59 protein-coding genes are annotated in these 56,358 nt (G+C 66.6%); 39 read left to right on the top strand and 20 right to left on the bottom strand.

Annotation, left to right across the window (positions count from 1 at the left end; translation table 11 throughout):
* Nucleotides 1-293 precede the first annotated feature (293 nt).
* The 8 genes from JW805_00295 (at nt 294) to JW805_00260 (ending at nt 8,350) form a co-directional block, all read left to right on the top strand.
* Nucleotides 294-680: an AMP-binding protein gene (locus JW805_00295; GenBank protein MBN2970454.1), complete on the top strand. Its 387-nt coding sequence runs from the start codon at nt 294-296 to the stop codon at nt 678-680.
* Nucleotides 673-1,662, top strand: coding sequence for an AMP-binding protein (locus JW805_00290; GenBank protein MBN2970453.1), 990 nt, complete (start codon nt 673-675; stop codon nt 1,660-1,662). Before JW805_00295 ends, JW805_00290 begins: the two co-directional genes overlap by 8 nt.
* Nucleotides 1,614-1,838, top strand: a complete 225-nt coding sequence (locus JW805_00285) for a hypothetical protein (protein ID MBN2970452.1) — start codon at nt 1,614-1,616, stop codon at nt 1,836-1,838. The genes JW805_00290 and JW805_00285 overlap by 49 nt, the downstream gene beginning before the upstream one ends.
* Nucleotides 1,839-1,885: 47 nt before the next feature.
* Nucleotides 1,886-2,674 (top strand): enoyl-CoA hydratase/isomerase family protein, encoded by a 789-nt coding sequence (locus JW805_00280; GenBank protein ID MBN2970451.1) that lies wholly within the window; start codon nt 1,886-1,888, stop codon nt 2,672-2,674.
* Nucleotides 2,671-3,909, top strand: coding sequence for a thiolase family protein (locus JW805_00275; GenBank protein MBN2970450.1), 1,239 nt, complete (start codon nt 2,671-2,673; stop codon nt 3,907-3,909). Before JW805_00280 ends, JW805_00275 begins: the two co-directional genes overlap by 4 nt.
* Before the next feature lie 12 nt (nt 3,910-3,921).
* On the top strand, nt 3,922-5,067 hold the full coding sequence (locus JW805_00270; protein MBN2970449.1) for an acyl-CoA/acyl-ACP dehydrogenase: 1,146 nt from the start codon (nt 3,922-3,924) through the stop codon (nt 5,065-5,067).
* Nucleotides 5,068-5,080: 13 nt separating this feature from the next.
* Nucleotides 5,081-5,977 carry an SDR family oxidoreductase gene (locus tag JW805_00265; GenBank protein MBN2970448.1) on the top strand — a complete coding sequence of 299 codons (897 nt, stop codon included), beginning with the start codon at nt 5,081-5,083 and terminating at the stop codon, nt 5,975-5,977.
* 114 nt (nt 5,978-6,091) lie between these two features.
* Entirely contained in the window at nt 6,092-8,350 is a 2,259-nt protein-coding gene (locus tag JW805_00260) for a TonB-dependent receptor (protein MBN2970447.1), read from the top strand.
* Here the strand turns inward: JW805_00260 and JW805_00255 are convergent.
* Nucleotides 8,347-9,276, bottom strand: a complete 930-nt coding sequence (locus JW805_00255) for a LysR family transcriptional regulator (GenBank protein MBN2970446.1) — start codon at nt 9,274-9,276, stop codon at nt 8,347-8,349. The two genes, JW805_00260 and JW805_00255, sit on opposite strands and share 4 nt — an antisense overlap.
* A 154-nt stretch (nt 9,277-9,430) precedes the next feature.
* Between JW805_00255 and JW805_00250 the strand changes: the two genes are divergently transcribed.
* The 4 genes from JW805_00250 to JW805_00235 all read left to right on the top strand — a co-directional run bounded on the left by JW805_00250 (nt 9,431) and on the right by JW805_00235 (nt 13,237).
* Complete coding sequence (locus JW805_00250; GenBank protein MBN2970445.1) at nt 9,431-10,333, top strand: LysR family transcriptional regulator; 903 nt, start codon at nt 9,431-9,433, stop codon at nt 10,331-10,333.
* 140 nt (nt 10,334-10,473) lie between these two features.
* Nucleotides 10,474-11,943 (top strand): aldehyde dehydrogenase family protein, encoded by a 1,470-nt coding sequence (locus JW805_00245; GenBank protein MBN2970444.1) that lies wholly within the window; start codon nt 10,474-10,476, stop codon nt 11,941-11,943.
* A gap of 114 nt (nt 11,944-12,057) precedes the next feature.
* Entirely contained in the window at nt 12,058-12,246 is a 189-nt protein-coding gene (locus tag JW805_00240; GenBank protein ID MBN2970443.1) for a hypothetical protein, read from the top strand.
* Between the two features lie 25 nt (nt 12,247-12,271).
* Nucleotides 12,272-13,237, top strand: coding sequence for a Dyp-type peroxidase (locus JW805_00235; GenBank protein ID MBN2970442.1), 966 nt, complete (start codon nt 12,272-12,274; stop codon nt 13,235-13,237).
* Here JW805_00235 and JW805_00230 read toward each other — a convergent pair.
* Entirely contained in the window at nt 13,234-13,659 is a 426-nt protein-coding gene (locus JW805_00230) for a hypothetical protein (GenBank protein ID MBN2970441.1), read from the bottom strand. The genes JW805_00235 and JW805_00230 overlap by 4 nt on opposite strands.
* 27 nt (nt 13,660-13,686) lie before the next feature.
* Nucleotides 13,687-14,184, bottom strand: coding sequence for a hypothetical protein (locus tag JW805_00225; GenBank protein ID MBN2970440.1), 498 nt, complete (start codon nt 14,182-14,184; stop codon nt 13,687-13,689).
* Between the two features lie 116 nt (nt 14,185-14,300).
* On the opposite strand from JW805_00225, the gene JW805_00220 reads away from it, so the two are divergent.
* The 5 genes from JW805_00220 (at nt 14,301) to JW805_00200 (ending at nt 17,447) form a co-directional block, all read left to right on the top strand.
* Complete coding sequence (locus JW805_00220; protein MBN2970439.1) at nt 14,301-15,191, top strand: prolyl oligopeptidase family serine peptidase; 891 nt, start codon at nt 14,301-14,303, stop codon at nt 15,189-15,191.
* 41 nt (nt 15,192-15,232) lie between these two features.
* Nucleotides 15,233-15,646, top strand: a complete 414-nt coding sequence (locus JW805_00215) for a hypothetical protein (protein MBN2970438.1) — start codon at nt 15,233-15,235, stop codon at nt 15,644-15,646.
* Nucleotides 15,647-15,868: 222 nt separating this feature from the next.
* Nucleotides 15,869-16,144: a metal/formaldehyde-sensitive transcriptional repressor gene (locus JW805_00210; protein ID MBN2970437.1), complete on the top strand. Its 276-nt coding sequence runs from the start codon at nt 15,869-15,871 to the stop codon at nt 16,142-16,144.
* An 11-nt stretch (nt 16,145-16,155) separates the two neighbouring features.
* On the top strand, nt 16,156-17,097 hold the full coding sequence (dmeF, locus tag JW805_00205) for a CDF family Co(II)/Ni(II) efflux transporter DmeF (protein ID MBN2970436.1): 942 nt from the start codon (nt 16,156-16,158) through the stop codon (nt 17,095-17,097).
* Nucleotides 17,097-17,447, top strand: a complete 351-nt coding sequence (locus JW805_00200; protein MBN2970435.1) for a DUF3147 family protein — start codon at nt 17,097-17,099, stop codon at nt 17,445-17,447. Before dmeF ends, JW805_00200 begins: the two co-directional genes overlap by 1 nt.
* On the opposite strand, the gene chrA is transcribed toward JW805_00200, so the two are convergent.
* The gene (gene chrA, locus JW805_00195; GenBank protein MBN2970434.1) at nt 17,444-18,847 is read right to left on the bottom strand and encodes a chromate efflux transporter; all 1,404 of its coding nucleotides are present in this window, start codon (nt 18,845-18,847) and stop codon (nt 17,444-17,446) included. The genes JW805_00200 and chrA overlap by 4 nt on opposite strands.
* Nucleotides 18,848-18,849: 2 nt before the next feature.
* Nucleotides 18,850-19,773, bottom strand: coding sequence for a chromate resistance protein (locus JW805_00190; GenBank protein MBN2970433.1), 924 nt, complete (start codon nt 19,771-19,773; stop codon nt 18,850-18,852).
* Between the two features lie 260 nt (nt 19,774-20,033).
* On the opposite strand from JW805_00190, the gene JW805_00185 reads away from it, so the two are divergent.
* The 3 genes from JW805_00185 to JW805_00175 all read left to right on the top strand — a co-directional run bounded on the left by JW805_00185 (nt 20,034) and on the right by JW805_00175 (nt 22,882).
* Nucleotides 20,034-20,933, top strand: a complete 900-nt coding sequence (locus JW805_00185) for a DUF1259 domain-containing protein (GenBank protein MBN2970432.1) — start codon at nt 20,034-20,036, stop codon at nt 20,931-20,933.
* A 518-nt stretch (nt 20,934-21,451) separates the two neighbouring features.
* A complete protein-coding gene (locus JW805_00180) occupies nt 21,452-22,021 on the top strand; it encodes a hypothetical protein (GenBank protein ID MBN2970431.1) in 570 nt (189 codons plus the stop codon).
* A 657-nt stretch (nt 22,022-22,678) separates the two neighbouring features.
* Nucleotides 22,679-22,882 carry a hypothetical protein gene (locus JW805_00175; GenBank protein MBN2970430.1) on the top strand — a complete coding sequence of 68 codons (204 nt, stop codon included), beginning with the start codon at nt 22,679-22,681 and terminating at the stop codon, nt 22,880-22,882.
* A 125-nt stretch (nt 22,883-23,007) separates the two neighbouring features.
* On the opposite strand, the gene JW805_00170 is transcribed toward JW805_00175, so the two are convergent.
* From JW805_00170 to traA, 5 genes are read right to left on the bottom strand one after another with little or no spacing between them, the layout of a single operon-like run.
* Nucleotides 23,008-23,841, bottom strand: a complete 834-nt coding sequence (locus JW805_00170) for an Eco29kI family restriction endonuclease (GenBank protein ID MBN2970429.1) — start codon at nt 23,839-23,841, stop codon at nt 23,008-23,010.
* On the bottom strand, nt 23,838-25,004 hold the full coding sequence (locus tag JW805_00165; protein ID MBN2970428.1) for a DNA cytosine methyltransferase: 1,167 nt from the start codon (nt 25,002-25,004) through the stop codon (nt 23,838-23,840). The genes JW805_00170 and JW805_00165 overlap by 4 nt, the downstream gene beginning before the upstream one ends.
* Nucleotides 24,991-25,434, bottom strand: coding sequence for a DNA mismatch endonuclease Vsr (gene vsr / locus JW805_00160; protein ID MBN2970427.1), 444 nt, complete (start codon nt 25,432-25,434; stop codon nt 24,991-24,993). Before vsr ends, JW805_00165 begins: the two co-directional genes overlap by 14 nt.
* 1 nt (nt 25,435) lies before the next feature.
* Nucleotides 25,436-26,134, bottom strand: a complete 699-nt coding sequence (locus JW805_00155; protein ID MBN2970426.1) for a hypothetical protein — start codon at nt 26,132-26,134, stop codon at nt 25,436-25,438.
* 11 nt (nt 26,135-26,145) lie between these two features.
* The gene (gene traA, locus JW805_00150; GenBank protein ID MBN2970425.1) at nt 26,146-29,058 is read right to left on the bottom strand and encodes a Ti-type conjugative transfer relaxase TraA; all 2,913 of its coding nucleotides are present in this window, start codon (nt 29,056-29,058) and stop codon (nt 26,146-26,148) included.
* A gap of 170 nt (nt 29,059-29,228) precedes the next feature.
* Between traA and JW805_00145 the strand changes: the two genes are divergently transcribed.
* Genes JW805_00145 through JW805_00130 form a run of 4 tightly spaced genes read left to right on the top strand, consistent with a single transcriptional unit; the run spans nt 29,229 to nt 31,627 of the window.
* A complete protein-coding gene (locus JW805_00145) occupies nt 29,229-29,555 on the top strand; it encodes a conjugal transfer protein TraD (GenBank protein ID MBN2970424.1) in 327 nt (108 codons plus the stop codon).
* A gap of 16 nt (nt 29,556-29,571) precedes the next feature.
* Nucleotides 29,572-29,799, top strand: a complete 228-nt coding sequence (locus JW805_00140) for a conjugal transfer protein TraD (GenBank protein MBN2970423.1) — start codon at nt 29,572-29,574, stop codon at nt 29,797-29,799.
* Nucleotides 29,796-30,080: a hypothetical protein gene (locus JW805_00135; GenBank protein ID MBN2970422.1), complete on the top strand. Its 285-nt coding sequence runs from the start codon at nt 29,796-29,798 to the stop codon at nt 30,078-30,080. The genes JW805_00140 and JW805_00135 overlap by 4 nt, the downstream gene beginning before the upstream one ends.
* Nucleotides 30,080-31,627, top strand: a complete 1,548-nt coding sequence (locus JW805_00130; GenBank protein MBN2970421.1) for a type IV secretory system conjugative DNA transfer family protein — start codon at nt 30,080-30,082, stop codon at nt 31,625-31,627. The genes JW805_00135 and JW805_00130 overlap by 1 nt, the downstream gene beginning before the upstream one ends.
* A 526-nt stretch (nt 31,628-32,153) precedes the next feature.
* Here the strand turns inward: JW805_00130 and JW805_00125 are convergent.
* The 5 genes from JW805_00125 to JW805_00105 are packed head-to-tail and all read right to left on the bottom strand — an operon-like array spanning nt 32,154 to nt 35,399.
* Nucleotides 32,154-33,107, bottom strand: coding sequence for a replication initiator protein A (locus JW805_00125; GenBank protein MBN2970420.1), 954 nt, complete (start codon nt 33,105-33,107; stop codon nt 32,154-32,156).
* 54 nt (nt 33,108-33,161) lie between these two features.
* Nucleotides 33,162-33,458 (bottom strand): hypothetical protein, encoded by a 297-nt coding sequence (locus JW805_00120; protein ID MBN2970419.1) that lies wholly within the window; start codon nt 33,456-33,458, stop codon nt 33,162-33,164.
* Between the two features lie 2 nt (nt 33,459-33,460).
* Nucleotides 33,461-34,108 (bottom strand): ParA family protein, encoded by a 648-nt coding sequence (locus tag JW805_00115; GenBank protein MBN2970418.1) that lies wholly within the window; start codon nt 34,106-34,108, stop codon nt 33,461-33,463.
* A 44-nt stretch (nt 34,109-34,152) separates the two neighbouring features.
* Nucleotides 34,153-34,794: a histidine phosphatase family protein gene (locus tag JW805_00110; protein ID MBN2970417.1), complete on the bottom strand. Its 642-nt coding sequence runs from the start codon at nt 34,792-34,794 to the stop codon at nt 34,153-34,155.
* The gene (locus JW805_00105) at nt 34,791-35,399 is read right to left on the bottom strand and encodes a recombinase family protein (GenBank protein ID MBN2970416.1); all 609 of its coding nucleotides are present in this window, start codon (nt 35,397-35,399) and stop codon (nt 34,791-34,793) included. The genes JW805_00110 and JW805_00105 overlap by 4 nt, the downstream gene beginning before the upstream one ends.
* A gap of 200 nt (nt 35,400-35,599) precedes the next feature.
* On the opposite strand from JW805_00105, the gene JW805_00100 reads away from it, so the two are divergent.
* Complete coding sequence (locus JW805_00100) at nt 35,600-36,820, top strand: transposase (GenBank protein MBN2970415.1); 1,221 nt, start codon at nt 35,600-35,602, stop codon at nt 36,818-36,820.
* 215 nt (nt 36,821-37,035) lie between these two features.
* Here JW805_00100 and JW805_00095 read toward each other — a convergent pair whose 3' ends face one another.
* Nucleotides 37,036-37,602, bottom strand: a complete 567-nt coding sequence (locus JW805_00095) for a recombinase family protein (protein ID MBN2970414.1) — start codon at nt 37,600-37,602, stop codon at nt 37,036-37,038.
* A gap of 224 nt (nt 37,603-37,826) precedes the next feature.
* Between JW805_00095 and JW805_00090 the strand changes: the two genes are divergently transcribed.
* Genes JW805_00090 through JW805_00080 form a run of 3 tightly spaced genes read left to right on the top strand, consistent with a single transcriptional unit; the run spans nt 37,827 to nt 40,648 of the window.
* Nucleotides 37,827-38,447, top strand: coding sequence for a TetR/AcrR family transcriptional regulator (locus tag JW805_00090; protein ID MBN2970413.1), 621 nt, complete (start codon nt 37,827-37,829; stop codon nt 38,445-38,447).
* A gap of 54 nt (nt 38,448-38,501) precedes the next feature.
* Nucleotides 38,502-40,124: an FAD-dependent monooxygenase gene (locus JW805_00085; protein MBN2970412.1), complete on the top strand. Its 1,623-nt coding sequence runs from the start codon at nt 38,502-38,504 to the stop codon at nt 40,122-40,124.
* Between the two features lie 29 nt (nt 40,125-40,153).
* Complete coding sequence (locus tag JW805_00080; protein ID MBN2970411.1) at nt 40,154-40,648, top strand: hypothetical protein; 495 nt, start codon at nt 40,154-40,156, stop codon at nt 40,646-40,648.
* 103 nt (nt 40,649-40,751) lie between these two features.
* Here the strand turns inward: JW805_00080 and JW805_00075 are convergent, their stop codons facing one another.
* On the bottom strand, nt 40,752-41,870 hold the full coding sequence (locus JW805_00075) for a CoA transferase (GenBank protein MBN2970410.1): 1,119 nt from the start codon (nt 41,868-41,870) through the stop codon (nt 40,752-40,754).
* A 237-nt stretch (nt 41,871-42,107) separates the two neighbouring features.
* Between JW805_00075 and JW805_00070 the strand changes: the two genes are divergently transcribed.
* The 6 genes from JW805_00070 to JW805_00045 all read left to right on the top strand — a co-directional run bounded on the left by JW805_00070 (nt 42,108) and on the right by JW805_00045 (nt 50,167).
* The gene (locus tag JW805_00070) at nt 42,108-43,655 is read left to right on the top strand and encodes an AMP-binding protein (GenBank protein ID MBN2970409.1); all 1,548 of its coding nucleotides are present in this window, start codon (nt 42,108-42,110) and stop codon (nt 43,653-43,655) included.
* Between the two features lie 47 nt (nt 43,656-43,702).
* Nucleotides 43,703-44,491: an enoyl-CoA hydratase/isomerase family protein gene (locus JW805_00065; protein ID MBN2970408.1), complete on the top strand. Its 789-nt coding sequence runs from the start codon at nt 43,703-43,705 to the stop codon at nt 44,489-44,491.
* Complete coding sequence (locus tag JW805_00060) at nt 44,488-45,726, top strand: thiolase family protein (GenBank protein MBN2970407.1); 1,239 nt, start codon at nt 44,488-44,490, stop codon at nt 45,724-45,726. Before JW805_00065 ends, JW805_00060 begins: the two co-directional genes overlap by 4 nt.
* A gap of 12 nt (nt 45,727-45,738) precedes the next feature.
* On the top strand, nt 45,739-46,884 hold the full coding sequence (locus JW805_00055) for an acyl-CoA/acyl-ACP dehydrogenase (GenBank protein MBN2970406.1): 1,146 nt from the start codon (nt 45,739-45,741) through the stop codon (nt 46,882-46,884).
* A 13-nt stretch (nt 46,885-46,897) separates the two neighbouring features.
* Entirely contained in the window at nt 46,898-47,794 is an 897-nt protein-coding gene (locus JW805_00050; GenBank protein ID MBN2970405.1) for an SDR family oxidoreductase, read from the top strand.
* Nucleotides 47,795-47,908: 114 nt separating this feature from the next.
* Nucleotides 47,909-50,167: a TonB-dependent receptor gene (locus JW805_00045; GenBank protein ID MBN2970404.1), complete on the top strand. Its 2,259-nt coding sequence runs from the start codon at nt 47,909-47,911 to the stop codon at nt 50,165-50,167.
* Here the strand turns inward: JW805_00045 and JW805_00040 are convergent.
* Nucleotides 50,164-51,093 (bottom strand): LysR family transcriptional regulator, encoded by a 930-nt coding sequence (locus JW805_00040; protein MBN2970403.1) that lies wholly within the window; start codon nt 51,091-51,093, stop codon nt 50,164-50,166. The two genes, JW805_00045 and JW805_00040, sit on opposite strands and share 4 nt — an antisense overlap.
* 154 nt (nt 51,094-51,247) lie before the next feature.
* Here JW805_00040 and JW805_00035 point away from each other — a divergent pair, with 154 nt between their 5' ends.
* The 4 genes from JW805_00035 to JW805_00020 all read left to right on the top strand — a co-directional run bounded on the left by JW805_00035 (nt 51,248) and on the right by JW805_00020 (nt 55,054).
* Nucleotides 51,248-52,150 (top strand): LysR family transcriptional regulator, encoded by a 903-nt coding sequence (locus JW805_00035; GenBank protein MBN2970402.1) that lies wholly within the window; start codon nt 51,248-51,250, stop codon nt 52,148-52,150.
* 140 nt (nt 52,151-52,290) lie between these two features.
* Nucleotides 52,291-53,760 carry an aldehyde dehydrogenase family protein gene (locus JW805_00030; protein MBN2970401.1) on the top strand — a complete coding sequence of 490 codons (1,470 nt, stop codon included), beginning with the start codon at nt 52,291-52,293 and terminating at the stop codon, nt 53,758-53,760.
* A 114-nt stretch (nt 53,761-53,874) separates the two neighbouring features.
* Nucleotides 53,875-54,063, top strand: coding sequence for a hypothetical protein (locus JW805_00025; protein MBN2970400.1), 189 nt, complete (start codon nt 53,875-53,877; stop codon nt 54,061-54,063).
* 25 nt (nt 54,064-54,088) lie between these two features.
* On the top strand, nt 54,089-55,054 hold the full coding sequence (locus tag JW805_00020) for a Dyp-type peroxidase (GenBank protein MBN2970399.1): 966 nt from the start codon (nt 54,089-54,091) through the stop codon (nt 55,052-55,054).
* On the opposite strand, the gene JW805_00015 is transcribed toward JW805_00020, so the two are convergent.
* Together JW805_00015 and JW805_00010 are read right to left on the bottom strand one after the other, a co-directional pair.
* Complete coding sequence (locus tag JW805_00015; protein MBN2970398.1) at nt 55,051-55,371, bottom strand: hypothetical protein; 321 nt, start codon at nt 55,369-55,371, stop codon at nt 55,051-55,053. The two genes, JW805_00020 and JW805_00015, sit on opposite strands and share 4 nt — an antisense overlap.
* Nucleotides 55,372-55,504: 133 nt before the next feature.
* A complete protein-coding gene (locus tag JW805_00010; GenBank protein MBN2970397.1) occupies nt 55,505-56,002 on the bottom strand; it encodes a hypothetical protein in 498 nt (165 codons plus the stop codon).
* Between the two features lie 116 nt (nt 56,003-56,118).
* Between JW805_00010 and JW805_00005 the strand changes: the two genes are divergently transcribed.
* Nucleotides 56,119-56,358: hypothetical protein (locus tag JW805_00005; GenBank protein ID MBN2970396.1), on the top strand; the 240-nt coding region annotated here is incomplete at its 3' end.

The following is a 56,358-nucleotide window of genomic DNA, read 5'->3' as shown; positions in this document are numbered from 1 at the left end:
CCGATCCCGGCAATCTCGACGATCCGCACGCCCGCCGAGCGGCCCGTGATCCCTCATGCGCCATCCTCTCCCTTGATAGGCTCCAGGCCGGATCGTGGCACGATTCCGTGTCGGCGAACATGAAGAACAGGAATATCGCGCGACCGAAATGCATTGGACAAGTCGGCCGCGCTTTCCGATCTACGCTCAATAAAATGCCGGTTACGGCGTGCGTGGAGAGGCCCGATGGCGCATATCCTGACCTGCCCGATCTGCCGTGTGCAACCCCGCGCCGCTGCCGCTCGGGAGCATGGATGATGGAGCTGCGCACCCAGCTTCGACGCGCGGCCGCCTATTTCGCGAACCGCGAGGCGCTGGTCCACGGCGATCGTCGCTTCACCTTCGCCGAAGCGTGGTCGCGCGGGGTGCGGCTGGCGAACGCGCTGGCCGATGCCGGCCTCCAGCCCGGCGACAGGGTCGCGACGCTCGAGAAGAATTCGGTCGAGGCGGTCGATATCTTTCTTGCCGCGGCGATCGGCAACTTCGTTCGTGTGCCGCTTTATGCGCGAAACCGGCGCGAGTCCCACGATCACATGATGCGTCACACCGGATGCCGCGTGGCGCTGGTCGACGAGGCGCTGTTGCTGAGATCGCCGGGCTGGACTCGGAGGTGCGGGCCTCGACCGCCTGATCGTGCGTGATGCGCGCTACGAAAACTGGCTCGCGCAGGCATCGGACATCGATCCCGATCCGGCGATCGCGCCCGACGACATCCTTGTCATCCGTCACACCGGCGGCACCACTGGCGCGCCGAAGGGCGTAGCCTATACCCATCGTTCCTGGATGACGATCTGCGGCGGATTCCAGGCGGTCGGCCCACGACCGGAACCGGGCGCGACGGTATTGCACGTAGGCCCGCTGTCGCACGCCTCGGGCTTCATGTTCTCGCCCTATTGGGCGATCGGCGGGCGCAACGTCATGATGGAGGCGTTCGACCCTGAAGGCTTCCTCGATATTCTACAGCGGGAGGAGGTCGGTTACGCATTCGTCGCCCCGACGATGCTCAACGCCGTCGTCCATCACGGCAACCCGCATGGGCATGCCTTTCCGAAGCTGAAGTGCCTGCTCAGCGCCTCAGCCCCGATCTCGGAGGCGACGCTACGCAAGTCTTGCGAGATCTTCGGCGACGAGGTGCTACACTCGGCGTACGGACAGACCGAGATATTGCCCGTCACGTCACTCGGGCCGAGAGAATGGTTCGGCCGGACCGAAGGGTCGACACCGCTTCAGTCGGTGGGTCGGGCGATGCCGTTCGTCGATCTGGAGATCCGCGATGCGGACGGGCGCGTGCTCGGACCCGACGAGCCGGGAGAGATCGTCGCAAGGTTCGAGAACGGCCAGATGCAGGGCTTCTGGAACGATCCCGAGGAGACCGCGCAGCGCATGGTCGACGGCTGGGTGAAGACCGGCGACGTCGGCCGGATCGACGCCAACGGCTTCCTCTATCTGCTCGATCGCGCCAACGACCTGATCGTGTCGGGCGGGTACAATATCTACCCCGCCGAGATCGAGAACGTGATCGCCGATCACCCGCTGGTGATCGCCGCCGCCGTGTTCGGCATCCCGCACGAGAAATGGGGGAGACGCCGCTCGCGCGGGTCGTCGTCGCGCCGGGCACGGTGATCTCCGAACAGGAGATCACCGATCTCGTCAGCCGGCGGCTGGGGTCGTTCAAGAAGCCCGGGCAGGTCGTCTTCACCACCGATCCTCTGCCGCTGAGCAACGTCGGCAAGGTGCTGAGGTCGAAGCTGCGCGAGCCCTATTGGGCCGGCCATGCCAGCCGGATTTCGGGCGCATGACCGCCGACCGTCCCGCCGCATCCCCCGTCACCCCCATGGAACATGCCATCCCGTTCGAGACCATTGTCGTCGAAAAGCGCGGCCCCGCCTGCTGGGTGTGGCTCAACCGCCCGGCGGCGCTGAACAGCCTGACGCTCGAAATGGCGCATGAGCTGGAGGCGGCGATCACGGCCGCCGAGGCCGACCCGGCGGTGCGATCGGTAGTGGTCACCGGGGCAGGACGCGCATTCTGCGCGGGTGCCGATCTTGCGGCGCTCCATGCGCATGGCGGATCGATCGCCGCGCCGCTGGGCGACTTTCTCGCCGAGCTGGGCCGTGTCTTCACGCGGATCGAAGCCTCGCCCCTGCCGACGATCGCATTGGTCAACGGGCTGGCGCTGGCCGGCGGACTGGAACTCGTCCTGTGCTGCGATCTCGTGGTCGCCGCCGACAGCGCGCGATTTGGCGATGCTCACGCGAACTACGGACTGCTGCCCGGCGGCGGCGGCTCGATCCGCCTGCCGCGCAAGATCGGCCCGGCGCGCGCGGCCTGGTTGATGATGACGGGGGAGTTCTTGCCCGCGGCGGACATGGAGCGCGCGGGGCTGGTGAGCCGGATCGTGCCGGGCGACGCGCTGGTCGAGACGGCGCAATCCTTGGTCGAGACGCTCGCCACCAAGAGCTCGCTCGGGCTGGCACGCATGAAGGAACTGGCCGCGATCGCCGACGGCTGTTCGCTGGAGGAAGGCCTGCGCCGCGAACTGGAGATCGTCGCCGACTACGCCACCTCGCACGACCTGCAGGAGGGGCTGACGGCCTTCGCTGAAAAGCGCCAACCGGAGTTCACGGGACAATGAGCGACATCTTCATCGCCGGCGTCGGCATGACGCAGTTCGGCAAGCAGCTCGATCGCAGCCTGAAAGGTCTGTCGGGCGATGCCGTGGCGCAGGCGTTCGCCGATGCCGGCTGCGGGCCGGCGGATATCGACGCGGTGTTCTTCGGCAATTGCGTCCAGGGCCATATGGAAGGGCAGGACATGATCCGCGGCGAGCTGGTGGCGCGCGCGGTCGGCATCCAGGGCGTGCCCGTCGTCAACGTCGAGAACGCCTGCGCCACCGCCTCGACCGCGGTGCACATGGCGAGTGCCTATGTCCGCTCGGGCGCGGTCGATGTCGTGCTGGCGCTGGGCGCGGAAAAGATGTGCTCGCCCGACAAGGCGCTGATGTTCAGCGCGTTCGACGGCGCGTGGGACGTGCATGAGACGGCGCGCAACCGCGATATCCTGCTGGCGATGGGAGAAGGCGTCGCCGTGCCGGAGGGATCGGTATCGACGCAGCCCTACAGCGTCTTCATGGACATCTATGCCGCGATGTCGCGCGCGCACATGAAGACCTACGGCTCGACGCAGGCGCAGATCGCGGCGGTCTCCGCGAAGAACCACATGCATTCGGTCAGCAACCCGCTGGCGCAGTACCGGATACCCTACACCGTGGAGGCGGTGCTGGCGGCGCCGCCGATCGTCTTTCCGCTGACGCTGCCGATGTGCTCGCCGATCAGCGACGGGGCGGCGGCCGCGGTGATCTGCAACGCCGCCGGGCTGCGCAAGCTGACCGCTTCCGGCGGGCGGGCGATCCGCATCCTCGCCTCGGTGTTGCAGACGAGCTCGGAACGCAGCCCGTATGATTACGACCGGCACGTCACCCGGCTCGCCGCCACGCGCGCCTATGCGGCGGCGGGGGTCGATCCGGCGGATGTCGATGTCGCGGAAGTGCACGACGCGACCGCGATGGGCGAGATCATCGAGATCGAGGCGCTGGGCCTCGTGCCACCCGGCGAGGGCGGCGTCGCGGCGGAGCGCGGCGATACCGTCATCGGCGGCCGCATTCCGGTGAACCCGTCGGGTGGCCTCGAATGCAAGGGCCACCCGATCGGCGCGACCGGCCTCGGCCAGATCTACGAACTGGTCGCGCAATTGCGCGGCGAGGCGGGCGCGCGGCAGGTGGACGGCGCCCGGATCGCGGTCGCGCAGAACGGCGGCGGGGTGCTGGGGGTGGAGGAGGCCGTGGTCGCGGTCACCGTCCTCGGCCGATAGGGAGCGAAGAGCATGGATTTCCTGCCCGGTGACGAACAGCGGATGGCCGTCGAGAGCGTCCGCCGCTTCCTCGACGACAAGCTCGAACCCGAGATCCGCGCGCATGGCCCCGGCTTCATCCCGCGCGACCTGATGCGGCGATGGACCGGCGAGCTGACCCGGTTCGGCCACATCGCGGCGCCGCACGACGAGGAATGGGGCGGCCTCGACATGGGGTGGCTGACGCATCTCATGATCTTCGAGGAAATCGTCTATTCCTCGCTCGACGTCGCCATTCCGGGCTTCATCAACGCGGTCGGTGCCGAGCTGATCCGGCGCAGCGCCTCGCCCGAACTCCAGCGGCGCTACCTGCCCGGCCTGATCGCGGGCGAGCTGTTCGTCTCGATGGGCATTTCCGAACCCGATGTCGGCTCGGACGTGGCGGCCGTGAAGACGCGCGCGGTGCGCGACGGCGACCATTGGGTCATCAACGGCGAGAAGACGTGGATCACCAACGGCGCCTATTCGGACGTGCTCGTCTGCACCTGCCGCACCGGCGAAAACGAGATCAGCCATATCCTGATCGACCGCGCCGAAAGCCCGTACGAGGTGCGCGACATCGAGAAGATGGCGCTGAACGGCCAGTCGACCGCGCAGATCTTCCTCACCGACTGCCGCGTGCCGGTCGGCAACATGCTGGGCCAGCCCGGCGACGGGCTGCGCAACACGCTGAAGGTGTTCGAGATCGCGCGCTGCCACATGGCGATGTGGAGCATCGGCATCGCCCGTCGCGCGCTGGACGAGGCGATCGCCTACGCGAAGGAGCGCACGCAGCATGGCCGCAAGATCGCCGGGCATCAGCTCATCGCCGAGAAGCTCGCCACCATGGCGACGCAGATCGACGCCGCGCGGCTGCTGACGCACCGCGCGATCTCGCTGGTCGATGCCGGCGTCCGTGCGGAAACCGAATGCGCCATGGCCAAATGGTATGCGACCGAAATGGCGATCGGCGTGACCCGCGACGCGCTCCAGATCCACGGCGGCAACGGCGTGACGCGCGAGTTCATCGTCGAGCGGCTGGTGCGGGAGGCGATCATCTGCCCGATCCCCGACGGCACGACCGAGATCCAGAAGCTCATCATCTCGCGCGCGCTGACCGGCGTCGGCGCGTTCCGCTGACGGGAGCACGATCATGACCGAAGAACTTCGCTACGACGGCCGCGTCGTGATCGTCACCGGGGCGGGCGGCGGGCTGGGGCGCCAGCATGCGCTGATGTTCGGCGCGCGGGGTGCGCGCGTCGTCGTCAACGATCTGGGCGGGGGACAAACCGGCGGCGGAGGTTCGTCCGCCGCCGCCGACAAGGTGGTGGAGGAAATCCGCGCCGCCGGGGGAGAGGCGGTCGCGAACCACGATTCCGTCACCGATGGCGCGCGTGTCGTCGCGACCGCGCTCGACGCGTTCGGCACGGTCGATGTCGTCGTCAACAACGCCGGCATCCTGCGCGACGTCAGCTTCCACAAGATGACCGATCAGGACTGGGAGCTGCTGCAGGACATCCACCTGAACGGCACGTGCGCCGTCACCCGGGCGGCGTGGCCGGTGCTGCGCGAGAAGGGCTATGGCCGGATCGTGATGACCACCTCGGCGGCGGGCATCTACGGCAATTTCGGCCAGGCGAACTATGCGGCGGCGAAGCTCGGCATCGTCGGCCTCGCCAACGCGCTGGCGGAGGAGGGGCGAGCCAAAAACATCCATGTCAACACGATCGCGCCGATCGCGGCGTCGCGGATGACCGAGACGGTGTTCCCGAAGGAACTGCTCGATCGTCTGCGACCCGAAGCGATCAGCCCGCTGGTCGGCTGGCTGGCACATGAGGCCTGCGCGGAAACCAAGGGCCTGTTCGAGGTCGGTGCCGGCTATATCGCGAAGCTGCGCTGGGAGCGTTCGCACGGCCATCGTTTCGGTGGCACGACCGATTTCACACCCGACGATGTGGCGCGTCACTGGGCCGGGATCACCGACTTTACCGACGCCGAGCACCCAACCACGATGAACGAAAGCCTGACCGCCGTTCAGCGGACGGCATGACGACGATCCAGGACATGAGCCGAGGGAATAGATCGCCCGCGCATTGAATTGGACGGCGCGCACGAGGCAGGTGATCCTGCCTCGACAAAAATACAGACAATATGGAGAGGGGCTATGAAATACTGGCTGCTGACGTCTGCCGCCTTGGTTTCGGCAGGGCCGGCACATGCGCAAGAGGCGCCGGCACCGACTGCCGCCGAAGCCGGACCACAGGGGCAAGCGCCTGCGCAGACCGGGGCCGATGCTCCCGCGCCACCGGCGGCCCGGACGCCTGCACCGGCGGGAACCGCAGCGCCTGCATCGAGCGCCACCGAAGCACTGTCCGAAGACATCGTCGTGACCGCCACCAAGAAGGGTTATGGGGAGAGCGTGCAGAACGTGCCGGTCGCGGTGACGGCGTTCGGCGAGGCTCAGCTCGACGCGAAGTTCGTCCAGAACCTTCAGAGCCTCAGCTACGACGTGCCCAACGTGCAGCTCGACGGCGTTGGGACCGCGCCGGGATATGCCAATTTCACCATTCGCGGTCTCGGCATCAACAGCACCATCCCGTCTATTGATCCCACCGTCGGCGTCTTCGTCGACGGCATCTATCTGGGCATCAACGCGGGCGTCGTGCTCGATAACTTCGACCTCGAGGGGGTGGAGGTGTTGCGCGGACCGCAGGGGCTGCTGTTCGGCCGCAACGTGACGGGCGGCGCGGTGGTGATGCGTACGACACGTCCGAGCTTCACGTTCCGCGCCAACGCCAAGGCTTCGGTCGAGACCGGCCTGAAGAAGACCGTCAGCGGTATGGTGACGGGGCCGCTGATCGACGACGTGCTGGCGGCCAAGCTGGCGGTCTATTACAGCGACGACGACGGCTGGTTCCGTAATCGCTTCGACGGTCGGAGTTTTGGCAGGTCGCGCGACATCATTGTCCGCCCCGCGCTCTCCGTCAAAGGCGGGGACGATTTCCGCATGGACATCCGCTACGAACACGGCGACGTCGATGGAGACGGGGCGCCGGTCCAGAGTCACGCGGTACTCCCGCGTGACACGTTCGCGCTGTCGATTGATTTTCCGGGCTTCTACAAGGCGATCTGGAACCAGGCGATCGTCGAAACCAATGTCGATGTCGGCTTTGGCGACGGTGTCATCACGAACATCTCGGGCTACCGCCAGTTCCGCTCGAGAACCGCGACCGACATCGATGGCACGCCGCAGTCATTCTTCAACGGTTTCTTCAACATCGCTCAGAAACAGCTCAGTAACGAGCTGCGCTATGCCGGTAAGTTCGGCTCTGTGGAAGTGACGACCGGCCTGTATTATTTTACACAGGATCTGGCCTATGCCGAGCGGCGCAACCTTCTCGGCAACAGCCGCATCGTTTCGGGGGGCGGGACTCAGGACCAGACGACATGGGGCATCTTTGCGTCCGCCGACTGGCATTTCGCGGACACGCTGACGTTCAATCTCGGTGGTCGCTATAGCTGGGAGCGCAAGGCCGTGCGCATCTCGACCCTGCGTGCCGACGGCTGCGACCTCGACACGCTGCGCTGCGCGACGAACTTCGTCGACAGCAACGACTGGAAGAGCTTCACACCGAAGGTCGGGCTGCAATGGAAGCCCGATGACCAGACGCAGGTCTATGGCTTGTATACGCGTGGCTTCCGCAGCGGTGGCTATAACCTGCGCAACACCGATCTTGGCGTGCCGCCCGGCCCCTTCGATCAGGAGGTCCAGGACAGTTTCGAGATCGGGACGAAGAAGCAGTTCGGACGCAGCCGGCTGAACCTGGCAGCCTTTCATAACCGGATGAAGGACCTCCAGCGCGAGATCAACCTGCCCGGCCCGCTGGGCATCAGCCAGGTGATCCGCAACACCGCCGACGCGACGATCCAGGGCGTGGAGGCGGAGGGTCAGTTCTTCATCCTGCCCAACCTCGTCCTGTCCGGGCAGCTCGGCTATGTTCACGGCCAGTATCGCAACGTCCGCTTCGACATCAGCGGCGACGGCGTCATCAACGGCATCGATCGCGACCTGAAGCTGCCGCGGCTGTCACCCTGGACTTATGGCGCCGGGCTGACCTACGATCAGGCGCTGGGCGCGCTGGGGAGCGCGACCGCACGCGTGGATTTCACCCATCGCGACACCGCCCGGTTCACCGACAACAATGTCGGCTTTCTGCCTGCTGCGGACATGCTCGATGCGAGCCTCACCTATAACGCCGCGAGCCGCAAATGGCGCCTCTCGGCCTACGCCCGCAACTTGCTGAACGAAGTGACTTATGGTGGCGATACGCCGCTCACCGTCGCGTTCGGCGGACCGGGCGCCAGCCTGTCGCCGCTTAACAAGGGGAGGGTCATCGGCGGCGAGTTCGCGCTGAACTTCTAGCCGTTCGTCGCCGGCGCCTCGCTCCGCGGCGCCGGCGTCCAGGCCTCGCGGACGCGGGCGATCAGATCCCGCGCTGCCGGCTTGATCTGCCAGCGCGCGCGGGCGGCATAGGCCAGCACCAGCGGCTCCAGCAGTCCGGTATCGGGCAGCGCGACGAACCCATCGCGGAACCAGCGGCCGGCGGTGAAGGCTTTGGCCACCAGCCCGACGGTGTCGGTCGCGGCGACGATCTGCCGCGCCAGCGGGAAATAGTCGGTCATGTGCACCCGATCCTCCGGGCGCTGACCGTCCTGCTCGTAGAGTTGCTGGATGATCGGCGTATAGGGTTCGGACGACGACGGCACGACGAAATCGAACTGCGTCAGCGCCCGCTTGTCGATCGAATGCCTTGTCAGGATCGGGTGCTCCCTGCGCACGAACGGAAGGATCTCGATCGTCGCGATGCGATCGCACTTGAACTGCGGCCAGCCGGAAAACGCGGCCTCCAGCCCGAATGCGACGTCGATGTCACCGCGCGACAGCAACTGCACCGCCCGCTCGCTGTTACCGGAGACGGTTTCGAAGCGCACGCCGGCATGTCGTTTCAGGAGCGCGATCGCCGGCCCCGTCATCAGCCAGTCGATCGATCCGGGGAAAAGGCCGATGCGAAGCTGCCCCGCGAACGGGTCGGCGCCCCGGTCGCGCTCGCCGAACAGGTCTGCGGCATCCGCCAGCAGCCGTGCCGCCCGGTCGATGAAATCGCGACCCTCCGGCGTCATCGCCACGCCGCGCGACGTCCGGTTGAAGATCGCGAAGCCGAGTTGCTGCTCCAGATCGGCGACGCTCTTGGTGATCGCCGACTGCGTAACCCCGACCGCCTTGGACGCACCCGAGAAAGACCCGACGCGGGCCACGGCCACCGCATATCTCAGACGGGAATCCAGCACGGACGGATTCTACGCCGGCCCCGTCTCGTCGCGCAACAGGTCGACACCGTGGCCGGCGCCCCGAAGCGTCGTCGCCGTGCAACGCCGCGCCCCAGGCCGGTGCCCGGGATGATCGGAACATGGCCACGCCGCGGGATTGCCTTAGACTGGCGTGATGCGCGATCTGACCCCGCTCATCATCTTCGCCCGCGTCGCCGATATGGCGAGCTTCACCAGGGCCGCCGAAAGCCTCGGAATGCACAAGGGGCGTGTGTCCACCGCGGTGCGTGACCTGGAAGCGACGGTCGGCGTCCGGTTGCTCCATCGCACCACGCGTGCGGTTCATCTGACCGACGACGGTCGCGCTTTCCATGCGCGTGCCATGGAATTGCTCGCCGAGGCGGAAGGTCTGGACGCCATGTTCACGCAGCACGGCGGCACGGTGCGCGGCCGGTTGCGCGTCGATGTGCCGACCGAACTGGCCCGCGCGATGCTGATCCCGGCGCTGCCGGCGCTGCTCGCCGCCCATCCCGGACTGGAACTTGAAATATCCAGCACCGATCGGCGCGTCGATATCGTGCAGGAAGGGTTCGATGGCGTGTTGCGGGTCGGGACGATCGGCGACGACAATCTGATCGCACGGCCGCTCGGCGCGCTGCGCATGGTGAACGCCGCCAGTCCCGCCTATCTCGCGCGATATGGCACACCCCTGACGCCGGACGATCTCGTCCGTCAGGGCCATCGGATCGTGCATTATGCACCAGCTCTGGGGACGAGGAGCTTCGGTTGGGAATATCCCGACGGCGACGGCTATGCGACCCTCGGCCTGCCGGGTGACGTCAGCGTCAACAATGTCCAGACGTATCATGCCGCCGGGCTGGCGGGCATCGGGCTGATCCAGGCGGGTCTCGCAGCGATGCAGCCGCTCTTCGACAGTGGCGAGATGGTCGAAATCCTGTCTGCCTATCCGCCGGAACCGTTGCCGGTCTGGTTCGTGGTGGCCCACCGCCGCAATCTGTCGGCCAAGATGCGCGCGTTTCTGGTCTGGGTCGAAACCACGATGCAGCCCTACCTCTGACCGGATTGTTTCTGGCATCAATAACAGTGCGTTTTTCGTCCGCCGGTTTATCGCGAAGGCGGGGAACAGTATTTCCTTCGTCACGGCAGGATCCGATCGGTTCGATCGACGGCGTCCGCCAGACGGAAGGAAACGGTTTCATGGCCATCAACCACCAACAGCTGCTGATCGCTGGCGCATGGACGCCGGCGTCGGACGGCGCGACCTATGAATCGCTTGACCCCTATTCGGGCGAACCGGCGACCCGTGCCGCCGCCGCGACCGTCGCGGATGTCGATCGCGCCGCCGACGCCGCGCACAAGGCGTTCGCCGGCTGGGCCGCGCTGCCGCCCAGCCGGCGCCGCGCCTATCTGCTCGCCGCCGCCGACGCGCTGGAAGCGCGCAAGGACGAGATCAGCGCCGCCGTCACCGCCGAGATGGGCGGCCCGGCCGCCTGGGGCGAATACAATGCCCGGATCATGGAGGAGAAGCTGCGCTACGCCGCCGGCGCCGCCTATGAGGGGCTGACCGGCGAGGTGATCCCGTCGGAAAATACGAACCGCACCAGCGTCGCGATCCGCAAGCCGGCCGGCGTCGTGGTCAGCATCGTGCCGTGGAACGCGCCGGTTCTCCTGATGGCCGCCTCGGTCCCCGCCGCACTGATCCTCGGCAACACCGTCGTCATCAAGGCGTCGGAGCAGACCCCGCGCACCCACGGCCTGGTCGCCCAGTGCTTCGAGGATGCGGGCTTCCCGGCCGGCGTCGTCAATTTCATCACCAACGCGCCCAAGGACGGGCCGGCGATCGTCGATGCGCTGATCGCGCACCCGGCCGTGCGGCGCATCCACTTCACGGGATCGACCAGGGTCGGCAAGATCATCGCGGAGAAAGCGGCGAAATATCTGAAGCGGGTGGTGCTGGAACTGGGCGGCAAGGCGCCGTTCATCGTCCTGAAGGACGCCGACCTCGATCGCGCGGTCAATGCCGCGGTGTTCGGCTCGTTCGCCAATTCGGGCCAGGGCTGCATGTCGACCGAGCGGATCATCGTCGAGCGTCCCATCGCCGAGGAGTTCACCCGCCGGCTGGCGGCCGCGGCAAAGAAGCTCAAGGTCGGCGACCCGCGCGCGAGCGACACCATCCTCGGCCCCGTCATCAACGATGCGTCGGTCGGGCACCTGACCGGGCTGGTCGACGACGCGGTGGCCAAGGGTGCCGGGCTGCTCGCCGGCGGCACCGTGCAGGGCCGCTGCTTCGCCGCCACCGTGCTGGCCGGCGTGACCGCGGACATGCGCGTCTTCCGCGAGGAATCGTTCGGTCCGTTCGCCTCGATCGTCACGGTCGATAGCGCGGAGGAGGCGCTGCGCGTCGCCAACGACAACGATTACGGCCTGACCGGCGCGATCTTCAGCCGCGACGTGACGTTGGCACTCGACATGGCGAAGCGGCTCGACACCGGCATGGCGCACATCAACGCGGTGACGCTCGACGACGAAGCGCAGGCGCCGTTCGGCGGCGTGAAGGACAGCGGCTACGGTCGATCGGGTGCGATGGTCGGGCTGGAGGAACTGACCGAGATCCAGTGGATCACGATCGAAGGAACGCAGGCACCGCGCTATCCGTTCGGGGAATAGCTCGAACGCTTGCGACCCCTTCCGCGCCGGCGCATCTCTTGCCAACGCGCATGGCGGGATCGATACCGGCCCTCAAGGCAATGGCGCACGCGCGGCATATTCGGGAGACGTCACATGGCGAAACCGGCAATCGTTCCCGCTCACGGCTTCCGGGGCGAAGCGGCGCCTTGGGCCAACCCGGAAATGTCGGGCCGGATGGACGCGCGCAAGACCATCCGCCTCGACGCGAGCCATGCTTCGCTGGCCTTTCGGCGCGACGCGGTGACGGGCCTGATCGACGATGCCGCCAGCGCCTTGTCCTGACACACAAGCGACGAATGGACGAACGATGACCGGACAGACCTGGGAGCGTGTGCCGATCGACGCGCAGAGCGTCGAGGCGCCGCTGTCGCAGGCGGCAGTGTTCCTCGTGGTGGCGGTCGAGCCGGACGATCGGGCGCTGGCGCACGTGCGCGAGACGCTGGCGACGGTCGACGACCTCATCAAGACGGTGGGCTTTCGCGATCTGGCCGGCCGGTTGTCGTGCGTGGTCGGCGTGGGCCATGACATCTGGAGGCGACTTGCGAAGACCGCACAGATGCCGGCGGAGCTGCATCCGTTCAAACCGATCGTGGGCGCCAAGCATCAGGCTCCCGCCACGCCGGGCGATCTGTTGTTCCATATCCGCGCTGAGCGGGTCGATCTGTGTTTCGAGTTCGAACGGCTGCTGCTGGCGGCGCTCGGTGAGGCGGTGCGGGTCGTGGATGCTGTGTCCGGGTTCCGCTATTTCGACGCACGCGACCTGCTCGGTTTCGTCGATGGCACCGCCAATCCCGCCGGTCACGACATTCCGGCCGCCGCGCTGGTAGGCGAGGAAGACCCGGATTTCGCCGGCGGCAGCTATGTCGTGGTGCAGAAATACCTGCACGACATGACGGGCTGGAACGCGGCGGGAGCAAGCGCACAGGAAGAGATCATCGGCCGGACCAAGGTCGATAACGTCGAGCTCCCCGATGCCGGCGCGGACGCGCAGAAATCGCACAAGACCCTCAGCACGATCGTCGATGAGGATGGCACCGAGCACGACATCCTGCGCGACAACATGCCGTACGGCGATCCCGCGCGCGGCGAGTTCGGCACCTATTTCATCGGCTATTCGCGACGCCTTTGGGTGATCGAGAAGATGCTCGAGCGGATGTTCGTCGGCGATCCGCCCGGCCGCCATGACCGGCTGCTGGACTTTTCCACGCCGAAGACGGGGACGACATTCTTCGCGCCGTCGCGGCGTGTCCTCACCGGGCTGTGCGGCGGCTAACCGCGATGGTCGGCGACGATCGCCTCGCCTAGCGTCAGGGTTTCGGCGATCAGTGCTGGCGCGACGGGCGGCGCACCTGTCGTGTCCGCCATCCCGATGATGGTCTTGCACAGCGTGTGAAAGCGCACGATCCGCTCGGCATCCTGTTCGTCGAGACTGCCCAGATGCGCGCTCAGCGCGTCGTAAACCGCCGCCAGTTCGCCGTGATAGGTGAGCGGAAAGATCGCGATGGGGCCGTCCGCTGTGCCGGCCTTGCCGAACTGCAGGTCGAGCAGATGGCGAAGCACGGCGACCTCGGCGACCAGGCCGGTCATCATCGCGCGCCGCGTTTGACGCGACGAGCGCCGGGCGAGCAGGTAATGCCCCACGCCGCCCGCCAGCGATCCCACCAGCGCCGCGACGATCGCCGTTACGTTCACCATCGACCGGTCTCTCTTGCACCCGCCACGTCAGAACACCGCCGCGATCATCGTCAGCAGATTATCGACGAACCGTCGCGGCAGCGAACGCGCCGCGATGCCGCCGTGGTCGATCTCGATCGCATCCGCGAGCCACGCGCGCTGATGCGCGGCGACCCGTTCGGCGAGGTCGGTTGAATCGAACAGGATGTTGTTCTCGAAATTGAGGTCGAGGCTGCGGCGGTCCATGTTGGCGGAACCGACCAGCCCGAGCGATCCGTCGGCGATCAGCGTCTTGGCGTGGAGCAGGCCGCCGCGATATTCGAAGATGCGCACGCCGGCCTTCGCCAGCACCGGGTAATAGGCTCGGCTGATCGCGCCGACGATGCGGTTGTCGTTGCGGCGGGGGAAGATGATACGCAGCGCGACCCCCCGCCGCGCCGCCGCCACGATTGCGCCGATCAGCGGCGGATCGGGGGCGAAATAGGGCGTGGTGATCGTCACCGTCTCGCGCGCAGCCGCCAGCACGGCGACGAACAGATCGGTCATGGTCCCGCGCGACGACAGAGGCCCCGTCCCGACCGCGATGGCCGGAAAGCCGTCGGGCAGCGGCGACGGCGGCGGCTTACATTCCGCACGCCGACCACCGGGTCGAGGCGGTCGAGGTGCGGTTCGGCGATACCACCGTGCCCGGCTGGTTCCACCTGCCCCCCGGCTATGCCGAGGGCACTAAGCTGCCCTGCCTCGTCATGGTCAGCGGCATGGACGCGTTCAAGGAGTTGCAGATCGGCGGCTCGGCCGACCGCTTCCTGCGCCGCGGCTTTGCGATTCTGATGCTCGACGGCCCCGGCCAGGGCACGTGCCTCACCCGCGGCATCTGGTACGATCCCGACCGTCAGGGCGCGCTGGGCACGAGCGCGTTCGACGCCGCGGCGGCTCGGCCGGAGGTGGACCCCGAGCGGATCATGATGTGGGGCCTGTCGTTCGGTAGTTTCTGGGCGACGCAGATGGCGGCGGCGGAGCCGCGCTTCGCGGCACTGGCGGTGATGTACACCAACTTCCAGCCGCGCAACTGGGCGATCTTCCAGATGGCGGCGCCCACGTTCCGGCAGCGCTTCATGTACATGACGGGCTCCGCCGACGAGGAGGCGCTGGAGCGGATCATGGACCGGATGGACGTGTTCCGGATCAGCCGCGAGCTCAAGATGCCGTGTTTCGTCATGTCGGGCGAGGACGACTCGCTGACCGATGCGGCCTGCACGATCGAGCATCTGAACAACGTCCCGGGGCCCAAGACGCTGGTGATGTATGCTGGCGAGGAGCACGGCATGGGCGGCTCGCGCTCATCGCAGCTCGGCACGCCGTTCTTCCCGCTGATCGCCGACTGGCTCGCCGACCGCGCCGCGGGCAAGCCGCTGGAGTCGACCTACAACGTCGTCGATACGCTGGGGCAGATGCACTCAGAGCCTTGGGGCGAAGCCCGCGTCCACCAGCATGGCGCGCCGCTCGGCGTCGACCAGCTCTGGTCCGACGAGCCGCCGGTCGGACTGGCCTAAGCTAGCGCTTTCCGTACCGCCAGCATCGGGAGAGAACCGCCATGACCATTCGCGTCCTGCAAACCGGCCTTCATCCGGAGCGCGTCGATTTCGATACGCCCGAGTTCAAGCGATTCGAGGGGTTGACTGAGGACAAGCTGCGGCAGGCGAACGACGGCAACGTCGCCATGCTGCGCCAGGCGGGCTTCGAGGTCGTCAACGTCCTCATCAGGAACGGCGATACGCCCGAGGATGTCGTCGGCAGGGCCGTGGAACAGGGACCGTTCGACGCCCTGCTGATCGGCGCGGGGGTGCGGCTCGTCGCCGACAACACGCTGCTGTTCGAGGGGCTGGTGAACCTACTCCACGCCGCTTACCCGAACGCACGTTTCGTGTTCAACCAGGCGGCGGTCACATCGCCCGACGATATAAACCGCTGGTTCGAAGGCCCCGAAGCCAAAGCGCCGTTGCGTTAGCCGTTCCCACAACAGCGTGTTTGGGTGAGTTTCGGGAACGGGTTCTCTTTCCCGATCAACCATCCCATGCGAGACGGGATCGCAAGACCTTAGGGTGTCATTCCGCCCTCAACCGTACCCGGCCGCGAGCGGCGCATTTTTCAACAGCCCCGGCCGTTTTCTGAACAGCGGTAATGCGCCGGGTTGTTCTTGCGATCTGCCCGGCATAGGGGAGGGGGGTATATGGCTCATCTCTCCGGTTCCAACGCCGACCTGATCGCACGCGTGCGTCGTATCGCCGGCCAAGTCGGGGCCGTCGAACGCGGCCTCACGTCAGGCGACTCCTGCGCGACGGTTCTGCACTTGGTCGCGGCCGTCCGCGGCGCGGTGAACGGGCTGATGGACGAAATTATCGCCGAACACCTGGAAGCGCACGTTGCTCGGTCGGGGCTGACGGACGAGGAGCGCGCCCACGGAGCCGACGAGCTGCTGGCGGTGATCCGCCGTTACGCCAAGTAGGATTGTGCTCGATGCCTACCGCTTCCGAAATCGACCGCTTTGCCCACGATCACGTTTTCCTGGGCAGCTCGCACGACGAGAACGCCCGCCGAACCCTGTGGGTGGTCGCACTCACAGCCGTGATGATGGTCGGCGAAATCATCGCCGGATACCTGACCGGCTCGATGGCGCTGCTCGCGGACGGGTTCCACATGGCGACGCACGCCGGCGCGCTCTCGGTCGCTGCGGCGGCTTATGCGTATGCCAAGCGTCACGCGCGCAACCCGGCCTATAGCTTCGGCACCGGCAAGGTTGGCGACCTCGCCGGTTTCGCCTCGGCCATGGTGCTCGGCCTGATCGCGCTCGGGATCGGGGTGGAATCGGTGCTGCGCCTGTTTCAGCCCATCACGGTCGCATTCGGGGAGGCCACGATCATTGCCGTCGTCGGCCTAGGTGTGAACATCGCCAGCGCCTTTCTGCTCTCGAGCGGTCACCACCATCACGGGCACGGGCCCGGGCACGATCATCACCACGGGCACGATCATGCGCACGCCCACGGCTCTCACGGCGGCGACAACAACCTCCGCTCGGCCTATGTTCATGTCCTCGCCGACGCGCTCACCTCGGTCCTCGCCATCGCGGCGCTGCTCGCCGGCCGGTATCTCGGCTGGGTCTGGATGGACCCGGTCATGGGGATCGTCGGCGCGGTCGTCATCGCCCGCTGGTCATGGAGCCTGATGCGCGACACGGCCGCCGTCCTGCTCGATCGCACCGACGCGCATGTCGCCGACGAGGTGCGCGAGCTGGTCGAAGCTCCCGGCGACGCCCGAGTGACCGACCTGCACGTCTGGAAGGTCGGACCGGAAGCGCACGCGGCGATCGTCAGCGTCGCCGGCGTTCGGAATGGCGAGCTGGTCCGCCAGCGGCTCGCGCCGGTTCACGAGCTGGCGCACCTCACGGTCGAGGTGCGCTGATGCTCTACCTGCTTCTCAAGGCCGGCATATCGGCCGTCATCATCGTCGCCGTGTCGGAGATCGCCAAGCGCAGCCCCGGTTTCGGCGCGCTGATCGCCTCGCTCCCGCTCGTCTCGGTGCTGGGCATGATCTGGCTCTGGCGCGACACGCACGATCGGGCGCGCATGGCGGCCCATGCCGGCGCGACCTTCTGGTACGTGCTGCCGTCCTTGCCGATGTTCCTACTCATTGCGGCGATGCTCAACCGCGGCGCGCCGTTCTGGCTGGCGCTCGCCTCGGGGTGTCTCCTCACGGTTGCGCTCTACCTCGCGATGACGTGGGTGGGGCCGCGCTTCGGGCTCCAGCTCTAAGCGAGCCCGGACAAGCGAAGCGCGACGCCCGCCGCAGCGCACGCGCCTAAGGTCGGGATCACGCCCGACTTGAACCGGAACATCGCGACCAGGGCCGCGACGGTCAACGCTAGCGCGGCCGGGTCGAGGGTGGACAACACCGGCACGTCCAGCGTCCTGCCGGCGATCGGCAGGGCGCGGACTTGGTGAAACAGGGTGTGGAGCGCGAACCACACCGCCAGATTGAGCACCACGCCGACCACGGCTGCGGTGATGGCGGCGAGCGCGGCCGACAGCGCCTTGTTACCGCGCAGCTTCTCGATGAACGGCGCGCCCAGGAAGATCCAGAGGAAGCAAGGCACGAACGTCACCCAGGTCGTGAGCAAGCCCCCCAAGGTGGCGGCGAGCAGCGGGGGCAAGCCGGTCGCTTGCCGGAACGCGCCCATGAAGCCGACGAACTGCGTCACGATGATCAGCGGCCCCGGCGTCGTCTCCGCCATGCCAAGTCCGTCCAGCATCTCGCCGGGACGAAGCCAGCCGTAGTTTTCGACGGCCTGCTGAGCGACATAGGCGAGCACGGCGTAAGCGCCCCCGAACGTCACCACCGCCATCTTGGAGAAGAACAGCGCGATCTGCGTGAACACATTGCCCGGTCCGACTGACGCGAGCAGCGCCGCAATCGGCGCGAGCCACAGCGCGAGGAGCGCACCGCTGATCCGGAGCGACCATGCGAGGCTGGGGCGGGCGTGGTCGGGGACGTGCTCGCCAAGCGCGGTTTCGGCATCGCGGACGATCTTGCCGCCCGATGCACCGTGGCTGCCCCCGCCCATGAAGGCGGGGTGGCGTGCGCGCCCGCCAAGGAAGCCGGCGATGGCGGCCGCAAGAATGATGATCGGGAAAGGAACGCCAAGGAAGAAGATCGCCACGAACGATGCCGCCGCGATCCCGCGCATGACGTTGTTCTTCAGCGCGCGCGAGCCGATGCGCACGACGGCCTGAAGCACGATCGCGAGCACGGCGGCCTTCAAGCCGAAGAACAGCGCCTCAACAAAGGGGACGTTGCCGAACAGCGCATAGACCCAGCTCAGCGCCATGATCGCGACCAGGCCGGGGAGCACGAACAGCGCGCCAGCGACAAGCCCGCCCTTGGTCTTGTGGAGCAGCCAGCCGATGTAGATGGCGAGCTGCTGCGCCTCGGGGCCGGGCAGCAACATGCAATAGTTGAGCGCGTGAAGGAACCGCTCCTCGCCGATCCATCGCCGCTCCTCGACCAGCACGCGGTGCATCATCGCGATCTGGCCGGCCGGGCCGCCGAAGCTTAAGGCGGCAACCTTGGCCCAGACCCGCAGCGCTTCGCCGAAGGGGATGCCGTGATCCCGCGGGCTCGGGCCTGCGATCGGCGCGGTCGCGGTCGCCTCCATCGTCATTCTCCTCGTCGCCTGGTGAAGTGGGCGTAGAAGCCGTCGAGCGCGCCCGCGCCTCGCGCGAGCCGGTCGGGGTCGTCGGGCGTGGCGGCGCATATCCCCTCGATCAGCGCGCTGACGCCGGCCGTCTCCGGCCGGCCGAACTTGTCGTCGGCGATGTCGAGGTCGTGGATGATCTCCGACAGCGCGACGAGCGCCGGGTCGCCGTCGAGCCCTCGGCGGAACACCAGCGTCTCGAAGGTGCAGCGGTCGCCTTCGTGCGTGAACTCGGCGTCCGCCATGTCGAAGCGCAGCTCGCCGGGCTCGGGGGCGTAACCCTTGCCCTCCACGAACTTGAAGGTCGCGTCCGGGTCGATGAAGCGCCGGATCAACCACGCTGACGCGATGCGGTCGACGTGGATGTGGACGCGCGTGACCCAAGTGCGCCCGCGAAGCTCGGCCTGGGCCAGCTCGGGCGCGCCCGGCCCGGTCACGTCGGGGTGCTGGCCCGCCCGGGCTTCCGCCGGGGCAAGCGCCGCCTCGGCCGTTTGCCGCCCGTGCGCGCCGAAGAAGTCGATCGCGGCGATCTCGTCCAGCCGGCGGCGCAACCGGCGAACCTCGCCGGGGGGAACATACTCGCCTTCCGCCAAGGTCCGCGCCTCGCGCGCCAGCTCCTCGTAATCGGCATCGCGCGCCGCGTCGAAAGTTCCGCGAAGCTCGGGGTCACCGATGCCACCTACCAGCCGCGCCTCTAGGATCAGCGCCTCGCCGCCATTGTCGGCAATCTCGCGGTGCAAATCCTCGAACAGCGCGCGAGTGTCGGCGCGGTTGGGGAGCGCGTGGACCGCGTTCTTGAGCGGCGCGGCCCCGATCGCCTGCAAACGCCGCCACACCTTCACCCGCAAATAGGCGGGCTTGGCGGGAAGCTGCGGGATCAACAGCAACCAAGGGCTGGGTTCGGCGTTCGTCATAACTGTATCATCCGGATTTTGGAGTGTAACGGTTGCATCATCGTTCATGCAACCATAGACATACTTGGGTTGGCGAACGCGCGAGGAGAGGGCGATGTCACGTCTGACCGGGACCATGCTGGCGCTGCTCGTCTCGGGCGGGATCGCTCCTACCGCGGCGCACGCGCAGCGCGGGGAGACCGTCGCGTTGCGCGAAGCCTATCCGTGCCGGCGCTGATGATAGGAGAGATTGGATGATGAAACCCCTTCTGGCCGGCGTTCTCGCCGCGCTCGCCGCCCCGGCCTGGGCCGCGCCCGACTGGAACAAGGTCGATGCTGCGCTCGGCCGACCGGGCACCGAACAGGCGGGCGGTGTCCATCGCTACGGCTTCCCGCGCTCCGACCTGCACGTCACTCTCGACGGCGTGGCGATCAAGCCAGCACTGGCGCTCGGCTCCTGGGCGGCGTTCCAGCCGATGGGTGACGACACTATGGTGATGGGCGACCTGGTGCTGACGCACGAGGAGGTGAACCCGGTGATAAGCCGCCTCTTGGCCGGCGGCTTCACGATCACCGCGCTCCACAATCACCTGCTGCGCTCCGCGCCCGCCACCATGTACCTGCACATCGCCGGGCATGGCGACCCGGTGAAGCTCGCGACCGCGTTGCGCGCCGCGCTGGCGGAAAGCCGCACCCCGCTCGCCGCGCCGTCCAGGGACTCGCAACCGCCCTCAGCCGGGGCCGGCAGCTCGCCGCCCGTCGATCTCAACACGGCCGCACTTGACGGCGTGATGGGGGCCAAGGGCAAGCCGAATGGCGGCGTCCTCCAATACAGCTTCCCGCGCGCGGAAAGGTTGATGGATGCCGGTATGGTCACGCCGCCCACGATGGGAACCGCGACCGCGATCAACTTCCAGCCGACCGGGGGCGGCAAGGCCGCGATCACCGGCGATTTCGTGCTGGTAGCGAGCGAGGTCGATCCGGTCATGCGCGCGCTGCGCGCCAGCGGGATCGAAGTTACGGCACTGCACAATCACATGCTGAACGACGAGCCGCGCCTGTTCTTCATGCACTTTTGGGCGAACCAGGATGCAGCCAAGCTCGCCCGCGGCCTGCGCGCTGCCCTTGACAAAATGAACCTGCAACGAAGCTGACGATCAGGCGATCGGCTTTTCGGGCCGTCATCGCCGCCCGACCCCGACCACGGCCCGATGGGCAACTGGAACAGCGCTGGCAAGACAGTCGAGCTGTTCGTGACGCCCGAAGGCCAGGTGCTCGGTAGCTGTAGCGAACTGCAATGATGACCGCCCGGACGCGCAATGAAGGGCGGTTTCCGGCGCACATTGTTTGAGACGGATCGGCGCAGCGGGCGCACGATCGTTGAGACGCAGCGCACGGTCGGTGAGACGGGCGCACATTGTTGATCCGCTGGCGCGAGCAGCACGAGAATAGCCGAACCGGCACGGCCAAGCTGGTGCTGTTTGCCGCAACGGGTTTTCTGGTCACGCGGTGCGCCTCATGGGCCAGTATCGCCCGCCACCAGAAAACCGCTCGTTATTCTTGCGGTGCCAACATCGCCACAATTGGCAGCTATCGCCCAGTGTCGGGCGTTGCAGCGGACGAGCCAAGTTCCCGATAGCCGACATTGCATCGGCCGCGCTAAGAGGCGTTGATGCTCTATATCGTTGGAGGTTGCAGCCGAAGCGGCAAGTCGATTCTGGCTGGGCGTATGTGCGCTCGCCACGGCGTTCCTTGGTTCACGCTGGACGCCTTGAAGATGGGTCTTCATCTGGGTGCGCGCTCGCTTGGCGTTCTTCCCGGAGCCGACGACCTTGGCACCGCAGACCAGATGTGGCCTATCATCGAACCTATTCTCGATCATGCCATCTTCGATCGACGGGACTATCTGGTCGAAGGGGTGAACCTTCGCCCTCAAGCGGTAGCCCGTTTCATTCAGGAGGCTGACCAGCCGGTGAGGGCCTGCTTCCTTGGTTATCCTAATATCCCGATCGAGGACAAAGCTGTGGCAGTTGCAGGCCACACAAGGCCGCCAACCGACTGGCTTCATCGAACCGGGATTGAGAACGTCCGCCGATATCTCAAAGTCAGCCAGCAGCTAAGCCGCCAGCTACGCGATGATTGCTTGGTATTCGACATTCCGTTCGTGGATACCGGAGCTGATTTTTGGGCGGGTATCGATGAGGCAGAAAGCATTCTCGTTGAGGAAACGCGGGGGCTATAGCCGCGATCTGGACGGCCGCTTCTTGTGATCGCGTTACCGAAACCCGCCTGTCGCTTCTCCACCACTTTTTGCCGTTCGTGCGCCGGCGGATCAGCAATGTGCGTCCGTCTCACTGACCGTGCGCTATGTCTCACGGAATTTGCGTCTGGCGAGACTATCTGTCTCAAACAACGTGCGCCGGAAACCGCCCTTTATTGCGCGTCCGGGCGATCATCATTGCAGTTCGCTACAGGTAGCGAGGAATGAAAATGCGATTGAGGCGTGTCAGCACCTTAAGCTCGGACGCGCCCCTTCACCCGGCCCAGCCGGGTTCGGAAAGGACGAAAACGGTGAAACGTGCAACCATGATCTTGGCGCTGATGGGGGCGGTCGCTCCTCATGCTCCGGCGCTGGCGCAAACCAAACAGTCGGACATGCAAGGTGCCGCGCTTCTCGCGAGCTGCCGCGCCGCGGAGCAGAGGTGTGGAGCATATCTCCAAGGCGTGCTGGACATGATGATCGTCGCGCGAAAGGCCGAGTGCGGCGCGCCGCGCGATGATCGTGCGGCCTTGCGTGCGGCCTATCTGCGCTGGGCGGAACGGGACAGCTATTTTCAGAGTGTCCACATGGTCGCGGGGGCCGAACAGGCCTTGAGTTCGGCTTGGCCGTGTCCGGGGCATGCGGCTGAAAGGCCAACCGCTGATCGGGCGCCAGCGCATTAACGTGGTTCACGCCATGGACGCGGCGGAGATTGACTTGGCCTTGAATGCGGGCGGGATCACGGAAGTTGTCAGCAGACACGGGGTCGGCCGCTACCTGGCCCTTGCAGATGGCAACCAACTCATCGACATCATGGTCGGCGAGGCTATGTCCTGTAGCTAACCGACGAAGCGCGTCACGCTGCCAGCCAGGACTATCCTCCGACCAAGTGACGATGTTCGCGAGTGCCTGTGCTTCGCTCATTGTTGTGATCGCCCCTTCGATCTCCCCCAATTGGGTTCTGTTGATTACACCTGACGCAGTTCGTCCAAAAAGCTGGTCAGCACATGCTCAAGGTCCGGAAATACCGGGTGCTCCTCAAAATGCCGGCTTAGCTCCGTCTCGATCGTTGCCGGCGATTTGGCATCTTCCTTGGACTTTTCCGCCCATTTCCGGCCGGGATGGAGCGTGTCCCACGGCGAGCGCTTATTGGCTCGGGTGGTCGCGTCATCTCCATGCTTGCCCAAGCCATAGAGTATGCTCGTCTCGCTGTTCCAAATCGGCCGGAACAGATGGATCATGTAATCCTCGGCCGCCGTTTCCCAGCCGCTCTGAACGACCAGCGATCGGAACTGAAAGTCGGCAAGGTCGAGCGTGGTGATGGCCGTACCGATGTTCTTACGGTGGTCTGAAAGACGCCCACAAAGCCGCGGCCCCTGCTCCAGCGGGGTACGGGCATTGTTGATCGCGGGCGCGGCCTGGCCGACGTAGATTGGCGTCTCGCTTCCGCTGATGGGCGCATACAGCGGAAATGGGCCGTTGTAGTAGATGGCGTAGATGCCGGAGCCATAGAAGCGCGGTATCTCGGCCAACGGGTGACGCTGCTGCGCGACCAGCGCGAGCGAGACGAACCGCCCCACCACCTTGGGATTGCTGGGATCAAACACCGCCGAAGGCTGCCGGATCGGGTCCAGCGTGTTCAGAAAAGAGCCTAGCTCCTCGATGACACCCCGGATTTCCTTCTCAAGCGTCCGTCGCCGCGGCGCCGACAGGGTGGTCGAGGTCGTCTGTTCGATGAGCTGGTCGAGATTCGCGCGCAGTTCGGCGATCGGCGACGGCGCGGGTGTGGGTTTACGGCTCATGCGGCGGTCAAATGCCTCGCCACGTTCTCTCCAACGGCCTGCGCGAGCTTCACCGGGACGGCGTTGCCGAGCTGGCGCATGGACTCGGTCCATGAGCCATGAAAGCGGTACTTGTCAGGGAAGGTCTGTAGCCGGGCGCTCTCTCGGACGCTGAAATAGCGCACGCTTCCATCGGCGCGACGCAGCATGTTCTCGCCCCCCGGGACACCGTGGACGCCCGCCTTGAGCGTCTTGGCTGGTTCATCAAGCGGACTGCCAGTGTGGCCCACATAGCTGCGGGCGCCACCTTGGAATCGATGGTTGAGGCAGGCAGCCGCGAGTTCCGGCTGAAGCTCCGGATCAGGAAGGTCTCCAATCGCGTCCCGCACGGTCAGCCACGGCTTGTCCGCCGGCTTCTCCAACAGCGCCATGCCGCGGGCGCGGAAGCGTGGATCAAGCACCCGGTCGCGCTTGGCGATCTCGTGCCGCTCCCAATAGTCACCCGTTCGTACCTGCTCCCATAGCAACGCTTCGAGCGAGTGGGTTGCCTCCGGGAAGGACCATTCAATGCCAAGGTCCGCGCGGAAGCCGACGAACACGACACGCTCACGCCGTTGTGGCACCCCGTGATTGGCTGCGTTGAGCACCCGATACACGACGTTGTAACGCAGCTCGTCCGAACCGCCCTTGGCGGTGTGGTGACGCTCTAGGCGCGCCATGTGCTCCATCCACGTCTCGCCCGGCCGCAACGTGAGTTCGGGATAGGTGAGCTGGTGGACGATATGAGCAAGGTAGGTGGCGAAGCTCGCCCTGGTCAGCCCCTTCACGTTCTCAAACACGAACGCGCGCGGGCGCGTCTCGCGCACAACCCGGACAGCTTCCGGCCACATGTCGCGCGCGTCGGCATGTGCTCGATGCTTCCCGCCAAGGGAGAATGGCTGGCAAGGTGGTCCACCCGTCACAAGGTCGATCTTGCCTTCGTGCTGTCGAAAATCGACGGCTCGAATGTCACCCTCGGTCGGCAACGGCCAATGGCTAATACCACCCGCCTTTACCTTGCGGTTCTCTCGAATCGTATCGCAGCACCAGCGATCCCATTCGACCACCTGCATGGGACGGAATCCCGCCTTGCTGATCCCCATGCCCAGCCCGCCGGCGCCGGCGAATAGCTCAATGGCCCGCATGGGCGTTTCCTTGGTCGTCATCGAGAAATCCACGTATTTTGTTCTTCAAGTGTTCCGTTTGCCCGCATTCGCATTCCCAAACAACCAGCTCCCGCCAGCCCTTTCGGTCCAGCATCGCACGATTGCGCTCGTCTCGATCGCGGTTGCCCTCCAGCTTCGGTCCCCAGAAATCCTGCCGGGATTTTGGCATTCGCGCCAGTTTGCAATTCGGATCGGGATGACGATGCCAGAAACATCCGTGGACAAAGATGACTTTCTTCCGGCCGCGAAACACAAGGTCGGGGCTACCGGGTAGACGCTTGTCGTGAAGCCGATAGCGGTAGCCCATGCCATGCACGATGCGGCGCACCAGCATCTCGGGCTTGCTGTTCTTGCCCCGAATGCGGCTCATGCGCTCGGAGCGGCCTGCCGGGGTGAGAGTGTCCGCCACCCTAACGCCTCGCCTCGGGCTCGATCTTGATCGTGCAGCGCACCGCCTCTCGCGCCTTATCCGCGCGCTTCCGGCACGCCTCCAGCGCCTGCCGGTTAGCGGTGACGATCCGATCGCCTGCCGCGATGTTGGCGAAAGCGTCCGGCGCGCTGGCGCGCATGAGGTGCTGGCCGCCTTCCCACATCGGCAGGTCGAGCGAGCGCGCCGCCATCTTCTCCGGCCATTGCCAGCTCGCGGGCACGGCGCGGGCAACGATGCCGGCGAACACCGCCCACAACATCATCCCGACCACCACACCGCCGATCGCGCTCCACATCAGCCAGCGGTTCTGCTCGTCGCCCCGGCGCGCTGATACGACGTAGCCGTGAAGCTGGCGGGTCACGTCCTCCAGGCCGGTGCGCGCCGTGGCGATCGTCTGCCGGTCTTCCTGGCGCGCCGTGCTCGCCGCCGCGGTGATCCGTCCCGCCAACTGTTCGGGCGTCATCGCCAGCATAGGGCTTTTGACCAGCATATCGACGCGCTGCGCGGTGGCGGTGATATTGTTAGCGATGACGCCCAGCGTCTCGGAATAGTCGGGCGGCTCGGGCACCTCCATGCGCTCGGCAGTCAGCCGCTCGACGGCACGGCGCATCAGCGTCACCTCGGCGCGCAGCTCCTCGAACGCCTGCGCGGCTTCATTCGGCCCTTCTTCATCCGTCACACGTAATCCCCTTATAGGCTCATGCCCCTGTCGCGCTCGCGGCCGATCCCGATTGACTGCTCCAGCGATTTTTCGATGCTCCGGCCGCGTTCCAGTTTCAGCTCCAGCTCGAGCGCGCGGCGTTCCAGCGCCTTCGCCAGCTCGGGGTCGCGGCGCAGGCCCTCCGCCATCGCGCCCATGCGCGTGACGGCCTTCTCGGCCCCGGCCTGGTCACCGCCTGCCCGCTCGCGCGCCAGCCCCCGCCAGCTCTCCACGAACCGGTCGGCGCGCGCGTCGGGGTCGAGCCGCACCCGGCGCTCCTCGGCCATCGCGCGCGCCGCGCCGCCAATCTTGCCCTCGGCCGCCTGCCCGACCAGTCCGGGATCGCGGCGGAACGCTGAGTCGAGGTCGCGCGCGCCATCGGGCCGCACCTGGTCCAGCGCCTCGCCGGCACGGCGTAGCGCGCTCTCCTGATGCGGAAGCACCGGCAACTCCCGCGCGCGCATCCGGCCTATATCGGCTGCCGCGCGCGCATACCGTTCAATCGCCTTGCCCTGATCCGGCTTGGCGCCGATCGCCACCTCGGCGCGATCCGGCATGGACGCCTTCTCGGGCGTGGCAACAGGCTTCGGCCGGAAGCCGGCAAACATGCCTCTGGCCTTGTCGCGGACCTGGTGGCCGATCTCACGGGCGCGCTCGGGCCAGCGTATCTCGCGCCGCTCGGCGAAGCTGCGCGCCCGGTCCTCGTCGGAGGGCACGGCATAATCGCCGGCCATGTCCTTGGCGCGGTCGCGCGATAGCACGCGGGCAAGCTGGCGCTGGTCGGCGAAGTCGTCACGGCCATAGTGGAGCTGCACCCCGTCGCGGTGCCGCGACATGCCGACATAGGCGCTGTGCCGGTCCATGCCGGGGGTGGCGAGAAGATGCGCGCGATCGACCGTCACGCCCTGCGACTTGTGGAAGGTAGCGGCATAGCCGTGATCGACCGCGGCATAGTCCTTGAGGTCGAACGCAGCGCGGCCGCCCCCGTCGAGCCGCACCGCCATGTGCCCGCCCTCGACCCGCTCCAGCGTGCCCAGCGTGCCGTTCTTCACGCCCAGCGAGCGCTCGTTGCGCAGGAACATGATCCGGTCGCCGGCTGCGAAGTCGCGTGCGCCCCGATCGACGGTAACACCCACGTCCTCGCCTAGCCCGCCCGATGCGCGCACCCGTTCGCGTGCCTCCTGGTTCAGCTCGCGCACCTCGGCATTGGTGTGGGTGAGAATGATGCGTGTCTTGTCCGGATCGGCTTGGCGCTGACGATCCCACCCGTCCACCAGATCGGCCCGCGCCCCCTCGCGTGTGTCGGCCGCGTGGACCATGCCGCGGTCGGTGTAGGCGTGGATCGCCTCGGCCGTACGGCCGGTCGCCAGTGCCCGCGTCGCGTCCTTCTGCCAGTCCTCGTGCTGCCGGCGAACCTCGGTGATCTCGGCCGCACCGTGCCGTTCCGCGATCGACCGGAACGCCGCGCCGGCTTCGATCGCCTGCAACTGGTGGGGATCACCCACCAGCACCACCTTGGCGCCGGCGTCACGGGCATGGGACAGCACCCGCTCCATTTGGCGGGTGCCGATCATGCCTGCCTCGTCCACCACCAGCACGTCGTTGCGGGACAGCTGGTCGCGGCCATGCGCCCACGCATGTTCAAGGCTGGCGATGGTGCGGGACTGGATGCCTGATCCGCCCTCAAGGTTTTCGGCTGCGATCCCGGACAAGGCCGCGCCGCGCACCTGATAGCCCTCGCGCTCCCATGCCTCGCGCGCGACGCCCAGCATCGCCGACTTGCCCGTGCCGGCATAGCCGATCACCGACGCCAGCCCGCGGCCCTCGGTGATATGGTCAAAGGCGTCGCGCTGCTCGCCCGACAGCACCAGCCCGCGGTCCTCGGCAGCCCCAAGCGCACCGACACGGTGCCGCTCGGACACGCCATGCCCATCGCGTCGCGCCAGCTCGTCGCCCGCCTTCTCCAAGCGCGCCTCGGTCGCGATCATGTCGCGGGAGGTGAACCGCTCCTGGTCGCGTCCGTCCTTGCCCAATGCCACCAGCTCGGGACTGGCGCGCACCGCCGCCATCACCTGGTCGAACTGCTCCTTGCCATCCGAATGACGGAAGGCAAACGCGGCAAGGTCGCGGGTCGTGAAGGTCGCCTGTTGCCGTGTGATGCCGTCGAGCGCGATGCGCGGGTCGGCCGCGATCTTCTCGCCATTTTCCCGGGCGATCCGCCGATGATCCTCGGCACGTTCGGCGTCCTCGCCGCGGTCGAGCCGGCGCATTCCCGCCGGCCCGATCTTGTGCTGCGGCTCCAGCGCAATGCCCTGGTCTTCATAGGAGCGATGGTCGATCCGCCCCTCCAGCCCCAGCTCCACCATGCGCTCATTGACGTGTGCCGCCCATGCCTCGCGCCAGCCCTTCAACAACTCGGTCGAGTTCCAGTCGCGGACCTTCTTGCCGAACCCCTCCGGACCTACTTCGCGCATTGCCAGCATGACGTGCGCGTGCGGCTTAGGGCTTCCGTCCTTCGCCTTGTCCCAATGCACGTTGAGGTCAGCGACCATCCCGCGCTTCACGAACTCTCTCTCCACGAAATCGCGGGCGAGGCTTACGCCCTGCGTCTCGCTCATCTCACGCGGGATCGAGAACTCCACCTCGCGGGCAAGCTGTGCGTCCTTGCGCTTCTCGCCTGCCTCCACCTCGTTCCACAGCGTCGTGCGATCCGTCAGACGCTCCGGCGCGCCCTCTGGCAGCAACACCTCGGAGTGGATGACGCCGGCCTTGTTGGAGAAGTCGTGATTGCGCCCAAGCCGCTCGTCGTGAAGCTCGGATGCGGAGCGATAGGCGGCAGACGCGACGGCGCTGGATCCGTTCGCACGGCTGATGACCTTGGCGCTGAAATGGTAGATCGCCATCGCGAACGGCATGATGCACTTCTTAGCGCACGTCGGCAACGACGTATAAGCGCGCACTCACGATCTGCTTTGCATCTCCTGATTGACTTAGTGCTGGCTGTTGATGTGGGTTGTCCTCCCTGGTCGGTTTGCTAGGCTGCTGTGACCAAGACGCGGACGATGGAGGCATCATGCGCAAGGTGCGGGACTACAACGCGGAGCTGAAGGCGCTGGAGGACAAGGCGCGTGGGCTGAAGGCGCGCCGGGTCGAACAGCTCGGGCAGCTCGTCACCGCTACGGGTGCAGATACACTCGACATGGAAACGCTTGCCGGTGTGCTGCTCGATGCCGCCGCGTCACAGAACGCGGAAGCGAAGGAGGCATGGCGTGCGAAGGGCGCCGCCTTCTTTCAACGACGCGGGCGCAAAGGTGGGCGGACTGCTGGCGGCAACGGCGACAGCGCAGGTACGCAACCGGGCGCTGATCCAGCGTCTGGAAGCGGCACGGCGTCGGACTGATACGCGAGGCTGGGTCGTGCAACGGCGCGAACGCACCCGCCACCTGATCGAGCTAGGCGGCCTCGTTCAGAAGGCCGGTTTGGTTGATCTCGCTGACGACGATCGCGCCACCATTTACGGCGCGCTGCTGGAACTGGTCGGCCGTGCTCGCGGTGATGACGTCGGCGATATGGTGGCACTCTGGAACCGACGCGGCAAGCGGGCCTTCGACGCGGAAGCGGAAGGCAAGGAGACGGTGGCATGACGACGCTCGACCTTGACGCGCTCCGGACGGAAGTTCGCGCGCTCGACTATGTACGCGGCACGCCGGCGGAAGCCGCGATGTGGCGCGAGGATGACGCTGACTCCCGCGCCAATCTCGCCATCGAGGGCATGGACCTGAACGCGGAGGATGAGGCGCTGTTCGACATGCTTCGCGACGAGGCCGTGCCCCCTCCCCTCGCCACACAAATCATCCTGAAGCTCTACGATCATCCTGACGCCGATCCGGGGCTGGCGATCACGCCGCTGGAGCGGGCCGACTGATGCCCGGCAGGCGGATCAGCCCGCTGTTCGCGGTGCTCGTCGCCGCGGTCGTGCTGTTCGCCAGCCACAGCTGGCTCAAGGGCATCTTCGGCTATGGCGAGATTGCCACCGACATTCCGTTCCTGCTGGCCGGCGCGATCCTGTTCCTGGCCTGGCGCGTCAATCGCCGCGCCGCGAACCGGCGCAGCTCGCTGCTCGGCTCGGCCCGCTTCGGCGATCGGGGAGACGTGCGCCGGCTTGAGGGAAACGGGGATCTTCTGATCGGCCGCTCCATCGAAGGCGGCAAGCTGCTGCGCTACGACGGACCCGCCCATCTGCTGACGATGGCCCCTACCCGCTCAGGGAAAGGCGTCGGCACGATCATCCCCAACCTGCTCACGCTGGACCGCTCGGTGGTCTGCATCGACCCCAAGGGCGAGAATGCCCGCGTCACAGCCCGTGCGAGGGCCGCCAAGGGCGATGTGTGGTGCCTGGACCCCTTCGGCGTCTCGGGGCGCCCCACGGCCCGCTACAACCCTCTGGCGTGGCTTGATCCGACCAGCCCCGACTTGGCGGAGGATGCACAGACGATCGCCGATGCGCTGGTCCATGACGCACCGGGGCAATCGGGCGAGGCACACTGGAACGAGGAAGCCAAGGCGCTGATCGCCGGCGTGATCCTGCACACCGTCGTCCACGAGCCCCCTGCCCGCGTCACGCTGGCGACCGTGCGCGACAAGCTCACCCGCGATCCCGCCGGCTTCGCCACGCTGCTCGCCGACATGCAGGCCAGCACCAGCGCCGGCGGCCTCATCGCGCGCGCCGCCAATCGCCAGCTCGGCAAGTCGAACCGGGAGGCCGCGGGCGTGCTCTCCTCGGCGCAGCGCCACACCCACTTCATGGACAGCCCGCGCCTGGTGGACAGCACCTCGGCATCCGACTTCCGGTTCGCGGACCTGAAGGAGCGGCCGGGTACCGTGTTCCTGTGCCTCCCGCCCGATCGGCTCGACACCTATGCGCGCTGGCTGCGGCTGCTGGTCGGGCAGGCCGTCACCGACATGGCGCGATCCCCTGCCCGCCCGGCAAGCCCGGTGCTGTTCCTGCTCGATGAGTTCGCAGCCCTCGGCCGACTGGAGCCGGTGGAACGTGCGATGGGGCTGATGGCGGGTTATGGCCTCCAGCTCTGGCCGATCCTTCAGGACATGCACCAGCTCCGCGCGCTCTATGGCGAACGCGCCGGCACCTTCCTGTCCAATGCCGGCGTGGTCCAGACATTCGGGGTCAACGATCATGCGACGGCCGACATGCTCTCGCGCACGATCGGCGACACCACGATCGAATATGAGACCGCCAGCACGTCACAGAAAACGAGCTGGTTCGACAGCCCGGACCATTCCACCAGCGTCAGCGGCCACGTCGCCGCGCGCAGGCTGGTGACACCGGACGAAATCATGCGGATGCCCGCCGACACCCTTCTGCTGCTGCGGCAGGGCGAACGCCCGCTCTGGGCGAAGAAAATCCGCTATTACGATCAGCGCGAGTTCGCCCGCCTGTTCGATCCGGCGTGATCGTACACACCGGCAAGGTGCAACGGTGAGCTTTGGGATATCGCCTGACCTGCCCTGTCCGCCGGGCCTAACGCTGACAGGCACACACCGCCCGATCCGCTTTGCTTCTCCTGGAAGCCTGCGGCCGATAGGCCGCCCTTGTGACGGCGATAGCCGGCACGAAACAAAGGCGCATTGGCCCGTAGGGTCAATTCCGCAATGTCTTCGAGCTATCCGGGTGCGGAGTGCTGGTGGGTTAAGAGATTCTGTTAAATAGGAATCGTTAAGAAGGTTAAGGCTGGAAAATGGGCCAAAAAACCCACGTTTCCTGCGGCCTTCCGGGAACCCCCGGTGTGTGATCCCACGTGATTCGGTGTGTGATCCCACGATAGTAGGGTGTGTGATCCCACGACGCTTCGGTGTGTGATCCCACGACAATTTAAGTTCGATCTAGACTGTGAATACGGCTGCCTGACTATGTGTGGAGCGCCAGCTTGGAGCGCCTATGAGTTTCCTCGTGGCACCCCGGTGTGTGAAACCACGATAGTCAGCGCCCGCGAGCGAGCTTGTCCATAAGATCGTCCACCTCGGCCGCGCGGCGTCGATCGGCTTCGACTCGGCTCCGCCGCTCTTGCTCGGCCTCCAACCTAGCGGCCAGCGCCAGTGCCTCGGCTTCGCCGCGTAGGCGGAACAACACGGCAGGGCTGCCGTCTGCCGTGGCTGCCATCTCCATAGTGTAATCGGGAAGCTGGTCGGCCTCCACGACTTTGCGAAGCATCCTGTTGAACTCCTTGGGCTTGCTGTCGCTGCCGGTTTTGTCGCGCAGCACCTCCACCCGGCACGTCCACCCACCCTTTTGGTTGCCGGCATGTTTGCGTGCGATGCGGTACAAGGCGCGCTCTAGCCCGCCAGTCAGCAGGAAATAGTCCTGGTGCATGGTGAGCAGCGACCGCTCTCCCATGATGCCCTCATAGACCCAGTCCGATAGGGTGATTGTCATGCCCCGGGGCTGATCCGTGTCGGGGTCCACCTCCAGCGTCCACTTGTCGAGCCAATTGAAGCCGGCCTTGGTGCGCCGCTTCGGCGCACGGATAGACGTCGATATGGAGGTCGTCTGAAGCCGCTGGAGCGCGGCTTGCAACTCCTGATAGGCCCGGCCGCTAGTGTCGCGCTTGATCGCCCTTAGCAGGTCATAGGACGTGGTTCTAAGCGTCCGCGGAAGATCGTTGACCCCCTGCTCCCGCATCCGGTTGAGTGTCGAGGCTGCCCATATGAGAATATCGGCGTCCCATATCGTCGCCATGCCATATGCCGGGATCGCCTCGATCTTCACCCACGTTTCGCCATCCGGACTGCTATATTCGATCGGCTTCACCCGCTTGCGCTTCTGAAGCGAGAAGAACGGCCGCTCCATCGTCTCCCGCTGGTCCTTCAGCGGAAGATCGCCCATCAGCGGGATAAACAGGTCGAACTCAGGATTAGGGTTCGGGCGTTTGGTCATGCAGCATCAATCCTGCCATCCTGCACACTTGGGGATGTGCAGGTGTGCACACTATCACGCACGGCCAAATTGCCGATCAGCATCGTACTTGGCGACCAGTTCGCTGATCGCTTCGGCGAGAAGGTCCTGATGGCTGCGCCTCGTTCGTGCCGCCAAGACCCGGAAGGCCTCGGCCGTGGGGTCCGCCGGGTCGAAATAGGCACCGAGATGGTATTTGCCTGGCCGCTTCCCGCTCGATCGGGCGCTGCTCGCCGACGACACCGGAGTTGCGATCGGCGAATTATCCGCCTCTGCCTCGCGACGGGTTTGTGGCGCCACTGCCGGGGCCAACAGAGATGTCCGCTTCGCCATGTTCAAGCCTTCACGTTTGCAGGTGTGCAATTTATCAAATCATCAAGGAGGTGCTTCTGCAAGGCTGCAACCTCTTGGGCAGCCTTGCCTTTTGGCTCATGCTCGATGACGCCCAACCCGTAGGGCCAAGCTGCACGATAGGCGCTACGCTCTCGTAGAACGGTGCGCGCAACCCGGAGGCCGGTCGCTTCGGCAAGTGTCCGCGCGTCGTCCAGCAATGTGGACGCAGTTGGGGGAGCGGCGTTCAGCACAACAACGCCTGCCCGCCCGGTGCTGGTGATGAGTTGGGCAGTCCGCTTGATCGCATCCAGGTCGATAAGCGAGGGACGGCAAGGGATCACCACGAGGTCCGCGCGCTGGGCTGCGGCTGCGGCTTCCGCACCGGCAGCCGGTGGCGTGTCGATGATGGTCAGAGCAAACCCGTTTGCTTCGGCAGCATCTATCGCTTGGTCGAGCCGGCGCGCGCTGATCGGCTCCACATGGGGCAGCTCGGCCTCACGCCGTTCGCTCCACGCCGTTGCGCTTTCCTGCGGATCAAGGTCAAACAGCGCCGTCCTGATCCCGGCCGCCTGAGCGGCGACCGCAAGATTTACTGCCAGCGTCGTTTTACCGACTCCGCCCTTTTGCGCTGCAAGTGTGATAATCTGCACGTGTGCACACCTTCATTTCTGATACTGTGACGTTATGCACAATATCAGAATGGCACAACCCTGCTGTGACTCGCGCCCGGTGGTTCGTGGCTCCAACCTGCATCCGATAATGCGAAGTGCACCAGCTCCGCGTTGCCGATCGCAGGCGGCTCACCCTTTCGCCAGAAGCCCAGCATCTTGCCACGATCGTCCAGCGTGCTTTCTGTCACGACCGCACGCACCGCCTGGATGAACTGCCCGTGGCTGAACACATAGGCGAGGCCGGGGGAGGGCAGGGCGGCAAGCCGTGCCAGCACCGCTTCAGCACGGCGAAGCAATGCCCCGAAGCTCTCCGCACCCTCCCCGTCGCAATAGGCGGGATCGGCGTCGGTCCAGTACCGCTCCAGATGGGGCATTCGCTCGCTGCTGCGTGTGCCGTTCCACTGGGAGGGCTGGAGATAGGTAAACTCCTCGATCGGCCACACCTCCACCGGGACGACCGGAAAGCGCTGGATCGTCGCCTCGGCCGTCTGACGGGTGCGAAGATAGGGAGAGGTCACGATCAGGCTGGGCGTCTCGGTCCAAGCCCGCGCTACCTCCCGCGCCTGACGCCATCCCAGCTCGGTCAGCTCGATGGATGCGAGGTCATGGCAGGGCACGCCGGCGTTGCCGGTGCTCTGCCCGTGACGGATGAATACGGCCCTCATGCCGCCGCCTCCTTGTCCGCCAGCTCCCGCAATCCCTTGTAGAGCGTCGTGCGGCTCACGCCGTACCTTTCGGCTACGGCTGTCACGGTCGCGTCGGGGTCGGTCAACAGCAACCGGGCTTCGCGGAGCTGCCGGGAGGTGAGGGCAGGGGGGCGCCCGCCCATGCGTCCGCGGGCGCGCCCTGCCGCCAGACCGGCACGGGTACGTTCGCCGATAAGGTGGCGCTCGAAGTCAGCGAGGCTGGCGAAGATATTGAACACCAACTTGCCTGATGCCGTGGTCGTGTCGATCGCCTCGGTGACGCTCTCAAACGCGATGCCGCGGCTTGCCAGCTCGTTCACTGTCGCGATCAGGTCCGGGAGCGATCGGCCAAGCCGGTCGAGCCGCCACACCACCAGCGTGTCGCCGGCACGCAAGGCCTTCATCGCCTGCGCCAGCTCGGGCCGGTCGGCGTGCTTGCCGGATGCGTGCTCCGAATAGATCGGCTCGCATCCCTTGGCGCGCAGCACGTCAAGTTGCGGAGCGAGGTCCTGGTCGGCGGTGGACACGCGCGCATATCCGATCCGACGTGTGCCAGCCTGGCCGGGCAGGGGGGTGGCAGCCATGTTCAACATTCAACCTGCGACAGGGGTTTTCTGATCGCAGTTTTTCGCACGGGTTATTGAACAATTCAATGCCGCGAAACGCCAGCTTTCCTGCTGCTGCCGATGGTGTGCATCAAACGGCCGGGGCTGTTGAAAAAGGCCGGGTGATCCGATCGCGCTCCTGACGGGTTCCCTGCTTCGACACATCGGGAGCAGCGGCCATGATGGGTGAGCAACAGCGAGGCGGCAAGGCCGCAAGTTGGCGGGCGCTGGGAGCGATGATCCCCGCCGATCACATCCTACGCAGGATAGACGGGCTGATCGACCTGGGCGAACTGCGCGATGCGCTCGCCCCGCACTACAGTCACCGTGGGCGTCCCTCGATCGCGCCCGAATTGCTGGTTCGCATGGCGATGATCGCTCGCCTCTATGGCATCACGTCGGAGCGCCGGCTGTGCGAGGAAGTCCGCTTCAACCTCGCCTACCGCTGGTTCTGCCGATTGCCGCTCGATGCGCCCGTGCCGCACCACTCAACGTTCAGCAAGAACCGGCATGGCCGCTTCCGCGATGCCGGCATCTTTCGCATCCTGTTCGAGCAGACGGTGCGGCGCTGCGCCAACGCGGGGCTGATTGCCCACAAGGATGCCGCAATTGACGCGTCGTTCGTCGCCGCTGATGCAAGCTGGCAGCGCAAGATGCGGGACGCCGACATGGCCGCGCCCCGGCTTCCCCGCCCGGTTTGTGAATGGCTGGCGGATCAGGCCAATGCTCCACCGCAGGATTATGGCGTACCGCGTGGCAAGCCGGCCGAGGTGTCACGCACCGATCCGGCGTCGGCGTGGTCGGCGCGCACGGCGCGGGGGCGGTTCGGCTATGCCTTCAATGTGCTGATCGACACGCCGGGAGGGGTGGCGATCGATGTGGAGGCCAGTCCCGCCCGCTTCGCAGCGGAAGTCGATGCGGGGCGGACCATGCTGGCACGGGCCGACGATCGGTTCGGCTACCGGCCAAAGCGTGTCGCGGCCGATACCGCCTATGGTAGCGCCGCGTTCCTGGCGTTCGTCACCGATCGCGGCACCATCCCGCATATCCCGGTGCTGGAACGATCCGAACAGACCAAGGGCAAATTCCCCCGCGAAGCCTTCCGCTATGAACGGGAGCAGGACCGCTATGTCTGCCCCGCTGGGAAGACACTACCCTTTCGCGGTGCCGATCGTCGGGCCGGCTTCCTCCGATACAGCGCCAGTCCCGCCGATTGCCGCGCCTGTTACCTCAAACTGAAATGCACCGCAGGCAGCAACAGGTCGGTGACGCACAGCGAACACGAGGACGTGCGCGAGCTGGTGCGCGGCGAAATGCAGACGCCCCTATTCAAGCGGCGATGCGGCTGCGTCGGAGCGTCGAGCGGGTGTTTGCCGATGCCAAGGGTAAGCGGGGGCTAACCCGTTTGCACCTTCGCGGCCTGCGCGGTGCCGAGGAAGAGTTTTTGTTGGGCGCGGCCATTGCCAATCTGGTGCTATTGGCCCGTCCTGACGCACGACCGGCACGGACCCGCCGCCCGCCCCCGCCCCCGGTGCCGGAACGGATCGACCACATGGCCCGGATCAGCCGGGGCCGGTTTGAGCAATCCTACTACGCGACGATCTTCTGAGACCGATTAGCCGGGTTCGCGCTCGGCCGCAGGGAAGTGGCGATAGAAGGTGGAACGGCCGACCTGGAGCAGCTTTGCGACCTTCGCCGGTTTGTCGCCGGCCTTGAGCAGCTTGCGGGCTGTGTCGAGCATGTCGGGCGTCATGACCGACTTGCGGCCTCCACCCGTGCCGCCCTTTGCCCGTGCCGCTGCCAAACCGGCAATCGTCCGTTCCTTTATCAGTTCGCGCTCCATCTCCGCGACGGAAGCGAGGATATGGAACAGCAGCCGGCCTGATGGGGTGGCCGTGTCGAACCCGTCCGTCAGCGATCGGAAATCTATCTTGCGAGCGGACAAGTCTGCCGCCAGTTCGATCAGGCCCCCGATCGATCGGCCAAGGCGATCGAGCTTCCATATCACCAGCGTGTCACCGGCCCGCACGAAGTTGAGAGCTTCGGTCAGACCGGGCCGGTTCAGCTTCGCGCCGCTCACCTTGTCGGTGAACAGCTTTTCGCAGCCGGCCTTGGTCAGCGCGTCGGTTTGTAGCGTCAGGTCCTGATCGGAGGTCGAGACACGCGCATAACCAACCAGCATGAGTCCCGTTATCCCATCTCAAACAGCGAATTTCGAGACTCATATTTCGGGAACATATTTTGGGAAAGCCCTTGGCGGGGATACGGCGGAATTTTGTGTCGGTGACAGTCGTCCCGTTGGAGGTTCCTTTGCGGGAAGGCAGCCACGTACGGCCGGAGTTCCGTGGGTAGGTAAGAAGGTTGTGAGCTTTCGACGGGGGAAGCGGGATCGTGTAAGCCTAGCGTATGGACGAGGAGCAACCACCTTCAAAGGAACCCCGTCGCCGTGATCGCGCCAGGAGCGAGGCGGCCCTGCTGGATGCCGCGCAGGCGGAGTTCAGCATCCACGGCTTCAAGGCCACGACCACCCGCGCCATCGCGGCGCGGGCGGGCTGTTCGGAAGGGCTGATCCAGAACTATTTCGGCGGCAAGGAAGGGCTGCTGATGGCGGTGATGCGCGCCGGGGCGGACGAGCAGGCTGCCATGCGCGACACCGGCTTCTTCGATCGGCCCCGTGCGTCCAGCGCCGAGGCGGAAGTGCGCGAACTCCTCGACTTCATCACCGGCGCCATGCGCCGGCTCGCGCCTCGCCTACGCATCCTGTTCGATCGGGTGCTGCTGGATGCGGGGTTCGCCCGCCGCTTCGCCGACATGACGCCGCGGCGCACCCTCGTTGCGTCGGTCGCGGACCGGCTGCGCCGCGAGTGGCCGGCCACGTCCGATCCGGACCGGACCGCCGACGCAATCGTCTCGTTCGGCTTCGAGCTGGGATTCGTTCACCCGGAACTGCTTGGTCGCGACGAGCAGCAGGTCACCGCGTTCGCGGCCCATTACGCCTCCTTGATCGCGCCGGCACTAAGGATGTAACTTTACTGACTGATTGATCAGTTATATGGTCAGCCGTCTTCGAAAGGGCTGATCGTGACGGCAGACGTGATCTCGTGCGACGTGCTGGTGATCGGCGCCGGGCCGACCGGCCTGATGGCGAGCTACCTACTGCGCCGCTGCGGCGTCGATGTCCGGGTGATCGACAAGCGCGCTGAGCCTTCGGCCGAGTCGCGGGCTGGCGTCATGTCGTCGCGCTCGGTCGAGCTGTTCGCCTCGCTGGGGCTCGCGGACCGGGTGTTCGCGCACGGCGTGCCCAACAGCGACTTTGACATCTTCGTCGGCGGCAAGCGCGCCGGGGGCTTCCACTTCGATCACGCCCATGCCGACGACACGCCATACCGCTTCATCACCATGATCCCGCAGGCCGGGACGGAAGCGGTGCTGATCGAGGCGCTGACCGATGCCGGCCTGGTGGTGGACCGCAGTGTAGAGGCCAAGAGCTTCCGCGATGACGGCGATGCGGTCGTCGTGGAGGCGGCCGGGGCGGACGGCTCGCCTCTGACGTTCCGGGCGCGCTACCTGCTCGGCGCGGATGGCGCGCACAGCTTGGTCCGCCACCAGCTCGGCCTGTCATTCGAGGGGGCGAAATACCCGCAGGCGTTCCTGCTCGGTGACGTGCAGGTCGACTGGGACCTGCCGGAAAAGCGCTTCCGCGTCTTCCTCAACGGCGATCGGCTCGGGCTGTACGTGCCGTTCCAGGGGCAGGGCGCGGCGCGGGTGATGACCACCGACCTCGACCCGCAGCCGACGCAGGATCAGGCCTGGTCGCATCTCGACCTCGCCGACCTCCAGGCCGGGTTCGCGGAGGCGGCGGTGCGGCCGGTGCGGCTGCACGATCCGGTGTGGCTGACCCGCTTCTCGTCGCAGCACCGGGTTGTGGACCGCTACCGCGTCGGTCGCGTGTTCGTCGCGGGCGATGCCGCGCACATCCATTCGCCGGCCGGCGGTCAGGGCATGAACACCGGGCTCCAGGACGCGGCCAACCTCGCCTGGAAGCTGGCGGCGGTGCTGAAGGGCGATGCCGGCGACGCGCTGCTCGACAGCTACGAGGCCGAGCGGCTGCCCGTCGCGCACCACGTCCTCGAACTGTCCGACCGCATGTTCGACATCAGCGCCTCGCAGACCGGCTGGCGCGCGAAGCTGCGCGATGCGCTCGCGCCGCTGGTGATCGGTCCCGCCTCGCAGCTCGACCGGGTGCAGACGCTCGCCTTCCGCGCGCTGTCGCAGATCGACGTCGGCTATGCCGAGCCCGGCGCGGCCAGGGACGGCAAGGCCGGTCCGCAGGCTGGCGAGCGTGCGCCCGATGCGCCGCTACGCCGGGGCCGAGACCTGTTTGATCTGATCGCGGGCTACGGTTTCACCGCGCTCGCTTTGTCGCGCAAGCGGCTCGATGCGGAGACGGCCGACCGGCTCGCGGCCGGGCTCGATGCGATGCCCGGCGTAACGCCCCGCATCGCCGCGCGGCTCGACATGCCGGCGCACCCGCGGGTGGAGCGAGTCGAGCGCGCCGAGCTGTTCGCGGCCTACGGCCTTCATGCCGACGACGCGCAGGCGCTGCTGCTCGTGCGGCCGGACGGCTTCGTCGCCTGGCGAGGCGACGGCCTCGACACGACCGCCTGCCAGGCTGCGCTTCACCAGCTGCTGCACGCCGCCTGACCTCTTCCGACCGCCAACGGAGTTCCACCATGCCCACCGTTCCGTTCACGACCCAGGCGCGCGTCCAACGCTTCAAGGATCAGCGCTGGCTGATCGACAAGATCGTAGAGCTGGCCGGTCCCGAGTTCGACCAGACGCGCCTCCACTACTACGCCGCGCCGATGAGTTCCGATTGGGCCGGCGGCGTGATGGGGCTCGCCGGCCAGATCAAGCGCTATGACGACATGACCCGCGAGTTCGCGCGCCTCGCCCGGCGCTACGAGCTTCAGGCGATGGCCGCCGACAGCCAAGGGCACCACGTCACCGCCAGCGACGGCTTCTTCGCCGCTTCGGTGATGTACGGCGCGGCGCAATGGCCGATCTTCGAGAACACCGACCTCAACTACGCGCTCGAGCGCAAGAAGACCGAGTGCTACCAGGCCGCGCCCACCGAACGCTCGGGCGGGATCGGCGCGCATGGCCCCGACGCCGCGCCCGCCACATCGGGCGCGCCACCGCCGTGTCCCGTTCATCGCAGAACCTGACGAGGTTCCGGACACGCGAGAATCGCGCCTCGCTCCCCCCCCCAAGCGCGCTTTCCGCAACGCGGGACCATAGGCAGCCAGCAGCCGGCCGCCCTCGAAGCCGTCAGGGTCGGCTCCGCAGATCCCGCCATTCACGTATGATTGCACCCGGCCGGGACTCGCTGACGGAACGTGTGCTTGACATGGCAGATGTCGTCACCGAAAACCGTGGCGCGGGCACTGCCTGGAGCACGCCGTCGATGCTCCGGTAGATCTGCCGACCGGCCATATGGGCATGAGATGCGGCCTCGTCCGGGTCGAGCACGGGCGCGAAGCAGGCGTCGGTTCCTTCCAGCAGCGCCGACCATTCATCACGGGTGCGTTGCCGGAACAGCGCCTCGAAACGCCGCCTGAGATCGGGCCAGCGCGCCGGATCGTAACCATCGGCGAAATCGGCATCGTCGGCGAGTCCCAGCTTCTCACGGAGCAGCGCATGGAATTTCGGTTCGAGCGAGCCGACCGAGACGAACCGGTCGTCCGCGCAGCGATAGGTCGCGTACCAGTGCGGCCCGTCGAGGATGCTGCGGCCCCGCTCGCTGACGAAATGGCCCGCCGCCTTCAGGCTGAGCAGCAGGTTCATCAGATGGGCGCTGCCGTCGACGATCGCGGCATCGACCACCTGTCCCCGGCCGGTCGAACGCGCGCTCAGGATCGCGGCGAGCAGGCCGACCGCGAGATAGAGCGCGCCGCCACCGAGATCGCCGACCAGGCTGGGAGGGGCCACCGGCGGCGTGCCGGGCTGGCCGGCGTACCAGAGCGCGCCTGACAGCGCGATATAGTTGATGTCGTGCCCGGCGGCCTGCGCCAGCGGACCGTCCTGTCCCCAGCCCGTCATCCGCCCGAACACCAGCGCCGGATTGCGGGCGAGGCAGACGTCGGGACCGAGGCCCAGCCGTTCCATCACCCCGGGCCGCATCCCCTCGATCAGGGCGTCGCCATGCTCGATGAGGTCGAGGACCGCTGCCACGCCGTCGGGCTGTTTCAGGTCGAGCTGGATGAACCGCTTGCCGCGGTCGAGAATCGACGCGCTGCCGAGATCGAGTGCGTCGGGATCGGGCGCGGGCCGGCCCACGACGACGACGTCGGCACCAAGATCGGCAAGCAGCATGCCGCAGAACGGCGCGGGACCGATCCCGGCAATCTCGACGATCCGCACGCCCGCGAGCGGCCCGTGATCCCTCATGCGCCATCCTCTCCCTTGATAGGCTCCAGGCCGGATCGTGGCACGATTCCGTGTCGGCCGAACATGAAGAACAGGAATATCGCGCGACCGAAATGCATTGGACAAGTCGGCCGCGCTTTCCGATCTACGCTCAATAAAATGCCGGTTACGGCGTGCGTGGAGAGGCCCGATGGCGCATATCCTGACCTGCCCGATCTGCCGTGTGCAACCCCGCGCCGCTGCCGCTCGGGAGCATGGATGATGGAGCTGCGCACCCAGCTTCGACGCGCGGCCGCCTATTTCGCGAACCGCGAGGCGCTGGTCCACGGCGATCGTCGCTTCACCTTCGCCGAAGCGTGGTCGCGCGGGGTGCGGCTGGCGAACGCGCTGGCCGATGCCGGCCTCCAGCCCGGCGACAGGGTCGCGACGCTCGAGAAGAATTCGGTCGAGGCGGTCGATATCTTTCTTGCCGCGGCGATCGGCAACTTCGTTCGTGTGCCGCTTTATGCGCGAAACCGGCGCGAGTCCCACGATCACATGATGCGTCACACCGGATGCCGCGTGGCGCTGGTCGACGAGGCGCTGTTGCCTGAGATCGCCGGGCTGGACTCGGAGGTGCCGGGCCTCGACCGCCTGATCGTGCGTGATGCGCGCTACGAAAACTGGCTCGCGCAGGCATCGGACATCGATCCCGATCCGGCGATCGCGCCCGACGACATCCTTGTCATCCGTCACACCGGCGGCACCACTGGCGCGCCGAAGGGCGTAGCCTATACCCATCGTTCCTGGATGACGATCTGCGGCGGATTCCAGGCGGTCGGCCCACGACCGGAACCGGGCGCGACGGTATTGCACGTAGGCCCGCTGTCGCACGCCTCGGGCTTCATGTTCTCGCCCTATTGGGCGATCGGCGGGCGCAACGTCATGATGGAGGCGTTCGACCCTGAAGGCTTCCTCGATATTCTACAGCGGGAGGAGGTCGGTTACGCATTCGTCGCCCCGACGATGCTCAACGCCGTCGTCCATCACGGCAACCCGCATGGGCATGCCTTTCCGAAGCTGAAGTGCCTGCTCAGCGCCTCAGCCCCGATCTCGGAGGCGACGCTACGCAAGTCTTGCGAGATCTTCGGCGACGAGGTGCTACACTCGGCGTACGGACAGACCGAGATATTGCCCGTCACGTCACTCGGGCCGAGAGAATGGTTCGGCCGGACCGAAGGGTCGACACCGCTTCAGTCGGTGGGTCGGGCGATGCCGTTCGTCGATCTGGAGATCCGCGATGCGGACGGGCGCGTGCTCGGACCCGACGAGCCGGGAGAGATCGTCGCAAGGTTCGAGAACGGCCAGATGCAGGGCTTCTGGAACGATCCCGAGGAGACCGCGCAGCGCATGGTCGACGGCTGGGTGAAGACCGGCGACGTCGGCCGGATCGACGCCAACGGCTTCCTCTATCTGCTCGATCGCGCCAACGACCTGATCGTGTCGGGCGGGTACAATATCTACCCCGCCGAGATCGAGAACGTGATCGCCGATCACCCGCTGGTGATCGCCGCCGCCGTGTTCGGCATCCCGCACGAGAAATGGGGGGAGACGCCGCTCGCGCGGGTCGTCGTCGCGCCGGGCACGGTGATCTCCGAACAGGAGATCACCGATCTCGTCAGCCGGCGGCTGGGGTCGTTCAAGAAGCCCGGGCAGGTCGTCTTCACCACCGATCCTCTGCCGCTGAGCAACGTCGGCAAGGTGCTGAGGTCGAAGCTGCGCGAGCCCTATTGGGCCGGCCATGCCAGCCGGATTTCGGGCGCATGACCGCCGACCGTCCCGCCGCATCCCCCGTCACCCCCATGGAACATGCCATCCCGTTCGAGACCATTGTCGTCGAAAAGCGCGGCCCCGCCTGCTGGGTGTGGCTCAACCGCCCGGCGGCGCTGAACAGCCTGACGCTCGAAATGGCGCATGAGCTGGAGGCGGCGATCACGGCCGCCGAGGCCGACCCGGCGGTGCGATCGGTAGTGGTCACCGGGGCAGGACGCGCATTCTGCGCGGGTGCCGATCTTGCGGCGCTCCATGCGCATGGCGGATCGATCGCCGCGCCGCTGGGCGACTTTCTCGCCGAGCTGGGCCGTGTCTTCACGCGGATCGAAGCCTCGCCCCTGCCGACGATCGCATTGGTCAACGGGCTGGCGCTGGCCGGCGGACTGGAACTCGTCCTGTGCTGCGATCTCGTGGTCGCCGCCGACAGCGCGCGATTTGGCGATGCTCACGCGAACTACGGACTGCTGCCCGGCGGCGGCGGCTCGATCCGCCTGCCGCGCAAGATCGGCCCGGCGCGCGCGGCCTGGTTGATGATGACGGGGGAGTTCTTGCCCGCGGCGGACATGGAGCGCGCGGGGCTGGTGAGCCGGATCGTGCCGGGCGACGCGCTGGTCGAGACGGCGCAATCCTTGGTCGAGACGCTCGCCACCAAGAGCTCGCTCGGGCTGGCACGCATGAAGGAACTGGCCGCGATCGCCGACGGCTGTTCGCTGGAGGAAGGCCTGCGCCGCGAACTGGAGATCGTCGCCGACTACGCCACCTCGCACGACCTGCAGGAGGGGCTGACGGCCTTCGCTGAAAAGCGCCAACCGGAGTTCACGGGACAATGAGCGACATCTTCATCGCCGGCGTCGGCATGACGCAGTTCGGCAAGCAGCTCGATCGCAGCCTGAAAGGTCTGTCGGGCGATGCCGTGGCGCAGGCGTTCGCCGATGCCGGCTGCGGGCCGGCGGATATCGACGCGGTGTTCTTCGGCAATTGCGTCCAGGGCCATATGGAAGGGCAGGACATGATCCGCGGCGAGCTGGTGGCGCGCGCGGTCGGCATCCAGGGCGTGCCCGTCGTCAACGTCGAGAACGCCTGCGCCACCGCCTCGACCGCGGTGCACATGGCGAGTGCCTATGTCCGCTCGGGCGCGGTCGATGTCGTGCTGGCGCTGGGCGCGGAAAAGATGTGCTCGCCCGACAAGGCGCTGATGTTCAGCGCGTTCGACGGCGCGTGGGACGTGCATGAGACGGCGCGCAACCGCGATATCCTGCTGGCGATGGGAGAAGGCGTCGCCGTGCCGGAGGGATCGGTATCGACGCAGCCCTACAGCGTCTTCATGGACATCTATGCCGCGATGTCGCGCGCGCACATGAAGACCTACGGCTCGACGCAGGCGCAGATCGCGGCGGTCTCCGCGAAGAACCACATGCATTCGGTCAGCAACCCGCTGGCGCAGTACCGGATACCCTACACCGTGGAGGCGGTGCTGGCGGCGCCGCCGATCGTCTTTCCGCTGACGCTGCCGATGTGCTCGCCGATCAGCGACGGGGCGGCGGCCGCGGTGATCTGCAACGCCGCCGGGCTGCGCAAGCTGACCGCTTCCGGCGGGCGGGCGATCCGCATCCTCGCCTCGGTGTTGCAGACGAGCTCGGAACGCAGCCCGTATGATTACGACCGGCACGTCACCCGGCTCGCCGCCACGCGCGCCTATGCGGCGGCGGGGGTCGATCCGGCGGATGTCGATGTCGCGGAAGTGCACGACGCGACCGCGATGGGCGAGATCATCGAGATCGAGGCGCTGGGCCTCGTGCCACCCGGCGAGGGCGGCGTCGCGGCGGAGCGCGGCGATACCGTCATCGGCGGCCGCATTCCGGTGAACCCGTCGGGTGGCCTCGAATGCAAGGGCCACCCGATCGGCGCGACCGGCCTCGGCCAGATCTACGAACTGGTCGCGCAATTGCGCGGCGAGGCGGGCGCGCGGCAGGTGGACGGCGCCCGGATCGCGGTCGCGCAGAACGGCGGCGGGGTGCTGGGGGTGGAGGAGGCCGTGGTCGCGGTCACCGTCCTCGGCCGATAGGGAGCGAAGAGCATGGATTTCCTGCCCGGTGACGAACAGCGGATGGCCGTCGAGAGCGTCCGCCGCTTCCTCGACGACAAGCTCGAACCCGAGATCCGCGCGCATGGCCCCGGCTTCATCCCGCGCGACCTGATGCGGCGATGGACCGGCGAGCTGACCCGGTTCGGCCACATCGCGGCGCCGCACGACGAGGAATGGGGCGGCCTCGACATGGGGTGGCTGACGCATCTCATGATCTTCGAGGAAATCGTCTATTCCTCGCTCGACGTCGCCATTCCGGGCTTCATCAACGCGGTCGGTGCCGAGCTGATCCGGCGCAGCGCCTCGCCCGAACTCCAGCGGCGCTACCTGCCCGGCCTGATCGCGGGCGAGCTGTTCGTCTCGATGGGCATTTCCGAACCCGATGTCGGCTCGGACGTGGCGGCCGTGAAGACGCGCGCGGTGCGCGACGGCGACCATTGGGTCATCAACGGCGAGAAGACGTGGATCACCAACGGCGCCTATTCGGACGTGCTCGTCTGCACCTGCCGCACCGGCGAAAACGAGATCAGCCATATCCTGATCGACCGCGCCGAAAGCCCGTACGAGGTGCGCGACATCGAGAAGATGGCGCTGAACGGCCAGTCGACCGCGCAGATCTTCCTCACCGACTGCCGCGTGCCGGTCGGCAACATGCTGGGCCAGCCCGGCGACGGGCTGCGCAACACGCTGAAGGTGTTCGAGATCGCGCGCTGCCACATGGCGATGTGGAGCATCGGCATCGCCCGTCGCGCGCTGGACGAGGCGATCGCCTACGCGAAGGAGCGCACGCAGCATGGCCGCAAGATCGCCGGGCATCAGCTCATCGCCGAGAAGCTCGCCACCATGGCGACGCAGATCGACGCCGCGCGGCTGCTGACGCACCGCGCGATCTCGCTGGTCGATGCCGGCGTCCGTGCGGAAACCGAATGCGCCATGGCCAAATGGTATGCGACCGAAATGGCGATCGGCGTGACCCGCGACGCGCTCCAGATCCACGGCGGCAACGGCGTGACGCGCGAGTTCATCGTCGAGCGGCTGGTGCGGGAGGCGATCATCTGCCCGATCCCCGACGGCACGACCGAGATCCAGAAGCTCATCATCTCGCGCGCGCTGACCGGCGTCGGCGCGTTCCGCTGACGGGAGCACGATCATGACCGAAGAACTTCGCTACGACGGCCGCGTCGTGATCGTCACCGGGGCGGGCGGCGGGCTGGGGCGCCAGCATGCGCTGATGTTCGGCGCGCGGGGTGCGCGCGTCGTCGTCAACGATCTGGGCGGGGGACAAACCGGCGGCGGAGGTTCGTCCGCCGCCGCCGACAAGGTGGTGGAGGAAATCCGCGCCGCCGGGGGAGAGGCGGTCGCGAACCACGATTCCGTCACCGATGGCGCGCGTGTCGTCGCGACCGCGCTCGACGCGTTCGGCACGGTCGATGTCGTCGTCAACAACGCCGGCATCCTGCGCGACGTCAGCTTCCACAAGATGACCGATCAGGACTGGGAGCTGCTGCAGGACATCCACCTGAACGGCACGTGCGCCGTCACCCGGGCGGCGTGGCCGGTGCTGCGCGAGAAGGGCTATGGCCGGATCGTGATGACCACCTCGGCGGCGGGCATCTACGGCAATTTCGGCCAGGCGAACTATGCGGCGGCGAAGCTCGGCATCGTCGGCCTCGCCAACGCGCTGGCGGAGGAGGGGCGAGCCAAAAACATCCATGTCAACACGATCGCGCCGATCGCGGCGTCGCGGATGACCGAGACGGTGTTCCCGAAGGAACTGCTCGATCGTCTGCGACCCGAAGCGATCAGCCCGCTGGTCGGCTGGCTGGCACATGAGGCCTGCGCGGAAACCAAGGGCCTGTTCGAGGTCGGTGCCGGCTATATCGCGAAGCTGCGCTGGGAGCGTTCGCACGGCCATCGTTTCGGTGGCACGACCGATTTCACACCCGACGATGTGGCGCGTCACTGGGCCGGGATCACCGACTTTACCGACGCCGAGCACCCAACCACGATGAACGAAAGCCTGACCGCCGTTCAGCGGACGGCATGACGACGATCCAGGACATGAGCCGAGGGAATAGATCGCCCGCGCATTGAATTGGACGGCGCGCACGAGGCAGGTGATCCTGCCTCGACAAAAATACAGACAATATGGAGAGGGGCTATGAAATACTGGCTGCTGACGTCTGCCGCCTTGGTTTCGGCAGGGCCGGCACATGCGCAAGAGGCGCCGGCACCGACTGCCGCCGAAGCCGGACCACAGGGGCAAGCGCCTGCGCAGACCGGGGCCGATGCTCCCGCGCCACCGGCGGCCCGGACGCCTGCACCGGCGGGAACCGCAGCGCCTGCATCGAGCGCCACCGAAGCACTGTCCGAAGACATCGTCGTGACCGCCACCAAGAAGGGTTATGGGGAGAGCGTGCAGAACGTGCCGGTCGCGGTGACGGCGTTCGGCGAGGCTCAGCTCGACGCGAAGTTCGTCCAGAACCTTCAGAGCCTCAGCTACGACGTGCCCAACGTGCAGCTCGACGGCGTTGGGACCGCGCCGGGATATGCCAATTTCACCATTCGCGGTCTCGGCATCAACAGCACCATCCCGTCTATTGATCCCACCGTCGGCGTCTTCGTCGACGGCATCTATCTGGGCATCAACGCGGGCGTCGTGCTCGATAACTTCGACCTCGAGGGGGTGGAGGTGTTGCGCGGACCGCAGGGGCTGCTGTTCGGCCGCAACGTGACGGGCGGCGCGGTGGTGATGCGTACGACACGTCCGAGCTTCACGTTCCGCGCCAACGCCAAGGCTTCGGTCGAGACCGGCCTGAAGAAGACCGTCAGCGGTATGGTGACGGGGCCGCTGATCGACGACGTGCTGGCGGCCAAGCTGGCGGTCTATTACAGCGACGACGACGGCTGGTTCCGTAATCGCTTCGACGGTCGGAGTTTTGGCAGGTCGCGCGACATCATTGTCCGCCCCGCGCTCTCCGTCAAAGGCGGGGACGATTTCCGCATGGACATCCGCTACGAACACGGCGACGTCGATGGAGACGGGGCGCCGGTCCAGAGTCACGCGGTACTCCCGCGTGACACGTTCGCGCTGTCGATTGATTTTCCGGGCTTCTACAAGGCGATCTGGAACCAGGCGATCGTCGAAACCAATGTCGATGTCGGCTTTGGCGACGGTGTCATCACGAACATCTCGGGCTACCGCCAGTTCCGCTCGAGAACCGCGACCGACATCGATGGCACGCCGCAGTCATTCTTCAACGGTTTCTTCAACATCGCTCAGAAACAGCTCAGTAACGAGCTGCGCTATGCCGGTAAGTTCGGCTCTGTGGAAGTGACGACCGGCCTGTATTATTTTACACAGGATCTGGCCTATGCCGAGCGGCGCAACCTTCTCGGCAACAGCCGCATCGTTTCGGGGGGCGGGACTCAGGACCAGACGACATGGGGCATCTTTGCGTCCGCCGACTGGCATTTCGCGGACACGCTGACGTTCAATCTCGGTGGTCGCTATAGCTGGGAGCGCAAGGCCGTGCGCATCTCGACCCTGCGTGCCGACGGCTGCGACCTCGACACGCTGCGCTGCGCGACGAACTTCGTCGACAGCAACGACTGGAAGAGCTTCACACCGAAGGTCGGGCTGCAATGGAAGCCCGATGACCAGACGCAGGTCTATGGCTTGTATACGCGTGGCTTCCGCAGCGGTGGCTATAACCTGCGCAACACCGATCTTGGCGTGCCGCCCGGCCCCTTCGATCAGGAGGTCCAGGACAGTTTCGAGATCGGGACGAAGAAGCAGTTCGGACGCAGCCGGCTGAACCTGGCAGCCTTTCATAACCGGATGAAGGACCTCCAGCGCGAGATCAACCTGCCCGGCCCGCTGGGCATCAGCCAGGTGATCCGCAACACCGCCGACGCGACGATCCAGGGCGTGGAGGCGGAGGGTCAGTTCTTCATCCTGCCCAACCTCGTCCTGTCCGGGCAGCTCGGCTATGTTCACGGCCAGTATCGCAACGTCCGCTTCGACATCAGCGGCGACGGCGTCATCAACGGCATCGATCGCGACCTGAAGCTGCCGCGGCTGTCACCCTGGACTTATGGCGCCGGGCTGACCTACGATCAGGCGCTGGGCGCGCTGGGGAGCGCGACCGCACGCGTGGATTTCACCCATCGCGACACCGCCCGGTTCACCGACAACAATGTCGGCTTTCTGCCTGCTGCGGACATGCTCGATGCGAGCCTCACCTATAACGCCGCGAGCCGCAAATGGCGCCTCTCGGCCTACGCCCGCAACTTGCTGAACGAAGTGACTTATGGTGGCGATACGCCGCTCACCGTCGCGTTCGGCGGACCGGGCGCCAGCCTGTCGCCGCTTAACAAGGGGAGGGTCATCGGCGGCGAGTTCGCGCTGAACTTCTAGCCGTTCGTCGCCGGCGCCTCGCTCCGCGGCGCCGGCGTCCAGGCCTCGCGGACGCGGGCGATCAGATCCCGCGCTGCCGGCTTGATCTGCCAGCGCGCGCGGGCGGCATAGGCCAGCACCAGCGGCTCCAGCAGTCCGGTATCGGGCAGCGCGACGAACCCATCGCGGAACCAGCGGCCGGCGGTGAAGGCTTTGGCCACCAGCCCGACGGTGTCGGTCGCGGCGACGATCTGCCGCGCCAGCGGGAAATAGTCGGTCATGTGCACCCGATCCTCCGGGCGCTGACCGTCCTGCTCGTAGAGTTGCTGGATGATCGGCGTATAGGGTTCGGACGACGACGGCACGACGAAATCGAACTGCGTCAGCGCCCGCTTGTCGATCGAATGCCTTGTCAGGATCGGGTGCTCCCTGCGCACGAACGGAAGGATCTCGATCGTCGCGATGCGATCGCACTTGAACTGCGGCCAGCCGGAAAACGCGGCCTCCAGCCCGAATGCGACGTCGATGTCACCGCGCGACAGCAACTGCACCGCCCGCTCGCTGTTACCGGAGACGGTTTCGAAGCGCACGCCGGCATGTCGTTTCAGGAGCGCGATCGCCGGCCCCGTCATCAGCCAGTCGATCGATCCGGGGAAAAGGCCGATGCGAAGCTGCCCCGCGAACGGGTCGGCGCCCCGGTCGCGCTCGCCGAACAGGTCTGCGGCATCCGCCAGCAGCCGTGCCGCCCGGTCGATGAAATCGCGACCCTCCGGCGTCATCGCCACGCCGCGCGACGTCCGGTTGAAGATCGCGAAGCCGAGTTGCTGCTCCAGATCGGCGACGCTCTTGGTGATCGCCGACTGCGTAACCCCGACCGCCTTGGACGCACCCGAGAAAGACCCGACGCGGGCCACGGCCACCGCATATCTCAGACGGGAATCCAGCACGGACGGATTCTACGCCGGCCCCGTCTCGTCGCGCAACAGGTCGACACCGTGGCCGGCGCCCCGAAGCGTCGTCGCCGTGCAACGCCGCGCCCCAGGCCGGTGCCCGGGATGATCGGAACATGGCCACGCCGCGGGATTGCCTTAGACTGGCGTGATGCGCGATCTGACCCCGCTCATCATCTTCGCCCGCGTCGCCGATATGGCGAGCTTCACCAGGGCCGCCGAAAGCCTCGGAATGCACAAGGGGCGTGTGTCCACCGCGGTGCGTGACCTGGAAGCGACGGTCGGCGTCCGGTTGCTCCATCGCACCACGCGTGCGGTTCATCTGACCGACGACGGTCGCGCTTTCCATGCGCGTGCCATGGAATTGCTCGCCGAGGCGGAAGGTCTGGACGCCATGTTCACGCAGCACGGCGGCACGGTGCGCGGCCGGTTGCGCGTCGATGTGCCGACCGAACTGGCCCGCGCGATGCTGATCCCGGCGCTGCCGGCGCTGCTCGCCGCCCATCCCGGACTGGAACTTGAAATATCCAGCACCGATCGGCGCGTCGATATCGTGCAGGAAGGGTTCGATGGCGTGTTGCGGGTCGGGACGATCGGCGACGACAATCTGATCGCACGGCCGCTCGGCGCGCTGCGCATGGTGAACGCCGCCAGTCCCGCCTATCTCGCGCGATATGGCACACCCCTGACGCCGGACGATCTCGTCCGTCAGGGCCATCGGATCGTGCATTATGCACCAGCTCTGGGGACGAGGAGCTTCGGTTGGGAATATCCCGACGGCGACGGCTATGCGACCCTCGGCCTGCCGGGTGACGTCAGCGTCAACAATGTCCAGACGTATCATGCCGCCGGGCTGGCGGGCATCGGGCTGATCCAGGCGGGTCTCGCAGCGATGCAGCCGCTCTTCGACAGTGGCGAGATGGTCGAAATCCTGTCTGCCTATCCGCCGGAACCGTTGCCGGTCTGGTTCGTGGTGGCCCACCGCCGCAATCTGTCGGCCAAGATGCGCGCGTTTCTGGTCTGGGTCGAAACCACGATGCAGCCCTACCTCTGACCGGATTGTTTCTGGCATCAATAACAGTGCGTTTTTCGTCCGCCGGTTTATCGCGAAGGCGGGGAACAGTATTTCCTTCGTCACGGCAGGATCCGATCGGTTCGATCGACGGCGTCCGCCAGACGGAAGGAAACGGTTTCATGGCCATCAACCACCAACAGCTGCTGATCGCTGGCGCATGGACGCCGGCGTCGGACGGCGCGACCTATGAATCGCTTGACCCCTATTCGGGCGAACCGGCGACCCGTGCCGCCGCCGCGACCGTCGCGGATGTCGATCGCGCCGCCGACGCCGCGCACAAGGCGTTCGCCGGCTGGGCCGCGCTGCCGCCCAGCCGGCGCCGCGCCTATCTGCTCGCCGCCGCCGACGCGCTGGAAGCGCGCAAGGACGAGATCAGCGCCGCCGTCACCGCCGAGATGGGCGGCCCGGCCGCCTGGGGCGAATACAATGCCCGGATCATGGAGGAGAAGCTGCGCTACGCCGCCGGCGCCGCCTATGAGGGGCTGACCGGCGAGGTGATCCCGTCGGAAAATACGAACCGCACCAGCGTCGCGATCCGCAAGCCGGCCGGCGTCGTGGTCAGCATCGTGCCGTGGAACGCGCCGGTTCTCCTGATGGCCGCCTCGGTCCCCGCCGCACTGATCCTCGGCAACACCGTCGTCATCAAGGCGTCGGAGCAGACCCCGCGCACCCACGGCCTGGTCGCCCAGTGCTTCGAGGATGCGGGCTTCCCGGCCGGCGTCGTCAATTTCATCACCAACGCGCCCAAGGACGGGCCGGCGATCGTCGATGCGCTGATCGCGCACCCGGCCGTGCGGCGCATCCACTTCACGGGATCGACCAGGGTCGGCAAGATCATCGCGGAGAAAGCGGCGAAATATCTGAAGCGGGTGGTGCTGGAACTGGGCGGCAAGGCGCCGTTCATCGTCCTGAAGGACGCCGACCTCGATCGCGCGGTCAATGCCGCGGTGTTCGGCTCGTTCGCCAATTCGGGCCAGGGCTGCATGTCGACCGAGCGGATCATCGTCGAGCGTCCCATCGCCGAGGAGTTCACCCGCCGGCTGGCGGCCGCGGCAAAGAAGCTCAAGGTCGGCGACCCGCGCGCGAGCGACACCATCCTCGGCCCCGTCATCAACGATGCGTCGGTCGGGCACCTGACCGGGCTGGTCGACGACGCGGTGGCCAAGGGTGCCGGGCTGCTCGCCGGCGGCACCGTGCAGGGCCGCTGCTTCGCCGCCACCGTGCTGGCCGGCGTGACCGCGGACATGCGCGTCTTCCGCGAGGAATCGTTCGGTCCGTTCGCCTCGATCGTCACGGTCGATAGCGCGGAGGAGGCGCTGCGCGTCGCCAACGACAACGATTACGGCCTGACCGGCGCGATCTTCAGCCGCGACGTGACGTTGGCACTCGACATGGCGAAGCGGCTCGACACCGGCATGGCGCACATCAACGCGGTGACGCTCGACGACGAAGCGCAGGCGCCGTTCGGCGGCGTGAAGGACAGCGGCTACGGTCGATCGGGTGCGATGGTCGGGCTGGAGGAACTGACCGAGATCCAGTGGATCACGATCGAAGGAACGCAGGCACCGCGCTATCCGTTCGGGGAATAGCTCGAACGCTTGCGACCCCTTCCGCGCCGGCGCATCTCTTGCCAACGCGCATGGCGGGATCGATACCGGCCCTCAAGGCAATGGCGCACGCGCGGCATATTCGGGAGACGTCACATGGCGAAACCGGCAATCGTTCCCGCTCACGGCTTCCGGGGCGAAGCGGCGCCTTGGGCCAACCCGGAAATGTCGGGCCGGATGGACGCGCGCAAGACCATCCGCCTCGACGCGAGCCATGCTTCGCTGGCCTTTCGGCGCGACGCGGTGACGGGCCTGATCGACGATGCCGCCAGCGCCTTGTCCTGACACACAAGCGACGAATGGACGAACGATGACCGGACAGACCTGGGAGCGTGTGCCGATCGACGCGCAGAGCGTCGAGGCGCCGCTGTCGCAGGCGGCAGTGTTCCTCGTGGTGGCGGTCGAGCCGGACGATCGGGCGCTGGCGCACGTGCGCGAGACGCTGGCGACGGTCGACGACCTCATCAAGACGGTGGGCTTTCGCGATCTGGCCGGCCGGTTGTCGTGCGTGGTCGGCGTGGGCCATGACATCTGGAGGCGACTTGCGAAGACCGCACAGATGCCGGCGGAGCTGCATCCGTTCAAACCGATCGTGGGCGCCAAGCATCAGGCTCCCGCCACGCCGGGCGATCTGTTGTTCCATATCCGCGCTGAGCGGGTCGATCTGTGTTTCGAGTTCGAACGGCTGCTGCTGGCGGCGCTCGGTGAGGCGGTGCGGGTCGTGGATGCTGTGTCCGGGTTCCGCTATTTCGACGCACGCGACCTGCTCGGTTTCGTCGATGGCACCGCCAATCCCGCCGGTCACGACATTCCGGCCGCCGCGCTGGTAGGCGAGGAAGACCCGGATTTCGCCGGCGGCAGCTATGTCGTGGTGCAGAAATACCTGCACGACATGACGGGCTGGAACGCGGCGGGAGCAAGCGCACAGGAAGAGATCATCGGCCGGACCAAGGTCGATAACGTCGAGCTCCCCGATGCCGGCGCGGACGCGCAGAAATCGCACAAGACCCTCAGCACGATCGTCGATGAGGATGGCACCGAGCACGACATCCTGCGCGACAACATGCCGTACGGCGATCCCGCGCGCGGCGAGTTCGGCACCTATTTCATCGGCTATTCGCGACGCCTTTGGGTGATCGAGAAGATGCTCGAGCGGATGTTCGTCGGCGATCCGCCCGGCCGCCATGACCGGCTGCTGGACTTTTCCACGCCGAAGACGGGGACGACATTCTTCGCGCCGTCGCGGCGTGTCCTCACCGGGCTGTGCGGCGGCTAACCGCGATGGTCGGCGACGATCGCCTCGCCTAGCGTCAGGGTTTCGGCGATCAGTGCTGGCGCGACGGGCGGCGCACCTGTCGTGTCCGCCATCCCGATGATGGTCTTGCACAGCGTGTGAAAGCGCACGATCCGCTCGGCATCCTGTTCGTCGAGACTGCCCAGATGCGCGCTCAGCGCGTCGTAAACCGCCGCCAGTTCGCCGTGATAGGTGAGCGGAAAGATCGCGATGGGGCCGTCCGCTGTGCCGGCCTTGCCGAACTGCAGGTCGAGCAGATGGCGAAGCACGGCGACCTCGGCGACCAGGCCGGTCATCATCGCGCGCCGCGTTTGACGCGACGAGCGCCGGGGCGAGCAGGTAATGCCCCACGCCGCCCGCCAGCGATCCCACCAGCGCCGCGACGATCGCCGTTACGTTCACCATCGACCGGTCTCTCTTGCACCCGCCACGTCAGAACACCGCCGCGATCATCGTCAGCAGATTATCGACGAACCGTCGCGGCAGCGAACGCGCCGCGATGCCGCCGTGGTCGATCTCGATCGCATCCGCGAGCCACGCGCGCTGATGCGCGGCGACCCGTTCGGCGAGGTCGGTTGAATCGAACAGGATGTTGTTCTCGAAATTGAGGTCGAGGCTGCGGCGGTCCATGTTGGCGGAACCGACCAGCCCGAGCGATCCGTCGGCGATCAGCGTCTTGGCGTGGAGCAGGCCGCCGCGATATTCGAAGATGCGCACGCCGGCCTTCGCCAGCACCGGGTAATAGGCTCGGCTGATCGCGCCGACGATGCGGTTGTCGTTGCGGCGGGGGAAGATGATACGCAGCGCGACCCCCCGCCGCGCCGCCGCCACGATTGCGCCGATCAGCGGCGGATCGGGGGCGAAATAGGGCGTGGTGATCGTCACCGTCTCGCGCGCAGCCGCCAGCACGGCGACGAACAGATCGGTCATGGTCCCGCGCGACGACAGAGGCCCCGTCCCGACCGCGATGGCCGGAAAGCCGTCGGGCAGCGGCGACGGCGGCGGCTTACATTCCGCACGCCGACCACCGGGTCGAGGCGGTCGAGGTGCGGTTCGGCGATACCACCGTGCCCGGCTGGTTCCACCTGCCCCCCGGCTATGCCGAGGGCACTAAGCTGCCCTGCCTCGTCATGGTCAGCGGCATGGACGCGTTCAAGGAGTTGCAGATCGGCGGCTCGGCCGACCGCTTCCTGCGCCGCGGCTTTGCGATTCTGATGCTCGACGGCCCCGGCCAGGGCACGTGCCTCACCCGCGCATCTGGTACGATCCCGACCGTCAGGGCGCGC

This window comes from Roseomonas aeriglobus, from assembly GCA_016937575.1.
Classification (GTDB): domain Bacteria; phylum Pseudomonadota; class Alphaproteobacteria; order Sphingomonadales; family Sphingomonadaceae; genus Sphingomonas; species Sphingomonas aerigloba.
This window is presented reverse-complemented; position numbering and strand designations above follow the sequence as displayed.

Coding starts and splice junctions, on each gene's coding strand:
- JW805_00295 (MBN2970454.1), top strand. CDS start 294: ATGATGGAGCTGCGCACCCAGCTTCGACGCGCGGCCGCCTATTTCGCG.
- JW805_00285 (MBN2970452.1), top strand. CDS start 1,614: ATGGGGGAGACGCCGCTCGCGCGGGTCGTCGTCGCGCCGGGCACGGTG.
- JW805_00275 (MBN2970450.1), top strand. CDS start 2,671: ATGAGCGACATCTTCATCGCCGGCGTCGGCATGACGCAGTTCGGCAAG.
- JW805_00270 (MBN2970449.1), top strand. CDS start 3,922: ATGGATTTCCTGCCCGGTGACGAACAGCGGATGGCCGTCGAGAGCGTC.
- JW805_00265 (MBN2970448.1), top strand. CDS start 5,081: ATGACCGAAGAACTTCGCTACGACGGCCGCGTCGTGATCGTCACCGGG.
- JW805_00260 (MBN2970447.1), top strand. CDS start 6,092: ATGAAATACTGGCTGCTGACGTCTGCCGCCTTGGTTTCGGCAGGGCCG.
- JW805_00250 (MBN2970445.1), top strand. CDS start 9,431: ATGCGCGATCTGACCCCGCTCATCATCTTCGCCCGCGTCGCCGATATG.
- JW805_00245 (MBN2970444.1), top strand. CDS start 10,474: ATGGCCATCAACCACCAACAGCTGCTGATCGCTGGCGCATGGACGCCG.
- JW805_00240 (MBN2970443.1), top strand. CDS start 12,058: ATGGCGAAACCGGCAATCGTTCCCGCTCACGGCTTCCGGGGCGAAGCG.
- JW805_00235 (MBN2970442.1), top strand. CDS start 12,272: ATGACCGGACAGACCTGGGAGCGTGTGCCGATCGACGCGCAGAGCGTC.
- JW805_00230 (MBN2970441.1), bottom strand. CDS start 13,659: ATGGTGAACGTAACGGCGATCGTCGCGGCGCTGGTGGGATCGCTGGCG.
- JW805_00225 (MBN2970440.1), bottom strand. CDS start 14,184: ATGACCGATCTGTTCGTCGCCGTGCTGGCGGCTGCGCGCGAGACGGTG.
- JW805_00215 (MBN2970438.1), top strand. CDS start 15,233: ATGACCATTCGCGTCCTGCAAACCGGCCTTCATCCGGAGCGCGTCGAT.
- JW805_00210 (MBN2970437.1), top strand. CDS start 15,869: ATGGCTCATCTCTCCGGTTCCAACGCCGACCTGATCGCACGCGTGCGT.
- dmeF (MBN2970436.1), top strand. CDS start 16,156: ATGCCTACCGCTTCCGAAATCGACCGCTTTGCCCACGATCACGTTTTC.
- JW805_00200 (MBN2970435.1), top strand. CDS start 17,097: ATGCTCTACCTGCTTCTCAAGGCCGGCATATCGGCCGTCATCATCGTC.
- chrA (MBN2970434.1), bottom strand. CDS start 18,847: ATGGAGGCGACCGCGACCGCGCCGATCGCAGGCCCGAGCCCGCGGGAT.
- JW805_00185 (MBN2970432.1), top strand. CDS start 20,034: ATGATGAAACCCCTTCTGGCCGGCGTTCTCGCCGCGCTCGCCGCCCCG.
- JW805_00180 (MBN2970431.1), top strand. CDS start 21,452: ATGCTCTATATCGTTGGAGGTTGCAGCCGAAGCGGCAAGTCGATTCTG.
- JW805_00175 (MBN2970430.1), top strand. CDS start 22,679: ATGCGGCTGAAAGGCCAACCGCTGATCGGGCGCCAGCGCATTAACGTG.
- JW805_00170 (MBN2970429.1), bottom strand. CDS start 23,841: ATGAGCCGTAAACCCACACCCGCGCCGTCGCCGATCGCCGAACTGCGC.
- JW805_00165 (MBN2970428.1), bottom strand. CDS start 25,004: ATGCGGGCCATTGAGCTATTCGCCGGCGCCGGCGGGCTGGGCATGGGG.
- traA (MBN2970425.1), bottom strand. CDS start 29,058: ATGGCGATCTACCATTTCAGCGCCAAGGTCATCAGCCGTGCGAACGGA.
- JW805_00145 (MBN2970424.1), top strand. CDS start 29,229: ATGCGCAAGGTGCGGGACTACAACGCGGAGCTGAAGGCGCTGGAGGAC.
- JW805_00135 (MBN2970422.1), top strand. CDS start 29,796: ATGACGACGCTCGACCTTGACGCGCTCCGGACGGAAGTTCGCGCGCTC.
- JW805_00130 (MBN2970421.1), top strand. CDS start 30,080: ATGCCCGGCAGGCGGATCAGCCCGCTGTTCGCGGTGCTCGTCGCCGCG.
- JW805_00125 (MBN2970420.1), bottom strand. CDS start 33,107: ATGACCAAACGCCCGAACCCTAATCCTGAGTTCGACCTGTTTATCCCG.
- JW805_00120 (MBN2970419.1), bottom strand. CDS start 33,458: ATGGCGAAGCGGACATCTCTGTTGGCCCCGGCAGTGGCGCCACAAACC.
- JW805_00110 (MBN2970417.1), bottom strand. CDS start 34,794: ATGAGGGCCGTATTCATCCGTCACGGGCAGAGCACCGGCAACGCCGGC.
- JW805_00105 (MBN2970416.1), bottom strand. CDS start 35,399: ATGGCTGCCACCCCCCTGCCCGGCCAGGCTGGCACACGTCGGATCGGA.
- JW805_00100 (MBN2970415.1), top strand. CDS start 35,600: ATGATGGGTGAGCAACAGCGAGGCGGCAAGGCCGCAAGTTGGCGGGCG.
- JW805_00095 (MBN2970414.1), bottom strand. CDS start 37,602: ATGCTGGTTGGTTATGCGCGTGTCTCGACCTCCGATCAGGACCTGACG.
- JW805_00090 (MBN2970413.1), top strand. CDS start 37,827: ATGGACGAGGAGCAACCACCTTCAAAGGAACCCCGTCGCCGTGATCGC.
- JW805_00080 (MBN2970411.1), top strand. CDS start 40,154: ATGCCCACCGTTCCGTTCACGACCCAGGCGCGCGTCCAACGCTTCAAG.
- JW805_00075 (MBN2970410.1), bottom strand. CDS start 41,870: ATGAGGGATCACGGGCCGCTCGCGGGCGTGCGGATCGTCGAGATTGCC.
- JW805_00070 (MBN2970409.1), top strand. CDS start 42,108: ATGATGGAGCTGCGCACCCAGCTTCGACGCGCGGCCGCCTATTTCGCG.
- JW805_00060 (MBN2970407.1), top strand. CDS start 44,488: ATGAGCGACATCTTCATCGCCGGCGTCGGCATGACGCAGTTCGGCAAG.
- JW805_00055 (MBN2970406.1), top strand. CDS start 45,739: ATGGATTTCCTGCCCGGTGACGAACAGCGGATGGCCGTCGAGAGCGTC.
- JW805_00050 (MBN2970405.1), top strand. CDS start 46,898: ATGACCGAAGAACTTCGCTACGACGGCCGCGTCGTGATCGTCACCGGG.
- JW805_00045 (MBN2970404.1), top strand. CDS start 47,909: ATGAAATACTGGCTGCTGACGTCTGCCGCCTTGGTTTCGGCAGGGCCG.
- JW805_00035 (MBN2970402.1), top strand. CDS start 51,248: ATGCGCGATCTGACCCCGCTCATCATCTTCGCCCGCGTCGCCGATATG.
- JW805_00030 (MBN2970401.1), top strand. CDS start 52,291: ATGGCCATCAACCACCAACAGCTGCTGATCGCTGGCGCATGGACGCCG.
- JW805_00025 (MBN2970400.1), top strand. CDS start 53,875: ATGGCGAAACCGGCAATCGTTCCCGCTCACGGCTTCCGGGGCGAAGCG.
- JW805_00020 (MBN2970399.1), top strand. CDS start 54,089: ATGACCGGACAGACCTGGGAGCGTGTGCCGATCGACGCGCAGAGCGTC.
- JW805_00015 (MBN2970398.1), bottom strand. CDS start 55,371: ATGATGACCGGCCTGGTCGCCGAGGTCGCCGTGCTTCGCCATCTGCTC.
- JW805_00010 (MBN2970397.1), bottom strand. CDS start 56,002: ATGACCGATCTGTTCGTCGCCGTGCTGGCGGCTGCGCGCGAGACGGTG.